We start from the raw sequence: 57,014 nt of genomic DNA on the forward strand, positions 1-57,014 counted from the left end.
TTGCAGCGCGGTATCGGCAGGCACCTCAATGGTGGCCGCTTGAGCAGCCAGACCACTGGCCGCAAAGGCCAGGATCGTAAGCGGCTTGAAGGCCAGCCTCAGCACCAGGGTTGGGCTGAGGCATCGTGCACGGGCGGGGAGCAGGCGGAAAGGCTTCATGTCACCGTCAGGCTTTGGGTTTCACATTCATCTGACCGGACATTTCCATGTGCAAGGCGTGGCAGAACCACTGGCAGTAGTACCAATGCACACCGGGGCGAGAGGCCGTGAAGGTGACCGAGCTGGTTTGCTGCGGTCCAATTTCCATGGCCACGCCATAGCCAGACAGGGTGAAGCCGTGGGTCAAGTCTTCGATCATTTCCATATTGGTGACTACGACGGTGACTTCATCGCCCTGATTGACCTCAAAGCTGGGCACGGAGAACACGGGTGCCACGGCAGTCATGTAGACCCGAACCTTGTTGCCATCCCGGATGACCTTGGAGGCACCTTCCAGGGTGACGCCATCTTTCTCGGCCATCTTCCGTGCGCTGTCCCACCATGGATCGTCGCGAGTCCAGACGCGCTTGGGTCGTACTTTTTCGGCGGCAACCAGCAGCATGTCGTGCGGTTCGGCAAAACTTGGGCCATCGTGGACCAGCTTCATCACATCGCCTGAAATGTCGATCAACTGATCGTTCTCGGGTTTGAGCGGGCCTACGTTCAGGAAGCGGTCTTTGGAGAACTTGTTCAGCGACACCAGCCATTTGCCATCGGCCTCTTTGGTCTCGCCCATGGTGGTGTGGTTGTGGCCGGGCTGGTAGTGCACGTCCAGTTTCTGGATGATGGGGTCTACGTCCTTGCCCTGATACGCCTCGATGGCCTTGGCAATGTTCCACTTCACGATCTGGCTGTCGATAAACAGCGTGGTGTAGGCATTACCGCGGCCGTCATAGGCCGTGTGCAGTGGGCCTAGGCCCAGTTGAGGTTCTGCCACTACGCAGTCGCGTGGTTTGATCTTGTCGGCAAACAAGTCATCCAGGCGGCGCACGTCGATCATGGTGACGGTGGGCGAGAGCTTGCCGTTAAAGACCACGTGGATGCCATCGGGGGAGGCATTGCAACCGTGGGGGGAGTTGGGTACGGGGATGTAGCGGGTGTAGCGCGAGCCTTTGCGGCCATCCAGCACTTTGACGCCCTGCATTTCTTTGAAGTCGCCTTTCTTGACGCCGTCTTCAATGGCTTTCAGGTTGAACACCACGGCCCAGTCCTGCTCGTTGGCGCTCATCTCGCCTACATCTATTCCCTTTTCGGAGTTGTAGCAGGTGGAGAACGCGTACTTGCCCTGGTAGTCGGCGTCGCAATTGTCCAGGTTGCCGTCCACGATCACCTGCCAGGCGATTTCCATGGTGTCGCCATCAATGGCGGTAAACACCGAGAAATAGTTTTCCTTGGGGTTGCCAAAGATTGTGCCGTTATTGGGCAGCGGGACGATGTGCTCGCCGTTGCAGAACACATAGCCGGTGCGTGGGTAGCGTTGCGGGCGCAGGCCGTGGATACCGTCGGCATTGGGAATCTCAATGATCTTGTCGCACTTCATGACATCGCAGCGCACGCGAGCCACGCGGTTATTGGCCTTGTCGTTGATGTAGATGAAGCGCCCGTCATAGGTCCCGTCGGTAAAGGACATATGGGGGTGGTGAGCATCGCCATTGGGCAAAATGCCGCCCAGGGAGTCTGCAAACGCCAGGGTTTCAGGCGTCAGATTGGCGCGCATGATCTGGCGGCTTTCGTTGGTAATCCCCCAGCCGGTGGCACTACAAATATTGAAGATCGGGATGCGCATCAGTTCGCGCATGGAGGGCAGACCCATGATGCGGATCTCGCCGGACTGACCACCGGAATTAAAGGCGTAGTACTGGTCCAGCTCGCCCGGCTCAATATGGGCGCTTTGCCCGTTCGGCGCCTTTTTGGTATCGGCCAAGGCATTGCCAATGTGGGTGGCGCTGACCACAGCAGCGCCGGATAAGGCGGCGGTGCCCAAAAAGGCGCGGCGGCTCAGACCCTGTTTATCCTGCTTGTTCTCGGACATGGTGTGATTTTCCTTGTGTGTGATGACGTGACCGACTTGGCGCTGGGGCGCGCCCAGGCGTCTCACGGCGTGGCGGGGGTGGAATCGGTACTGTCTACGCTGCGTGGACGCACGGTAGGGCGGGCAGCAGCATCGTCTTGCAGCGAGCTGGCAACGGCAACGGGGGCCGGTTTATCTCGCTTGCGCTTGGCGATCTTTTGAATCAGGTGCGGGCATTTTTTCTCGTGGTGATACAGCATCTGGCAATTCAGACACTGGATACATTCGTTGGGGTTGATGGGGCCTTCGGGCTCGATGGCTTGTACGGGACAGTCGGTCGCACAGCGCTGACAGGGGTTGCCACACATGGGGTAGCGACGCAGCCAGTCAAAAATGCGCAGGCGGGCGGGGATGGCCAGGGCAGCGCCCAGGGCACAGAGATAGCGGCAGTAAAAACGCTCGATGAACAGGCTGGCAATCAGCAGCAGTACGGCAAAGATCGTGAAGGGCCAGTCGCGGATGAATTTCAGGATGATGGCGGTCTTGAAGGGTTCGACTTCGGCCATCTTTTCGGCCACGGCCATGTCGTACAGGGCAAAGCCAAACAGCAGAATGAAGGTCACGTACTTGATGGCTACCAGCCGTTTATGGGCGCTGTAGGCCACCTTGATCTGGGGAATGCGCAGGAAGCGGGCCAGCTTGTTGGCCAGCTCTTGCAGTGCTCCGAAAGGACAGAGCCAGCCACAGAAGGCGCCCCGGTTCCAGAAAATCAGGGAAATGGTGGTAGCAATCCACAGAATGAAGACCAGTGGATCCATCAGGAAGTATTCCCAGCGGAAATCGGTGCGCAGGGCGTGGGAGAACGTCAGTACATTCACCACGGACAATTGGGCCGAGGCGTACCAGCCAATCCAGACCAGGGAGAACAGCAGAAAGCCAATACGAAAGCGTCGGTAGAACACCTCGTGTTTTGTCAGCGTGTCCTGGAAGAAGAAGACTCCGCCCAAGGTCAGCAAAGACACCAGCAGCACGGCAATTTGTACCTTCTTGCCAGCCCAGATTTGCTTGTACAAAGGCTCGCTGGCGGTTTCCAGGTCATCGTGCTCTGCGGCTTCGGGGGCCGCTGCAGCGGCTGCTGGAGGGGGCGCCGTCAAATAGGAGTCAGGAAGCTGGTAATTCAGGTTCAGCGTGACAAAGGCTTTGTCTTTGACGCTAAGCACACGCTGTACCAACAGTTGCAGTCGCCAGGGTAAAACAGGATCAAAGGTGGCGGTAGCAGGGATCTTGAACAGGGCGGCTTCTTTGAAATCCGGAGCGCCTGCGGCTTTCACGCCGGGCAGACGTTGGTGATCCAGGTCGGTGAAGTGAAAGCTGTCCAGGTCCTGGATGATTTCGATGCGGTCAAAAATCCCGCCTCGCACATAGCCCGATCCCTTGAAGGAATACAGCCCATTGCCCACGACCAGCATGGCCTGCTGGCCGGGTTTCAGTTCTTGTTGCAGGTAGTTGTAATCGGCCTCGCCTAACAGGCTTTGTCCAATGCTGGGCACGCTGACCAGGGCGGCGTACAGGTCGATAAAGGTGTCTTGTGGATCGCCTTCCTGAGGATGGGCGGCGGCCTCTGTACGGCCATTATCAATAAAGGCCTGGTTGATGTCGGCCACGCTGACATGCAGGCGTTGGATGGCACCGCTTTGGAGCAGTTCGTCCCAGCTGGAAATGGTGTGGTTGCTGGTATCTATGCTGCGCTTGACGGCGACGGGTGCCGTGGCGGGGGCGGCAGGCTGGCCTATGCCTTCTTGCCGGGCCACCAACTGAGAAGAGCGCATGATGCTGTCGCCCACGACCATCAAGGTCACGGTGGCACCGCTGATGATATCTACGGGTGGCGGTGCGCCGGGTTTGGGGCGGTTCTTGATGTAGTTCTGGCCGATATAGCCTTGAATAAAGGCTTCGACGCGCGACTCCGGAATACCGATCAAGACAATGGGTTCATGGTGTTCCAGCAGCTTGGCGGCGACGATGCTGCCATCCATGCTCATGGCAACCAGAGTGTCGATGGGGAAACTGGAATAGCCGCGGGTGTTGACGATGTCGGTCGTCACATAGACATACCCTAGCTGCTCCTGATCTTTAAATACCTTGGCGACAGGCAGCGAGCCTGCGGGCTCGCTGGTGTGGGTGGCGGTGGGAAAGATCTCGTTGAGGGCAATGTCCGGAAGGAAGTGGGCAATGCGCGACGTGGAGTGTGCGGAAGTGCTGCTTAAACAGGCTGCCAGCAGGAAAAGCAGGAGCCAGATAGTACGTAACTGGACATGCCGGGCCAAGCGATTGAGGGACGTCATTTCTTACCACCTGCAACAAGATTCTTGCGAGATGGTAGGGGTTATCCTTTGTTTGCTCTTTGTGTCAGAGCAAGGACAGATTCTGACAAGAGTGGGTGTGGGTCGGCGTCAGTCAGCTCTTGATCTGTGAGAAATGATGGCAGGCTTTGCTGGCCGGGCTTTAGATGGGGTTCAGCTTTGGTGACGCAAATAATTCAGGACCGCGTCGGCATCACCCTGAAAAATGACCCGATCTTTTTTTTGCTCGCGCTGATAGCTGTACATGGGGTCGTAGTATTGCGTCAGCAGGCCCCCAACCCAGTCGCGGTGGTCGTCCAGCGCGCCACTACGCTCTTGTTCCTGCAAGGCGGCGTCCATGATGGCTGATAGTTGCTGGTAGCGTTGATGACCCAGCCGTTTGGTGATGCGGGCCAGGCTTTGACGCAGTTGCTCGGCAAACAGCGCAAAGCCGGTTTGCGGGTCGTGCTGCTGTGTAAACTCCGCGTGCAGATTCTGAACGTAGTCGCGCACGATGCGCGTAATGCGGTTTTCCAGACTGTCTTCCAGCCAGATAATGGGCCACTGCTGCATGCCACGATACAGGCTCAGTGGCAGGCTGCAACGACCAATAGTCTGGCTTTCATCTTCCAGCACAAAGCCTTGATGCCCTTGTGCGGTTTTCTTGAGCATGGAAATGGACAGGCGGTGTTCAAAGTCGATCTGGCTGGGTTGGCCAGTGGCATGTTTGCCAAAGCTGGAACCGCGATGGTGGGCATAGCCCTCCAGATCCAGACTGTGATCAAGTTGCTGCAGCACATCAGTTTTGCCTGTACCTGTCATGCCCCCCAGAATCTGAAAGCGGGCACTGCTGACGGTTTGTTCCAGATTGTTCAGTAAAAAGCCGCGCATGGCTTTATAGCCCCCTACCACACGGGGGTAGAGGATGCCTGCCTCTTCGCGTAGCCAGGTTTGTGTGATCTGGCTACGCAGGCCGCCCCGAAAGCAATAGAGGTAGCCTTCAGGGTGCGTCTGTGCAAACTGCACCCAGGCTTGCAGACGGGCTGCTTTAATGGAACCGCTGACCAGTTTGTTACCCAGGGCGATGGCCGCTTGCTGACCATGCTGCTTGTAGCAAATCCCGACTTGATGACGTTCTTCATCGTTCATCAGGGGCAGGTTCAGTGCGCCGGGAAAGGCCCCTTTGCTAAATTCGACCGGAGCGCGAGCGTCCATCAAAGGTACATCATTCAGGAACAGCTCGCGGTAGTCGTGGGTGTCAGGGCGCATCAAGCAATTTCAACAGCGTAGGTGTTGGCGGGGATGAATTCCCCGATGGCGTCCAGTTTCAAACCCAGTTCGGCCGCCATGGTCATGAATTCGGCCGTGGCAGAAGGCTCCACAGCGATCAGCAACCCACCGCTGGTTTGCGGATCGCACAGGATGTTGATCTGGTCCTGGCTGATGGTGGCAATGCGGTGGCCGTAGCTGTCAAAGTTACGTTGGGTTCCGCCGGGGACGCAGCCTTGTTCCAGATAGTATTCAATGCCGGGCAACAAAGGGACGCGGTCCAGATTCAAACGGGCAGTCAGGCCGCTGCCATCGGCCATTTCAATCAGGTGACCCAGCAGACCAAAGCCCGTTACGTCCGTCATGGCTTTCACGCCGGCCAGTTGGGCAAAGCGGCTACCGGGCTTGTTCAGCGTACACATCCAGTCGCGAGCCAGATTCTGGTCTTCGGGGCGCAGCTTGGCCTTTTTTTCGGCTGTGGTCAGAACACCGATGCCCAAAGGCTTGGTCAGATAAAGCTGACAGCCCTCGGTGGCGGTGTCGTTGCGCTTTAACTGTGCTTTATCCACGACGCCTGTAACGGCCAGACCAAAAATAGGTTCGGGCGCGTCAATGGAGTGGCCTCCCGCCAGGGCAATGCCGGCAGCATCGCAGGCGGCGCGTCCGCCACGCACCACTTCGCGCGCGATTTCCGGAGACAGCACGTTGATGGGCCAGCCCAGAATCGCAATCGCCATGATCGGCTTGCCACCCATGGCATAGATATCGCTGATGGCGTTGGTAGCGGCGATGCGCCCGAAGTCATACGGGTCATCCACGATGGGCATGAAAAAATCAGTGGTCGAGACGACGCCTGTTTCCTCGTTCAGGCCGTACACGGCGGCATCATCGCGGGAGGTATTGCCCACCCACAGATTCGGGTCCAGATTCTGGGCGCCACTGCCGGCCAGGATAATGTCCAGTACCTTGGGAGAGATCTTGCAGCCGCAACCGGCTCCATGGCTGTATTGGGTCAGACGAACGGGGGTATCCATGAGCACGCACCAGGAAATAGGTTGAAGGTGAAATGATACTAAATTGCCTGTGGGTCCTGCAGGCTTTTAGCTAGGGGAAGGGGAGCGGACGGACACGCTGCGCGAGCTGGTCGGTGGCCACCCATTGAGCAAACTGCTCGCCCAGGCGCTGGCTTTGTTCCACCGAGTTTTGCCAAGCCTGACGCCGGTCTGCATCCGATAAACGCTTGTAGTCGGACCGGCTGGGAATTTTGCACTCGTTCAGCCGCTGATAAAAGCGGGGTGTGGGACAGAGCAAAACCAGCTTGTCCAGGCTATGTGGCCGACGTGCCTTTTGCCAGCGTGGCAGGTATTTGTCGAACCAGCTGGCACTGATGTTCTGGGTGAAATGGGGAAACAGGCTCAGGCCGGGGCCCTCCAGATCCAGTGCGCAAAAGTTGTAATCGACCAGACCGCCATCCCGGTAGAGCCCGGCAGGCCAGTTGTGAGCGGCATCCACCCCGTCAATCACAAGTGGTATCGCGGTGCTGGCTGCCAGGGTCTCGAACAGATTGTGTTCGTCCAGCGCGGCATAGCGAGCCTGTTTTCGATGCTTGTCCTCAATCGGCAAGGGGCTGCGGGTGTCATGCACAATGACCCGCTCAAAAAACCAGTGAGGGATGGCAGGATGGACATAGTTTCCGACCATGCAGCCCAGCAAGGCTGCGCCGAGCTGCCTGGGGTTCCGAGAGCTGGCCCAGCCTTTGCTGCGTGCAACGGTGATGGCAAAGCGATAACGTGGGTGGTTCAGGATGGCCGCCTGGGCGTCCGCGTTCCCCAGCAAGGTTCGGAGCATGCCCTGCGTCGAGCGCGTAATGTCCGCCACGGTGGATTGGGGCATAAACGGGCTGTGTATGTAAAGCTGGGCAAAGTCCGCAAAGGCTTTGTAGGGATCGTTCTGGGCGGCGCAGGCAAAGCGCCAGGAGGCAATCGAGCTGCCAAACAGCCAGAGCGGCTCGTCATGGGTGTTGAGCCAGTCTCCAAACAGATACTGATCCAGCCCGGTCAGTGCCAGGGCCTTGGGCCCTCCGGCGCTGCCAATCAGCGTGCTGATGTCTTTGGCATGCAACCCATGGTTTTGAATGTGACGATAGGCATGAGGGCCAGCATAGATCGCAAGATCAGGCTCGACGGACGACAAGGTCAGCTCCCGACTGTGGTGACTCAGGCGCCAGAAAACTGGCGAACAAGGCTTTAGTCTAGCGCTGTTGGGGCGCAAGGAAGCGCTTATCTGTCGGGTAAGAGGTGCGAATGCCGTGGAGAAATAAAAATGGCCGGCACCCGAGGTGCCGGCCATTGGCGGGGGGCAAGGTTTTTAGAAACGCAGGCCTACGCCCAGCCAGTAACGGCGGCCATCTTCCACGTAGCTGTAGTCTTCATAACGGACTTGTTTATCCAGTACGTTGTAGATGCCTGCGTACAGGTCTACGTTCTTGTTCAGCTTGTAGGTGCCGCCCAAGTCCACGAAGGTATAGGACGGAGCGCGTGTGCTGGAAGAGGAAGCCGAGCTGACTGGCTCGCTTTCTTTGCCACGGTAGTTCACGCGTGCCCATGTGCTGATCTTCTCGGTCGGGCGCCAGTCCAGGCTGACATTGGCCATGTGCTTGGGCATCTGATTCAGAGGCTGACCTTCGTTAGGACCGCTCTTTTGCTTGGAGTCGGTGTAGGTATAGTTGGCCTTCAAGGTCCAGTCCTTGGCCAGATCCCACGTGAAATTGGTTTCAATGCCGCGAGTGACTGCCTTGTCCACGTTTTCGTAGGTGGTTGGGTTGGAACCAAACTGGTTGGGACCGTCAGTGCATTTGGTGCTCGGGCACGACACGCGGGTGATCTTGTCCTTGAAGTCGTTGTTGAACAGGGTCACGCCGGCAGAAAAGCCTTCCAGCGTGTCATACATCACCCCAAATTCCTGGGACAGCGATTTTTCTGGCTTCAGATCAGGATTGCCGTACATATTGCCACCGCGGCTGACCTGGCCCCAACCGGGGATGGTTTGCCGCAAGTCGGGGGCACGAAAGCCTGTGGACACCCCGCCTTTGATCGTCCAGTTGTCGGTGGCCGACCACACACCATAAATACGAGGGCTGACGTGCTTGCCAAAGTTTTCGTCGTGGTCGTAGCGCAGGCCGCCAGTCAGGGCAAAGCGGTTGGTCAGGCTCCACTCATCTTCCATGAACAGCGCCCACTGGGTGCGTTTGATGCGGCTGATGCCCGTGGTGAGCTGGTTACCGGTTTCATCGTTCAGCTTCTGATGCTGGTAAGAAGCACCGATAGTCAGCAAATGATCCCCCAATGGAGCGACCCAGGCGGTACGTACATCGGTGTTTTTGATGCGCATATCCCGTGACTTGTTGTTGAAGTCTTCCTGCTGCACGTAGGTGTCGGACGTGGCAAAGCCCCAGTTGCCGTTGTGGGTCAAGGATACTTTCTCACCGCGGTAATCCGTTTCGGAGCTGGCGGGGCAGCCAAAGCGACCGCAAGCGGTACCCGGAGCCACGGGTTCGACGGTTTTACCCAGCGTGGAGTTGTATTTTTGACGCTTGCTGCTGCCTTCCAGCACAAAGCTGTGGTTGTCCGAAGGAGTCAGGCTCAGCTTAGCCCCGACTTCAAAGGACTCACGCTTGCGATAGCCGTTGTAGATATCGTCTTCTTGACGATTGGTCTGCTGACCATAGACTTGCAAACCCAGCAGGCCGTCTTTGATCGGCCCGCCCAGCATGAAGTTGCCTTGGAAGATATCGCCGGAGCGGCTATGCGATTGCAAGGTGCTGTCCAGGCGGACGGCTCCCCCCCATTGCTTGGGCACCTTGCGGGTAATGATGTTGATTACACCGCCCATGGCGTCGGAGCCATACAGTGAGGACATAGGGCCACGCACCACTTCGATACGTTCAATTTCGGTCAGGGGAGGGGTCCAGCCGCCTTCCACACCGGAAGAGTCCGAGTTGGTTCGTGTTTCGGTAGAGCTTTGGCGTTTGCCGTCGATGAGGATCAGCGTGTACTTGGAGCTCATGCCGCGAATCGTAATGTCACGACGGTCGCCACCGCCCGTCACAATCACGCCGGGTACATCTGACAGGGCGTCGTAGGCATCGCGGTAAAACTTGTTTTCCAGGTCCTCGCGGGTAATGACGGTAATCGAAGCCGGAGCTTCTTTAATATCCTGCTCAAAGCCCGAAGCGGTTACGACAACAGGGCTAAGTTGAACGGGTGTGCTGTCTTGAGCAACTGCACCACTGGCAGCAAAAACGCTTGCCAGAACGAGTGGCAAGCGCTTTACGGTAAAGAGAGATTTCATTGACGACTTCCAATTTGTGTCTGTTTTTAGCGTGTGCTGCGGTTGCCTTGCTCTTACTGGCCGTATTCCCCGTACAGCGACATTAATGATACCCATTCTCATTTTCAATTCAAAAGCAAAATGCAGTATTGGTATTAAAAATGAGAATAATTGCTAAACGCGTTGCTGGGTTGCAACATAACTGTAACGTCAACGGCGGAAGGCGGAGAGCACCACGGTCAAGCGGTCAGCGTTGGCAGCCCGAAATCAGTCTTGAAAGCCTATGGTTCGTAAGGAAATAGGGTTTCCTGATTGACAGGATTTGGCTTTAAAGGAAACATGCTTGCTTGAAGAAGTAGTCAGAACAATTCCAAACAACACGCTCTTCATCTCGTGGATACGGCCCATGCTGTATCAGCCTTCACAGCAGTTCTTGGCCTGGGCCAGGATCGCCATCACTGAAGCGACTTCTTTTCAATTGCGCAGGGGCCTGGTTCAAGCACGAGGCTCTGTGTCTTTGGATGCTCCAGGCTGTTCACAAGGAATACTCATGACTACGACGATGGATTTGTCCAAATCAACGTTGATCGCTCGCGCGCAGGAACAGATGCAGGCTCAGTTTCAGGTTCCGGAACGCAGTGTTAGAGAAAAGTTGGCCCTGACCTGTCGAATTCTGTTTGACGGCGGTCATGACTCCGGCTTGGCGGGACAAATTACAGGGCGGGGCAAGCAGGAAGGTACCTATTTCACCCAGCAGTTAGGCTTGGGCTTCGATGAGATCAGTGTGTCCAATATTTTGCTGGTGGATGAGGACCTGAGGGTTCTGGAAGGGCAGGGCATGCCTAATCCGGCGAACCGCTTTCACTCCTGGGTGTATCGCGCACGACCCGACGTCAATTGCATTATCCATACCCATCCTTTGCATGTGGCGTCCTTATCCATGTTGGGCGTGCCTTTAGAAGTCTCTCATATGGATAACTGCACGCTGTACGAGGACTGTGCTTTCCTGAAAGACTGGCCTGGCTTGCCTGTCGGCAATGAAGAAGGGCAGATCATCTCCCAGGCCTTGGGTAACAAGCGTGCGATTTTGCTGGCGCATCACGGCATGTTGATTGCGGCCGGCTCCATCGAAGAAGCCTGTGTGCTGGCCTTGCAGTTCGAGCGTGCCGCGCGGATGCAGTTGCTGGCTATGTCTGCCGGGCAGATCAAGCCGATTCTTCCGGAGCTGGGGCGAGAGGCACATGACTGGATCTTGCGCCCTCGCCGGTCCGAGATTGGCTTCGAGTATTACGTGCGCAAGGCTTTAAAGCATCATGCCGATGCACTTGAGTAAAACCCAGGGGTGAATAGTCTTGGGGGCGTTTGAGATCGCAGGCGATCTCTCGCTCAAAGGCAGGTGGCGGAAAGCAGCAGGAGTCGAACCTACCTGGGAACGTCTGACGCCCCCAACCGGGTTTGAAGCCCGGCCGTGCCACCGGGCACGGATGCTTTCCTTCAAGAGGCCCTATCATACGTTAGGGCCGGTCAGGCTTCAACGATCGGGGAGCCGTCTGCTTCGGCACCCACTTCGCGCTTTTGGTTCAATCCGCTGCTGCCCAGGCCTCGCCTCGTAAAACATGGCGATCACGCACCCGTCGTGTATAGCCGATACGATCAAAAAACTCCAGAATCTGAATGGCCCGTTTGCGGCCCAATCCGGTTGCGTCCCGAAACTGGGCGGCGCTGACTCCTTGACCCGTGTGCAGTTCCTCGACGATGTGGGCCAGAGCCGCAATCTGACGACGGTGGTAGAACAGATCATGCACGACCTGAAACAGTTCGCCTTGGCGGACCAGTCGGCGCAGCACGTTGCGCGTCTGCTCCTCGGGCGCCTCGGTTTCTTTGGCCAGATCGCGTGTCCAGGGTGGATCGAAGCGGCCAGCGTCGATTAACGGCAGCAGGGCTGCGGCCAGGATTTGATCATCGGGACTGAGCGTGACGCGGTGCCCTGGGGTATGCAGCCAGGCACCCTGTCGAGCCAGGCGCTGTTCTGCCAGCAGATGCTCGCTTAAGAGTTGCCAGACCGCGTCGGGCATGGTGGGTGCCGCCATGCGGCGCAAGCGGCTGACGGACAGGCCCGGTTCGTCCGGATAGCGCTCATGAAACTGCAGCATCACGCTTTCTACGTGTTGGCAGAGCGCTTCCAGGCGTGCATCACCGAGCAAAATAGGCTGACTTTGTGGGCGGGACCCGGTGTGCCAGCGGGCGTTTGCAGGAGCGATCAAGCGGTGCTGCGTTCCACCCGACAGACGTAGGAGCGTTGCTTCGTCCAAGCCGTAAGGTGCGTGGGCCAGCAGGCCTTCCAGTGGTCCGCCGCGCGCCCATTGTGTCAGGGCGTCCAGCCAGGACAGTCGTGTCGTAGAGCGTCGTTTGCGGTCTGGTGCATTCGGGTCCAGCACAATCCCGCCACCGACTGTTTCGCTGGCCTGTGCGTTGCGCAAGATAAAGCGTTCACCGGTCATGGAGCAGATAGGTCGGTCAAAGACCAGTTGAACCTTAGCGGTCTGACCGGCTTGCAAGGCGTCGCCCTCCAAAGGCACGGCATGGGCTGTCAGGTGCGCGGCGCCCAGGTGCACATGCCAGGGCGACCAGGTACGCAAGGCGGGCATGTCCTTGTCCAGCAGGCTCAGTTCCACGTCGATACGTGTAGAAGGGATAAAACAGCGGGCGTCGGCCAGCCAGTCGCCACGCTCGATATCCTGCACATCGATCCCACCCAGGTTCAGGGCGCAACGCTGTCCGGCGCGGGCCTGGCGTGAGGCCCGGTTCTGAGCATGAATACTGCGTACCCGTACCGGCGTGCCGCGTGGCATCAGGTGCAGGTCTACCGGGGGGCCATCCAGATCCAGCGTACCGTCATGCACGGTGCCGGTCACCACTGTCCCGTGGCCCTGCAAGGTGAACACACGATCAATGGCCAGACGGAAATAACCTTGCCCTTCCTGCCGGGTCGATTGCATGGCCTGCGTATGCAGATGCTGGCGCAGCGCTTGCAGGCCGGGATGCTCCTCACTCAAGGCATCCACCACAAAGACAGGTGCCTGTTCCAGAAAGGTGCCGTGAGCAAGCGCTCGTAGTTCCGCCTTGACCGATTCAAGGCGAGCGGTATCGGCCCGATCGGCCTTGCTCAGTACGAGGGCTCCGGCATTCAAGCCCAGCAATTGCAGCACGGCCAGATGTTCGCGGGTCTGTGGCATGACACCATCATCTGCCGCCACGATCAGCAAGCCAAAATCAATGCCCGTGGCACCTGCAACCATGGTGTGTACCAGGCGCTCGTGGCCGGGCACATCAATAAAGCCCAGGATCTGGCCGTCGGGCAGAGGCGTGTAGGCATAGCCCAACTGGATGGAGATGCCGCGCTTTTTTTCCTCCTCCAGACGATCGGTATCCACGCCCGTCAAGGCGCGGATCAAAGTGGTTTTGCCGTGATCGATATGGCCTGCAGTACCAACAATCATGCTTGCTCGGGATTCAGTTGTGCGCTGAGCAACGGTTCAGCGTGTTCTTCCAGACAGCGCAGGTCGAGCCAGAAGGCATCTTGCGCAATGCGTCCGATGACGGGCTGGGGCAAACTGCGCAGGCGTTCTTCCAGTTGGGTCAGATGGCGGCCCGGACGGCCCGGCCCTTTGTAGGCAAAGCGCAGCCCGAAGCTGGGCAGCACATCTTCGGGCAACGCCCCGCTGCCAATCTGGCTCAACATGGCAGTGGGTTCGACAGCAAATTGTGTGCCCACCCATTGCTGCAGGACTGGTGCCAAACGCAGTGCCTGGGCGCGCATTTCAGCCGCAGGTCGGGTCAGCAGACGCAGGGTAGTCAGATGCTCGGGCAAGCGCTCTGGCGAACGGTATAAGGCCAGCACGGGCTCCAGTGCTGCCAGCGTGATTTTGCCTACACGCAAGGCGCGTTTGAGCGGGTTCTTCTTGATCTTGGCGATCAGATCGGCGCGGCCTACGATCAGGCCTGCCTGTGGGCCACCCAACAGCTTGTCACCGCTGAAAGTCACGATATCGGCGCCCGCTTCGATGGTTTCGCGCACGGTAGGCTCGGGTGGCAGGCCCCATTGGCTTAAATCAACCAAGGTGCCACTGCCCAGATCGACGCTGGTGGGCAGGCCGTGCTTCTTGGCGATCTGTGCCACTTCCCTTACCGAAACGCTTTTGGTGAAACCTTTGACGGCGTAGTTGCTGCAATGCACCTTCATTAACATGGCGGTGCGCTCGTTGACGGCGTTGTCGTAATCGGCCGCATGGGTACGGTTGGTGGTGCCGACTTCATGTAAAAGCGCCCCGGCGCGTTTCATGATGTCGGAAATGCGAAAGGCTCCGCCAATTTCAACCAGCTCGCCGCGTGACACCACGGTTTCGCATTGGGGACTCAGGGTGCTGAGCATCAGCAGCACGGCAGCTGCATTATTGTTTACGACAGTAGCGGCCTCGGCGCCAGTCAGTTCGCACAGCAAGGGGCTGATCAGGTCATCACGGTCGCCTCGCCCCCCGGTTGCCAGATCAAATTCCAGATTGGCGGGTGAGCGCATGGCCTGGACAACGGCCTGAATGGCGTCCTCTGGCAACATGGCACGCCCCAGATTGGTGTGTAGCACGGTGCCGGTCAGATTAAAGACCGGGCGCAGCTTTAAGCGGGACTCTGCTTGCAACTGTGCTTGCAGGGCTTTGGCGAGCTGCGCGGGCTCCAGATCCTGGGGGCTTAGCGCACCCTTTAACACCGCTTCCCGCAGTGCCTGCAAATGACCGCGAGTGTGTTGACTGAGGCGGGAGTGGCCAAACTGGCGCAGCAAAGGCTGGAACTCTGACGAGCGCAGCAGGCGGTCCAGGGAGGGGATGTGGGCGGGGGAGAGTTCGGGAGTGGGGCTCATCATTCAAAGGCAGGCAAAGTCTGTGGGCAAGGTCTCTCGGCTACGCCTTGCGTGCACGACAGCAAGGCGTAGGGGAATCTTAGCTTAAGACTGCTGCCAAAGAAGGGGATTGCCGCTGGCACGGGAATAACCTGCTTCGCCCATCAAGACATCCAGAGCCAGACTGGCCAGATCATCGGCAACCGGGTCAATGCCCAGCTGTTTTTCCTGATAGAAGATTTTGCGGTAGGTGTGGCAGTTGTCACAGGACTCGGCCTTGATTCCTTCCGGGCCATCCTCGATCGCGTGGTAAGCCACGCCTTTGGTGCTTTCGCAGTGCGAGCAGGTGACTCGCACCAGATGCCATTCCACGCTGCAGCGAGGGCAACACATATAACGGCAACCGTCTTCACGACCACCGACACGCACCACACTGGATACGGGCAGGCTGCCGCAGGACGGGCACACGCCAAAGGGGCTGGTGACCGACAGTTGGCCTTCGGTCAGCGAGCAGGCCAGGTGCGTCCAGTACACCTGCAAGGCGGCCATGACAAAAGGGGCCGCGGCGCCCTCTTGTTCCGGCAGTTGTTCGGCCAGAATCGCGTCAGCCAGGTCTTCCAGCTTTTGCGGATCGGACTGGGCTGCTTTCAGCAGGCCCTGGCAGACCTCTTGCGCGGGAGCGGGCACGTCCGGGTTCTGGATCATGTGATTGAGCAGGTTGCTCAAGATGCTGAGCCACTGCGGATCGCGCTTCCAGCCCGAGGCCAACAAGGGCGGCATGCCGTGCCGTTGGGCCGTTTCCAGCACATCAGCGGGCAGCTCAGTGGGGGAAAGGGCGCTTAGTTGCGTGTGCTGGCCGTCCACCAGGTGCGCCAGCAACTGCAGATAGGCGCCGACGGGGTTGTCGGCAGCCAGTTGACGCAGACGCGCCGCCCGGTCCGCAAAAACGCTGGCTCGCACAGGCAGGCGCAGTCGGGGGATGGAGGTGTGGTCCAGACTTTCAATTTCGCCGCGCGGAAGGATGCGTTGCAAGACAGACTCCTGAAAACAAGGCTGCCATGCCCGAAATGGCGCATGGCAGCCGGGTTACTGATAAAGCAGATTACCGCTTATTTGGCGGAACGGCGTTGACCTTTTTCCATTTCCTCACGGAACCAGGCGCGGTGGTGTTTCCAGGCCCAGGCGCGGGTCACCGTGCCGCGGGTCATGGCCTTGACCGAACCCTTGACCCAGATCCCAGCGTAGATGTGCACGATAATCGCGCAAATCATCAGCAAGGCGCAGGCCGCGTGCAGCACGGAGGCCAGACGGATGGCCCAGATGGGGAAGAAGGCGGAAAAGTATTCGCGCCACATCACCACACCGGTTGCCAGCAGGCCAATCATGAAGATTACCAATGCAAAAAACAGGATTTTTTGCCCGGCGTTGTAGCGCCCAACCTCGGGGATACGCTCGTCCTTGGCGTCCAGTACGTCCTTGAAGTGACGCAGCCAGGCTGCGTCACCCTTGGAGAACATATTGTGCCGCACCATGCGAGCCGCAAACAGGAAAAAGCACACAAACATCACCACGCCAATGAATGGGTGAAGAATGCGTGTCCAGGGCCCGCCGCCTAGCAGATGGCTCAGCCAGAACATGGACGGATGAAACAGCGCCAGACCGGACAAGGCCAGCAGCACAAAGCTGATGGCAATGATCCAGTGATTGATGCGCTGACTGGTGGTGTAGCGCTGAATCAGGTCCTTGCGGTTGTGATCAGTCATGGTGGGCCTCCTGGATCTTGCGTGCTTCCTCGTCGGCGCGGCGCTCGTCTTCCTCGTCAGTCTCGTTAGGACCGGTTCGGATGTAGTGGAAGAAACCAATCAGGGCGGTCAGTGCCATGGCCGCGACCCCCAGGGGCTTGGCCACGCCCTTCCACAACGAGACCATCGGGCTGATTTGCGGATCTTTGGGCAGATCGCTGTACAGCTCGGGCTTGTCGGCGTGGTGCAGCACGTACATGACGTGGGTGCCGCCCACGCCGGCCGGATCGTACAGGCCGGCATTGTCAAAGCCACGCGATTTCAGGTCTTCGATACGCTCGGCCGCGTGCTGCTGCATGTCTTCTTTGGTTCCGAAGACAATTGCGCCAGTCGGACAGGTCTTGGCACAGGCCGGCTCCTGACCAACAGCGACACGGTCCGAACACAAGGTGCACTTGTAGGCCTTCTTGTCCTTTTCCGAAATGCGAGGCACATCGAAGGGACAGCCGGTTACGCAATAGCCGCAGCCAATGCAGTTTTCCTCGTGGAAATCGACGATGCCGTTGGTGTACTGCACGATGGCGCCCGGCGAGGGGCAGGCCTTCAGACAGCCCGGGTCCTCGCAGTGCATGCAGCCATCTTTGCGAATCAGCCATTCCAGATCGCCAGCGGGGTTCTCATACTCCGCAAAACGCATGATGGTCCAGGACTTGTCGGTCAGGTCGGCCGGGTTGTCATACACCCCGACGTTGTGGCCGATTTCGTCACGCGTATCGTTCCATTCCATGCAGGCGACCTGACAGGCCTTACAGCCAATGCACTTACTGGTGTCGATCAGCTTGGCCACCTCTCCGCCCACGGGCTCGCGCACGCTGGGCGATGGGGTGGTGGTTGCGGAGAGCCGTTTGATATCAAGTGATTGCAAGGCCATGGCTTACTCCTTAACCTTTTCAAGTTGAACCAGGAAGGCCTTGGTCTCCGGCGTTTGCGAGTTGCCATCGCCTACTGGCGGGGTCAGCGCATTGATCAGGAAACCGGGTCTGGCCAGACCCACAAAGCCCCAGTGCAGCGGGATTCCCACCTGATGGACGATCTTGCCATCCACGTTCAGGGCCTTGATGCGTTTGGTCACCACCGCCACGGCCTTGATGTAGCCACGGTTGGAGGACACCTTGACGCGGTCGCCCTGCACAATGCCCACTTCCTTGGCCAGTTCCTCGCCAATTTCCACAAACTGTTCGGGCTGCACGATGGCGTTGAGCTTGACGTGCTTGGTCCAGTAGTGGAAGTGCTCGGTCAGGCGGTAGGTGGTACCCACATAGGGGAACTTGTCTACCGTACCCATGGCGGCCAGGTCGTCCTTGAAGATACGGGCTGCCGGGTTGGTGATGGCACGAGGCTCATCAGGGCTGAGCGGGTTGTAGCTCAAGGGGCTTTCAAAGGGCTCGTAATGCTCGGGGAACGGGCCCTCCGCCATGCCTTTACGGGCAAAGAAGCGGGCTACCCCTTCGGGGTTCATGATGAACGGTCCCATGCCGTCAGCCGGGTTCTCATCGGCCTTGTAGTCAGGGATATCCGCCCCCACCCAGCGCTTGCCGTCCCAGTGAATCAGCTTGCGGCGCGGGTCAAACGGTTTGCCGTTCAGGTCACAGGAAGCCCGGTTGTAGAGCACCCGGCGGTTCGCTGGCCAAGCCCAGGCCCAGTTTAGCGTCTGGCCGATGCCGGTCGGGTCGCTATTGTCGCGGCGAGCCATCAGGTTGCCTTGCTGCGTCCAGGCGCCGGCATAGATCCAGCAACCGCTCAGCGTGCTGCCGTCGTCGCGCAGTTCGCCAAAACCATCGAGCTGCTCGCCGGCCTTGCGCGTGATCTTGGTCGGGTCCTTGGGATCGACCAGATCGACCAGGGCACGTCCGGAATACTCCTTGGCCAGTTCAGCGGCGGTCGGATCGTCCGGATTGGAGTAGGGCCAGGACAGGTTCAGGATCGGGTCAGGGAAGGCGCCGCCTTCTTTCTCGTACAGCGAGCGGATACGCGTGAACAGCGTACTCATGATTTCAATATCGCTCTTGGCCTCGCCCGGTGGGTTGGCGGCCTTCCAGTGCCATTGCAGCCAACGGCCCGAGTTCACCAGTGCGCCTTCTTCCTCGGCAAAACAGGTGGTGGGCAGTCGGAAGACTTCGGTCTGGATGGAGGCGGTATCGACATCATTGTGCTCGCCGTAGTTACGCCAGAACTCCGACGTTTCCGTGACCAGCGGGTCCATGATGACCATGTACTTGAGCTTGGAGAACGCACGCAGCAGCTTGGCCTTGTAGGGCGCTGCCGCCAGGGGGTTGAAGCCCTGACAGATATAGCCTGTCATCTTGCCTTCGTCCATCAGCTCGAACACCTGCAGCATGTCGTAGAGCTTGTCCAGCTTGGGCAGGTAATCGTAGGCCCAGTTGTTGTCGGCCTGGGCGGCATCACCGAACCAGGCTTTCATCAGGCTGACATGGAACTTCTTGTAGTTTCGCCAGTAGCTGAGCTGATTGGGACGTAGTGGCTGTTGGGCGCGCGCGCCAATATAGCCGTCAAAATCCTTCTCGGCCTGGTTGGGCAAGGTCAGATAGCCGGGCAGCAGGTTGGACATCAAACCCAGGTCCGTCAGGCCCTGAATGTTGGAGTGCCCGCGCAGCGCGTTCATGCCACCGCCGGCAATACCAATATTGCCCAGCAGCAACTGCACCATGGCGCCGGTACGGATGATCTGCGAACCAATACTGTGTTGCGTCCAGCCCAGTGCATACAGAATGGTGCCTGCACGACCGGGCTCTGCGGTCGAGGCCAGCATCTCACAGACTTTCAGGAATTTGTCCTTGGGCGTGCCGCAGACGCGTTCCACCATCTCGGGCGTGTAGCGCTCGTAGTGTTTGCGCAGCAACTGGTAGACCGAGCGGGGGTGCTGCAAGGTGGGGTCGGTCTTGACGTAGCCGTCCTCGCCCAGCTCGTAGTCCCAGGAGGACTTGTCGTAGCTGCGTTTTTCTTCGTTGTAGCCCGAATACAGCCCCTGCTCGAAGTCAAAGTCCTCGCGCACGATAAAGGGCATATCGGTGTAGTTGCGCACGTACTCATGCTGGATCTTGTCGTTATCCAACAGGTACTTGATGACGCCACCCAGGAAGGTGATGTCGCTGCCAGTACGTATAGGCGCGTAAAAATCCGCCACGGATGCCGAACGCGTAAAGCGTGGATCCACGACGATCAGTTTTGCATTGTTGTGTGCTTTGGCCTCGGTTACCCATTTGAAACCACAGGGGTGCGCCTCGGCTGCGTTGCCGCCCATAATCAGCACAATATCCGCGTTCTTGATGTCGACCCAATGGTTCGTCATCGCTCCACGGCCAAACGTCGGGGCAAGACCTGCCACCGTCGGGCCGTGTCAGACACGTGCTTGGTTATCGAACGCCAGAACACCCATGCTGCGGATGACTTTATGGGTGACGTAACCCACTTCGTTACTGCTTGCCGAGGCAGCCAGCATGCCCGTGGTCAGCCAGCGGTTCACCACGGTGCCATCGTCGGCAGTGGTCTGGAAGTTGGCGTCGCGGTCTTCCTTCATCAGCTTGGCAATACGCGAGAAAGCGTCTTCCCAGGAGATGCGTTCCCACTTGTCCGAGCCGGGGGCACGGTATTCCGGATATTTGAGTCGGTTGGGGCTCTTGATGAAATCCACCAGGCCAGCGCCTTTGGGACAGAGTGTGCCGCGATTGACGGGGTGATCGGCATCGCCTTCGATGTGAACCACGCTGGGCTCGGCATTCATGGCGCCGTCACCGCGAGAGTACAGCAGTACCCCACAGGCAACAGAACAATAAGGACAGGTATTTCGCGTCTCTGTCATGCGGGTCAGTTTGTACTGCCTGACTTCCGCCATGGCGGGGGTGGGCGCAGCGCCCAGCAAGACCATGCTGGAGCTGGCCAGCGAGGCCCCCGTCACTTTGAAGAACTGACGCCGATTCATGTTAACCATGCGGCTCTCCAATAGGATGTGTTTTCGTGTTTGAAATCTGCAGGGGGTGGCCTTATGAGCGTTGCCCCTGTTTTATAGTTGAACAGTATAAGCGTTGAGCGTATGCCTTACTGTCCAAAGCGCGTACCAAATTGATCAAGGACGATCTTGATTCTATTGAGGTTTTCACGCCGAAGCCGCAAGTGTAGTCGGTGATGCGGGTATTCACCTACTATTTGCATGGGATTTTTTGAAATATGCCGTGTGTTTGAAGGAGTCGGTCTGAAAGTAACCGGATAGTCAATGCGCACGAGGAGCAGAAGCGGGGTCCAGTGATCTCAGAGGTGCTTGCAGGCGGCAGAGCGCTGTTAAATGGCCTCTGGCTCAGCCCAACACACCGTTTTGTATCTTTAGCAATAATAGGTGCCCGTCTTGGTGTATTGGGCACGGCGTAGAGTCTGCGGGCAAATAGTCAGGGGTAAAGACAGAGGGCTAGCTGTGGCTTTATGGCTATTCGGGACAAGGTCGCATGGCGCGTGAGCGGCTCACCATCGACGCGCCGTGTGAACAGGCATTTGTACATACATGGCTGGGGTATCGGCGTGCGAGGGGTTGATGTTTTGAGCCGAACCCGGATTTGTTGGCTTCGGATACGCTGGCCAGTTATCAGTTACATGACTGGACGCCCGTTGTCGGAGATGAGGCTTACGTATTTGGCGACAGCTAGGATGAAAATACAGCTTCTGATCTTTTACCTAATCTCTCGGGCTGAGTTCAAGCGTCAGGCCGTTTACTTAGGATATTAATTTCCGTTTAGATGTTTTTGTTGATCTCTTTCGGCTGGCAGTACGGTCTGGTAGAGCTTTCAGAATTATCTGACATCTCTGTAGGAAGCGATGTAGTAAGTTCAGGGTTAACTCATTTTCTTAAATCCTTGGATTGTCATCCATGATGAATACATACTTGTTGACTACAGAAGATATTGATCCTCGTACGCTGCCTGAGCAGGCTGTGTTGTATGGACATCTGTTAACGCGTGATTCCATGCGGGACGAGTGTTTGCGCAAGGTGATGGCAACCCCGCGCTTCGTGCATTCTGACAAGGGCATTCCGTATGTGGTGTTAAAGGACATGTGTACACATCATTGGACGCTGATTCGAGCGTGGAGAGAGTATTTGGAGATCAAACGGGAACGCCTAGCGGGGCGGATAGGGATCAGTGTGGCAGCGTACATGAGGATCGAAGAGGGGGCTGTACCGTTGAGTCCGAAAATGCTGTCTCAGTTGGCTGAGGGCATGGGGCTGAACGAGACACAGTTACAGATGTCTCGTTATCAGCCCGTTTTGGATCTTTTAACGTTAAGTTAGTGGCTATTGCAAAAAAGAAATTCGATCGGGAAGGCATATCTTACCGACAGCAGGCTACGTAAGTACGATGCGACAGATCCGACCCCTCAAATAATACGCGTAATCAGGCCGCTTTCTCTTACGACGCAGGGCGTCGCGGTTTTACTCGTCTGAGTTTTCGGTTTGCAGCCTTACTACCTGTTTGGCACGGGTGTCCACATGCAGGGAGAAGATATCGGGGCGCGAGTAGTGGCCGTAGACATCAAAGTCCAGATTGGCCTGCTTGAGCAAATCCATGTCCAGCTCGGCGTACAGCTCGGTTTCTTCGTCGAATACCGGGCCGGCCAGCACTTGGCCGGTAGGGCTGACGATCATGCTGCCGCCATGCATGACGTAGCTGTCCGGTGCAAATTCGCCGGGCAGAGCAAATTCCTTCTGAAAGGCGTCGGGATAGGCGTTCAGGCGGATGGCCTGGCAGGCGGACAGCACAAACACGCGGCCTTCGACGGCAATGTGGATCATGGACGAGGCCCAGGTGGGGCGATCGTCAGCAGTAGGAGCGCAGTAGATTTCAGTACCCTGGGCGTACATGGTCTGACGCAGGGCCGGCATATAGTTTTCCCAGCAGATCACACTGCCAAGACGGCCCAGTGGCGTGTCGACTGCCCCCATGGTGGAGCCATCGCCAAACCCCCATACCAGACGTTCCTGTCCGGTAGGCATCAGCTTGCGGTGAATGCCCACCACGCCTTTGCCGGGAGCCAGCGTCAAGGCGGTGCAGTACAGGGTGCGACCCATTTTTTCGATTACGCCCATCACGGTGTAGACACCGGTCTGGGTGACCGCCTCGGCCAGGGCTTCCAGTTCAGGGCCGCCCAAGGTGACGGCACCCTCAACGTACCGTTGATACAGGGCGCGGCCTTCGGGACGACGATTGCCGATCACGCTGCCAAAGCTGATGCCTTTGGGGTAGCCCCCCAGAAAGGCCTCGGGAAAGACCGCCAGTGTGGCGCCGTTGGCCGCAACGCGCTGCAAGATAGTGGCGGCTTTGTCGACACTGCTGGCAGAGTCAAAGGGAATGGATGCCGCTTGTATAACAGCAACTTTGCTCATAACTACTCTCCTTTAGGGGTTAGCCCGCGGACAGGTCCACATGTTGAGTTTCGGGCAGGCGGGTATACAGAATCAGCAAGCTCGCCAGGGATACCGCGGCCAGATACCAGGCCGGTACGTTGGGGTTTCCGGTGTACTGGATCAGAGCCGCGGCAATGAAGGGGCCCGGTCCGGCCAACAGAGCCGATGAAACGTTGTGGCCCAAGGCGGCGCCGGTGGAGCGGATTGACGCCGGGAATACTTCCACCAGCAGCACCACGTTCATGACGGCGGAGATGGCTACCAGAAAGGCCAGAATGGTCAGCCCAAGCAGGATCAGGGCCGGTTTGCCAGTGTTCATCAAGAGGAAAATCGGGTAGGCCATGACGGTCAGGCCAGCGGCGGCAAACAAGGCCAGCTTGCGTCGTCCGTAGCGGTCCGAGAAACGGCCAACCAGCGGGTGCAGGATGCAATACACCACCAGGGACGCACTGCACAGCCACAGGGCATTTGTCTTGCTCAGCCCCAAAACGGAGACCAGGTGGTTATTGGCGTAGGTGATGAAGAAATACAGCGACACCAGAAACAGGGCCGAAAATGCGAAGGACAGGACAAAGGCATTGAACTTGTCTTTGGACGAAACCCGCTCCAGGGTGTGGTTGGCCTTCTTTTCCTGCAGCTCGTGATAGACCGGCGTGTCATTGAGCTTGCGACGGATAAAGACGGCAATGAACGTCATCACAATGGACAGCACAAAAGGTACACGCCAGCCCCAGCTGTAGACTTGCTCATCGCTCAGGTTGGCATTGATGGCGGCTGCTGTGGCGGTCCCCACCAGAAAAGCGATACCGGCGGTAAAGGTGACCACGCTGGCGGCACTGGCGCGACGATGGGCGGGGGCACTTTCCACCAGGAAAATACCGGCTGCCGACCATTCTCCGCCCACCATCATGCCTTGCAAAAAACGCAGGATGACCAGCAGGATAGGCGCTGTGATACCCAGGGTGGCGTAACCGGGCAGCAGGCCAATCAAGGTGGTAAAGACGCCCATGCCAAAGACGGTAATCATCAGCACGGTCTTGCGCCCGAAGCGGTCACCAATGGGACCCAGAATCAGTGCACCAAAGGGACGTGAGACAAAGCCCACCGCAAATACGGCCAGGGACGACAACAGGGAAACCCCGGCGGCGTCGGATGGAAAATAGATGCTGCCAATGACGGCTGCAAAGTAGCCGTAAATCGCGAAATCAAACCATTCCATAAAGTTGCCGATACCTACGGCAAGCACTTGTTTTCGGCTCAGACCCGGCTGGCCTGGGGGGGCCGGTTTGGCGTGGGAAGGGGCGGTGGTAGCAGTGCCCATAACAATCTCCTCGAGTGGGGCAGGTATGTACCTGGCCCTTATTGTGGTTGTGGCTGATTTTTAGTCTAATCAAGCCAAATAATTATTCAAACTAATTAGAAAAATGGCTTCGATTAATATCGCTAATATCAGGCGCATGGATTTGAACCTGTTGCTGGTGTTTCAGTGTTTGATGAATGAGCGCAGCGTCACCAAGGCCGCCAATGCCTTGTTTCTGACCCAGGGAGCGGTCAGCGCGTCCTTGCGCAAGTTGCGGGTGGTCTTTAATGACGAGTTGTTCACGCGGGGCTCGCATGGCATGACTCCCACGCATCGTGCCTTGGAGATTGCTCCGCAGATATCCGAAGCCCTGAAAAGCATTTCGACGCTGCTGACCTCCGATCAGGACTTCGACCCCACTCGTTCCAGTCGGGTGTTTCGCATTGCCTTATCGGATGATCTGGAGAATATGCTGGCCAAACGCATGATCCGCACGGCCAACGAGCAAGGCTGGACCATCAGTTTTTCCTTCTATCAGACCAACAGCTATTTGTGGCCGCAAAGCATGCAGGAGCACGGGGCGGATCTGGCCATCTGCTCCAGTCCCAAGTTCCTGAGCACCATGCACAAATCACAGGTCCTGTTTTCGGCTTCTTATATCTGCATTTATGATCGCCATTCGGTGCAGTTCTCCAGTCCCATCAGCAAGCAGGAGTACCTTCATGCTCATCACGGCCGGGTGTCTTTTGACGGGCTGCGTGGTTTTGTAGATGAACTGTTTGATGCCGAGCGCCTGCAGCGCAAGGTCAAGGCCTCATTTACCCACTTTTCGGGGGCGATCAATGCGATTGTCGGCAGCCCTTTGGTGTTGACCATGCCGGACTATGCCGCCCGCTCCTTCGTGGAATGCAATAGCCGTCTGGCTGTCTCGCCAGTGCCACTGCGTGTGCCCTCGTTTGTAGTGTCCATGATCTGGGATATCAACAAGGAGCACGATGAGGAAAGTCGGTGGCTGCGTCGTTTTGTGCTGGAGTTGACCGAGCCGGCGGATCATTGAAACGCGGTCCGTGCCCTTTGGCGGCTTATTATTGTTGCTGTCCTGTTTTGTTTTTTACTTTCCGCCATGCGTATTTTACTGATCGAAGACGAGCCTGATTTGGCCTTGTGGCTGACGCGCAGCTTGCAAAAGAAAGGATTTACGGTTGAATGGTCCAACGACGGAATGGTGGCCTATCACCGCTTGCGGATCGAGGAATTTGATGCCCTGGTACTGGACCTGGGTCTGCCGGGCATGGATGGTCGTGCTTTGCTGGCGCGCCTGCGCTCCGAGGACAACCGCACGCCCGTCCTGATTTTGACCGCGCGCGACTCGCTTCAGGAACGCGTGGGGGCGCTCGAGTGTGGGGCAGATGATTTTTTGCCCAAGCCTTTCCGGATTGAAGAACTGGTGGCACGCGTCAATGCGCTCATACGCCGCAGCCGCGGCAAGGAAAAGCCCCGTATGGCCTGTGCGAGCCTGGCCTACGACCTGTCCACACAGCGCTTCACGCTGGATGGCGCTCTTTTGTCCGTGTCGCCGCGTGAGGCGGAGGTGTTGCGCATTCTGGTGCAGCGCAGCGGAGAGCCAGTCAATAAGCAGTTCATTTTGGACCGGCTCAACGACAAGGATGAGGATGAAATCAATATCGAGGCTATCGAAGTGTTGGTGCACCGTCTGCGCAAGAAACTGCAGGACTCGGATGTGCATATCGTGACCTTGCGCGGGGTCGGTTATTGCCTGGAGCCTGTCACGGATGAGGAGCCCTAACGTGGCTTTCTGTCGGGAGCGACCATGGCCCTGAGCAGCTTGCGTCGTACTTTGCTGTGCATGTTGATCCCCGTGGCATTGCTGACATCGGGCGTGTCCTTGTTCGTGTCCAGCATGATGCTCAAGGATCAGGTGAACGCGGCCTTTGATCGGGCTCTGGCCGGGGCGCTCAAGTCCATGGCGGCCAATGTGACCACCATCAGTGGCGGCTTGGCGATGGAGCAGTCCTACTACATGATGGAGTACATGGAGTACACCATCAGCAGCCAGGTGTATTTTCGGATCGCCACCGAAGATGGGCTGTCGGAGATTGGGTTTACGGGCATGCCGTTGCCCGCCAAGCGATTACAGAGTAATCAGCCGGTTTTTTATGATGCCCAGTATTTGGGCGAACCCTTGCGAATCGCGGCGGTCGCACTGGAGTCGGACGGGCGACTGCAGACCTACCAGCACAGTCGGGTTTTGATACAGGCCGGTGAGAATCTCAGTGAGCGCGATGCCTTCATTCGCAAGGTGATTTTTCAGAATCTGATTCAGGATCTGGCCGTGTTGAGCCTGTTTATTGTGCTCATTCTGGTCGGCACCTTGCTGGCCTTGCGTCCTTTGCGCAAGCTCAGCGCAGAGGTCAGGAACCGCTCTCCCGACAATCTGGAGCCGATCAGTGACGTCAGTCTGCCGCGCGAGGTACGGCCCTTGGTGCAGACCATCAACCTGCATATGGAGCGTTATGCCCGCAAGTCGCGAGAGCAGCAGCAGTTTCTGGATGATGCCTCTCATCAGTTGAAAACGCCTTTGGCGGTCTTGTTGACCCAGGTGGATTTTGCCTTGTCGCTGGCCAAGACCGAAGAGATGAAAGAGGTGCTCGATGCCATCCAGCAGCGTTTGAACAATACGGCGCAGATGACGCATCAGATGGTGGCCTTATCACGAGTGCGGGATGCGGCGGATCAACTACGGGTTCGGGCTGCATTGGGAACCGTGGATCTGTGTCAGCAGGCGGCACAGGTGGTCGATGAGTTATGGAGTCTGGCGCGGTCGCGCCGTCAGGACCTGGGGCTGGAAGCGCCGTCCCGACCGGTGCGGGTAGCAGGCGAGGCGTGGCTGGTGCAGCAGGCCCTCAGCAATATGGTCAGCAACGCGATCAAGTATTGTCCAAAAGGTGCTCGCATCACCGTGTCGGTACAGCAAGAGGGAAACGTGTGCCGTATACAGGTCGAGGATGATGGGCCGGGCATGAGTGCCGATGATATGGCCAAGGCGGGGCATCGCTTTCGTCGTGGCGAGGCGGGCAAGGCTTTGCAAGGGTCGGGGTTGGGGCTGGCCATCGTGCAGGCGATTGCCCAGATTCACGATGCCCGGATGAGCCTTCAGCCAGGGCCGGGCCAGCGTGGTCTGATCGTGCGCCTGGAGTTCAATGCCCTGGACTCTTGAACCTCTGATTCAGGGTATACCCTTGAAAATATCGTTTTTTGGCAGAACTGAAAGGTAGGCGAAAGCTTCGCTCCGGTAAGGTCGCAACCATTACAACGACGACGATCCTCTTGGAGGCGATTCAATGACTATCCACATGAAACTACGGGTGCTGCTGGCAGGCAGCCTTTTGGGCCTGAGCAGCTTGAGCGGTGTGAGCGCCCAGCAACCACCTAAACCCGAGTGCATCGCGCCTGCTCAGCCGGGCGGCGGGTTTGATTTGACCTGTCGTGTAGCTGTGAATGGTTTTCTCGAAACCAAGCTGCTGGACAACCCCATGCGTACCGTTTACATGCCTGGTGGCGTAGGGGCGGTGGCCTATAACCACATCGTTGCGCAGCGCCCGGGTGACGGCAATGCAATCGCGGCGTTTTCGGGAGGCTCCTTGCTGAATCTGGCGCAGGGCAAATTTGGCAAGTATTCCGTAGACGATGTGCGCTGGCTGGCATCGATTGGCAGTGATTACGGGGTGGCCATTGTGCGTGACGACTCGCCCTACCAGGATCTGAAGGCGCTGATGGAGGCGTTCAAGGCCGACCCCAGCAAGATTGTGCTGGGTGCAGGTGGCTCGGTCGGTGGGCAGGACTGGATGAAAGCCGCGCTGACGGCGCGAGCAGCCAATGTGGATTTCCGCAAAATGCGCTTTGTCGCTTTTGAGGGCGGCGGTGAGGCCATGACAGCGTTGCGTGGCGGCCATATTCAGGCTTACATGGGCGATGCGGCCGAGGCTCACACCATGCTGGAGGGCGGCGCGCCCATCCGGGTCCTGGCGGTGTTCAATGACAAGCGGCTTGACGGCGCGATGGCCAGCATCCCTACCGCCAAAGAGCAGGGCTTTGATATCGAATGGCCGATTATCCGTGGCTTTTACGTCGGCCCCAAGGTTTCTGACGAGCAATATCAATGGTGGGTTCAAGCTTTTGACAAGCTCATGAAAACCCCGGAGTTTGCGCGTCTGCAGACTCAACAAGGCCTGTTTCCGTTCAATATGAGTGGCCAGGAACTGGATACCTACGTCAAGCAACAGGTGGTTCAGTACCGCGAATTGGCCGACTCGTTTGGTTTGATCAAGAAGTAAGTCTTTACGGCGCTCCCGGCCGCTGCGCGTCGGGAGCCCACTGTCTGCCCCGCCGCTTCCGGCGGGAAAATCCGGAGAATTCCATCATGACGCTAAATGATCGCGTGCTTGGCGTGGGCGCGCTGGTGTTTGCCGCCCTCATCACCGCTTTTGGCTATGACCTAGAGCCCCCCTTTTCGTACGAACCCGTTGGGCCCAAGGCCTTTCCGTTGTTGCTGGCCCTGATCATCGCCCTGTGCGGATTGCGCCTGATTCTCAAGGGCGGTGGGCAAGTTGCCGCCAATCCGCCCGGCGCGAACGGGCGCATTTTGATGATGGTGGCCTATCTGGCTGCCTATGCCTGGCTGTTTCAGTGGTTGGGCTTTATTGTCGCCACCACGATGATGGCCACCTTGGTGGGGCGTTTGTTTGGCGGCTCGTGGAAGCAGGCCCTGATCGGGGGGCTGGCGATGGGAGTGGGGCTGTTCGTCTTGTTTGACCTGGGCCTGGACGTGGTCCTGCCACATGGCATTCTGGGAGCGTGGTTATGAGCTCGATATTGGAATATTTGAGTGTCGGTTTTGGCGTCGCCTTTTCCGCGCAGAATCTGCTGGTGGCGGCGATCGGCGCCTTTATCGGTACCATTGTCGGCGTCTTGCCAGGCCTGGGGCCTATCAATGGCGTGGCCATGTTGGTGCCCATTGCTTTTGCGATGAAATTGCCGCCCGAATCGGCCCTGATTCTGCTGGCCGCCGTCTATGTGGGGGCCGAGTATGGTGGGCGGATTACCTCTATTCTGATCAACGTGCCCGGTGAGGCGGCTGCGGTCATGACCACCCTGGATGGTTATCCTTTGGCTCGCAAAGGGATGGCCAGTGTGGCCTTGTCCTTGTCGGCATTTGCCTCCTTTATTGGCTCCACAATTGCTATTTGCGGCATCGTGCTGCTGGCTCCGATGCTGGCTGGCTGGGCCGTGGCCTTTGGCCCCGCCGAGTACTTTGTGCTGATGGTGTTCGCTTTTTGCGCCCTGACCAGTCTGTTGGGTGATGAGCCGGTCAAGGGTATTCTGGCGGCCATGCTGGGGCTGTTTATTTCCACGGTGGGCGTGGATGCCAACTCAGGGGTGTATCGCTACAGTTTCGATATCCCGAATCTGGCCGATGGCATAGATTTTGTGGTTGTCGTGATCGGTTTGTTTGCGGTGGCCGAGATGCTGCAGATGCTGGAAAACCTGCTGGGTGGCGTGTCGATTGAAGTGCCTAAAAGCAAGCGCAAGCTCTTTAATCTGAAAGAGCTGGGCCTGACCTGGTGGAGCACGGTGCGCGGTGGCCTGATGGGATTTTTCATTGGCATTTTGCCCGGAGCCGGGGCAAGCGTGGCCTCTGCGGTGGCTTACGCCAATGAGAAGAAATATATCGAAGGCAGGGACCCTAACGCCATGTTTGGTCAGGGTGATATGCGAGGTCTGGCTGCGCCGGAAGCGGCCAACAACAGTGCCGCCACGGGTTCTTTTATTCCCATGCTGACTTTGGGAGTGCCCGGCTCGGGGACGACGGCGGTCATGATGGGGGCCTTGACCTTGTATAACATCACGCCCGGGCCGGTACTGTTTGAGTCGCAGCCACAGATAGTCTGGGGCCTGATCGCTTCCTTGATGGTCGCCAACGTCATGCTGTTTCTGATGAACGTGCCCATGGTTCGGGTCTTTGCGTCCATGCTGGCCATTCCACCGCGCCTGTTGGTGCCTGGCATTTTGGCCATCAGTTATATCGGCGTGTATGCCATCAATGGCACGACTTTTGATCTACTGCTGGTGGTTGGCATTGGGGTGCTGGGTTATTTCCTGCGCAAAATGAATGTGCCTATGGCGCCGATGGTGCTGGGTGTGGTCTTGGGCAATATGATGGAACAGAATTTGCGTCGGGCCTTGTCCATCACCGACGGCCAGCTTGGCATTCTGTTCGAGAGCCCGGTATCGATTTCCTTGTGGATCGCAGCACTTTTGGTTAGTGTGGGTCCGATCCTGCTGCGTCGCATCGCTGCACGCAGAGCAGGGGCATAAGAAAACACCATGAGGAAGTCCCCACCCCTGCGGTGGGGCGTTTATGAGGAGAAAGTGCCAGGCTGCGGCCTGGCCTTGTTGTTTCGGTTATGGCGAACTGGATACGAATTGTCCTGGGCTTTGGGGTGGCGTTGGTCGGTGCGATGGGGGCGACATATCTGAGCATGCCCTTGCCCTGGATGTTGGGTGCCTTGATTCTGACCGCGGCCACCAAGATGGCGGGCAGCCCGGCAGTGTGTCTGCCATTGGCGCGCAATGCCGGACAGTGGGTGATCGGGGCCTCGTTGGGCTTGTATTTCACGCCATCCATGGTGCAGCTGATTGGCAGCAATGCCCTGTTTATTGTGATGGGCATGGTATTTGCCTTGCTTTTGTGCTGCATAGGGACCTTCATGCTGACCCGTTTTGCGGGTACGGATTTGCGCACCGCCTGGTTTGCCAGCGCGGTAGGCGGAGCCAGTGAGATGACCGGGCTGGCCGAGCGTTATGGTGCACGCCCAGATCTGGTCGCTTCGGCGCATGGGTTGCGGGTGTTGATGGTGGTGCTCATCATCCCCTTTGCGTTCGAAGCCCTGGGGTTTTCGGGTGAGCAGGCCGGGGCCGTGCTGCGACCGGATTTTTTGAATCTGCCCGGACTGGCTCTGTTAGTGGTGTTAAGCAGTGCGGCAGGCTTGATCTTTCAGATCCTGCGTCTTCCCAACCCCTGGGTGCTGGGCCCCCTGCTGGTGGTGGCCGTTCTTACGTATCAGGACATTGTTCTGTCGGGCTTGCCGGTGCAGATTTCCAATCTGGGGCAACTGTGCATTGGCTGGGCCTTGGGCGATAAGTTCGGCCCCGATTTTTTCCGACGTGCTCCTCGCTACCTGGGGGTAGCGGCTGTCAGCAACCTCATTAATCTGGCGTTGGCATTCGGTTTTGCTTACGGCTTGTATCGTTTGTCTGACATTGCCTATCCCACGCTGGTGCTGGGTGTCAGCCCGGGGGGCATAGCCGAGATGGCGATTACGGCCAAAGTGCTTCAGCTGGGGGCGCCGATGGTAACGTCCTTTCAGGTGGCGCGGATGGTGTGCGTACTGGTACTGACCGGGCCTTTATATACTCGTCTTGCCCGTTGGCTCAAACAGGCCTGATAGTGGGCAAATCGACACTACTGCCAACGAGTCCATGTAAACCAATGTGCGACCCTGTGCATCTGCTCAGCAGCCCAACAGCCTGCGGCCCAGCCACTCCTGCAAGCAGCTCGCTCCCCTTTGATCCACCCAATCAGCCTTTTGGCTGGTACTTCATCCCCTCAAACAGTCAAGGAACCAGCGTCCTTAAGACGTCTGTCAAACAAAGCCCGGTGCATGACCGGGCTTTGTGCTTTGGCCTTAAGGCTGGCCGGGTGGGACGTCTCTTTAGCGGTGGGGGGTGACTTTACCGTGTTCACCCATCTCGGTTAAGCGCTCACCCATCAGGGTGGCTTTGAGCATTTTGCCAGCCTGGGCCAGCTTGCCCTCCCGCACGCTCCAGTACTCTGCGCTGTCAATGTGTACGCAGATCAGGGCCAGGTCTGGGTCGGTAATTCCTTCTTTGAACCAGGCTTCCGTCATGGTGTTCCAGAAACGTTCTTTCTGGTTCATGGAGTCAACCAGACGAGCCATACCGGACACCGATACATAGGTATCACTTTTGGGATCGGCATAGCTCACATTCACATGTGGGTTGGCCAGAAGGTTGGCCACTGGATCGCTGCTGCGCGACATGAAGAACCAGAGCTTGTCATGCTCGTAGTCTTCTTGATTCGACCCCATTTTTGCCTTTTGGGTTGTCATGGGCCAGGCGTGCAACTGGCCGTTTTCAGCATGTGTGACGAACATCGCAAAGCGAATGTCCTTAATCATCTCTTGCAGTTGTTCAAAGGAAGACTCAATCGTGGTGTTCATGGTATCTCCTTGAAAAAGTGACAGGGATGAAGGCCGTTACTTGATCACTCCGCAAGCAAAGCGTCCGGCGCCACCACCGAGGGGAGCAGGATGGTCGGAGTGGTTGTCACCGCCTTCGTGGATCATCAGCGATCGACCTTTGATCTGATCCAGAGACTTCAGGCGCGGTGCCAGAACCGGTGTGCTGGCGGTGCCGTCTGCCTGCACATACAGGGCGGGCAGGTCACCCAGGTGGCCATTGCCCCAAGGGAAACCATGCTTGCCTGTCTTGTCCGGGTCCAGATGGCCGCCAGCCGCCCCAGCAGGCGTGACTTTGCCATCTTTGTTGCTCGGAGCGCAGCTGGGATTCTCATGCACGTGGAAACCGTGCACGCCCGGCTTAAGATTTTTTAGCTCTGGCGTAAAAACCAGCCCATGTTCGGTCTGTCGTACGCTTACCTGACCAATCTGCTCGCCAGCACCACTCTCGGTCGCCAGATTCATGGGAATGATGACATCGGCAAGTGAGGGGGCAGATAAAGCAAGGGTAGCGCTCACGGTGGCCAGAGCCATTGCGCATCGGGATTTAAGAGAAGAAAAACGCATAAGGCTGACTCCTTTGCTGGGTAAACAGGGGTTAGATCAGCCTAGCATTGCAGAGACAATTGGGCGTTAAGAGACGTTTCCTTTTGTCAACAAGATGTGAGCGCTGCCAGGACGTGGCCAGGGTAGGGGGCGGGTAGGTCAGCCTTCTTCTTCGACCGATAGCAGTTCTTGATGGCCAAAGTACAGCGTAGAGATGATGATAGGCGAGGCGCCGTCTGCCTGGACGCTCAGATTCAGGCAATCACCGCACAGATGAAGGTCGATCACTCGGGCTGGCTTGCCATTCATCCAGATTTTTCCGCTGACATCTTGATAGCGCTGTTTGAGCTTCAGACGGTAATCGGTTCCGTCCAACCCCTCCCATTCCCATTCTCCGCTCACCTGTGCGGGCACAATCCATTTGTAGATTTTGATGCCGCCGACATGCAAGGTTTCGTCTGCTTTCCAGTCCCCCATGTCAAAAGCATGAGAGACAATGCGGGCGCCTGGGCGTAGTTCTTGCAACAGGCGCGGGCGCAGGATGGCATTGATGGTGTCCATCAGGTAAAGCGTCACGATGGTGGCCTGGCTGAAGTCAACGGTAAACAGGTCCTCTTCAATAAAATCCACCAGGTATTCCACGCCTGCATGACCGGCTTGCTCCATCGCGTCTGCAATCCGCAAAGGGTCCAGCTCCACGCCGACGCCAGAACAGCGGTATTTTTTGGCAGCGGCAATGACAATGCGCCCATCCCCGCATCCCAGGTCATACAGCAGGTCTTTGTGTCCTGCCTGGGCCAGTTGCAACATGGTGTCGATGACCCGATCGTCGCTGGGAACGAAGGGCACGTCCAAAAAGATGTCGGGCTCTACAATTGATTGGTCGTTGAGGTCTTTAATCAAGTCTTTGAACAAGAGTGATCCTTGGTGGCGGCGTGATGCAAAATTGTGTGTAAATTCGGTTATTTATAGTTTAAGCCACGGTAAATTCTGGCAAAATTCGCTTTTTTGTCGGATATGGACGATCATCGGTCTATGTCAGACTTATATGGCTCTACCTCATCTTCATCCGCTACCTTAAAAACCCGTCTCCAGCATATACGAATCTCGGCCGCAGAATCCTTGCGTATTCGTTCCTTGGCTGATCATATGCAGTATGCCGACCCGCAGGGCCATGCCCAGGCCCTGGGTATAGGGCCTGCGGTCTGGCCCTTGTTCGGCCTCGTCTGGCCTTCCAGCATCCAGTTGGCACGCAAGCTCAAGAACCGACCCATCCGGGCAGGGGAAACGATATTGGAGTTGGGCTGTGGCCTGGGCTTGACCAGCTTGCTCATGCACAAACGGGGGGCGCACATTCACGCCAGCGATTGTCACCCCATGGTGCCGCATTTTCTGAAGCTGAATCAGGCTCTTAATGGTTTGTCCGACCTGCCGTATGTCCATGCGCAGTGGGGGGAGCAAACCTGCCCTGATTTGCTGGCCTCCCTGGGCCTGACTCCCGCCAGGCAGCGTTACGACCTGATTGTGGGCAGTGATCTGCTGTATGAAGGCAATACGCCCGCTCAATTGGCCACGTTGGTCAATCAGCATGCAAAATCACAGGCCGAAGTCTGGGTGGTAGACCCGGATCGGGGGCATCGCAATAAATTTACCCAGGAAATGCGGCGCCACGGTTTTGATCTGGTGCGGCAAGTGTGTTTGCGGGATCGGCCTATCGTGATGCCCGAGGGTAAGGAAGTATCGTATAAGGGCCGTTGTTTGCAGTATCAGCGCGGCTAAGTACGAATTGGCATCGGACGGCACAAAAATCGAGCCCGAGTCGGGCCAGCCTCAGCACGTTGCGCACGGACGTCTCTGGTTTTTTAGACGTCTTGCCGGCTGCGGGTACCAGACTGAGCCAAAGAGATGGAAATTCGTCGGCTGAGGCGATAGGAGCAGAACGGGCCTCCTACCGTTGATCGGATATCCAGCGCAGGCAATGCAACCGTTACCCCAGCAGCAACTGTAAGAGTGGGCGGTATCGGGCCAAGAAATGAGGAGCAAGCCGCGCAGACAGGGCATTTAGCCAGGCGCAACTGGAATGGAAAAACAAAAAGCCCAGTCGTTTGACTGGGCTTTTGCTTGAATTCTTGGTGGCCTGGGGCGGAATCGAACCACCGACACAAGGATTTTCAATCCTCTGCTCTACCGACTGAGCTACCAGGCCAACGTGTACTGCTCGGTAAAAATAGAACTATACCACGTTTTTTTATTTGTGCGCATAGTACAACAAAAATTTTATGCATCTTTTGAACTTCAAATGTGCCGTACCCCTAGGGGAAGGCCCTTTTCAAGCAAAAGCAGGCTGCATAAAGGAGTGCAATTGTAATCACAAAACGGCAATTCAAGTAACATTTTTGGCAAAAATCCGGCTTGCGGCGTAAAATCACTTATCTTTCATGCGTTTTGCGTCTGCGAAACTGCTTGTCTCGGTCTTTTTCGGGGCTATAGCCTGTACTGCTCATGTCTGTAGATGTTCTAACCTTCGGTCTGAATCATGTGTCCGCGCCGGTTGCCGTGCGCGAACGCGTTGCGTTTCCGATCGATGTGTTAAAGCCTGCGCTTGATACCTTGCGTGCCACTTTTGGCACCGGGGTCCGTGAAGCAGCTATTCTGTCTACCTGTAATCGTACCGAAATTTACTGTGCGGCCGAACCCCATGTGGCCGAGCGTCTTCCTGAGTGGATGGCGGACTTCAACAGCCTGCGTTCTGCCGAACTCACCCCGCACCTGTATCGCTACAACCAGAACGAGGCTGTGCGTCATGCGTTTCGCGTAGCCAGTGGCCTGGATTCCATGGTGCTGGGCGAGCCCCAGATTCTGGGGCAGATGAAAGATGCCGTGCGGGCCGCCAACGAGGCTGGTTCGCTGGGTACCTTGCTGCATCAATTGTTCCAGCGCACCTTCTCGGTGGCTAAGGAAGTCCGTACACAAACGGCGATTGGTGCTCATTCGGTATCGATGGCTGCGGCAGCCGTGCGTTTGGCGGAGCGTGTGTTTGGCGATCTGAGCCAGGCCAAGGTGCTGTTTATTGGTGCAGGCGAAATGATCGAGCTGTGCGCCACGCACTTTGCGGCGGTGAACCCCTGTAGCATTGTGGTTGCCAACCGCACTCAGGAGCGTGCGGAAAGCCTGGCTTCGCGCTTTATGGGCAACACCATGAAGCTGGCAGATGTGCCCGACCGCTTGGCCGATTTTGATGTCGTCGTATCCTGTACGGCCAGTACCTTGCCCATTTTGGGCTTGGGCATGGTGGAGCGGGCCGTGCGCTCGCGTCGTCACCGTCCGGTGGTCATGGTCGACCTGGCTGTGCCCCGCGATATTGAAACTGAAGTGGGTCGCCTGGACGACGTGTACCTGTACACCGTGGATGATCTGGGCCGCTTTGTGCAGCGGGGGGCCGATGCCCGACAGGCCGCGGTGGTTCAGGCTGAGGCGATTATCGACACCCAGGTGCAGCACTATATGCACTGGCTCAGCAATCGTGCGATTGTGCCTGCCATTTTGAATGTGCAGGAATCGGTCGAAAAAGTGCGTCAGCACGAGCTGGAGCGTGCGCGCCGCATGCTGGCCCGTGGCGACGATCCGGCCGACGTCATTGAAATGCTGGCTCATGGGCTGACGCAGAAGTATATGCATGGTCCCATGGCTGAATTGACGCGCAGCGAAGGTGCTGAGCGCGAACAACTGCTGAATCTGTTGCCTCGCCTGCTGCCATCGACAACTCGCCGGCGTTAGCGTCCAGGCTGCTTTCTGTCCACCGACTTTTCTGCGGTGCAGCCTGATTGCTTTGAACTGCGCCCAGACCTTCTGATTTTCCCTTTAGGCTATTCCCTATGAAAGACTCTATGCGCAGTCGGCTTGAGCAATTGGCTCGTCGTCTGCATGAAGTGGATGCCATGCTTGCCGAGCCTGAAATTGCCGGCAATATGGACGAATTTCGCAAACTGTCGCGTGAGCGTGCCGAGCTGGACCCGGTTGTGACGGCGTTCAAAAGCTACGAAGCGGCCGAGGGTGATTTGCAGGCAGCCCAGGACATGATGACCGACCCCGAGCTGAAAGAAATGGGCGAGGAAGAATACAAGCTGGGTAAAGAGCGCATCGCGCAACTGGAAGACGAATTGCAGATTCTGCTTTTGCCTCGTGATCCGGACGATACCCGCAACGTGTTCATTGAAATTCGTGCCGGTGCCGGTGGTGATGAAAGCGCCCTGTTTGCGGGTGATTTGTTGCGCATGTACATGCGTTACGCCGAAAACTGCGGCTGGCGCACAGAAATCATGTCCGCCAGCGACTCGGAAGTGGGTGGCTACAAAGAAGTCATCGTGCGTATTGAAGGCCAGGATGTCTATGGTCGTCTGAAGTTCGAATCTGGTGCGCACCGTGTGCAGCGCGTGCCTGAAACCGAAGCCCAGGGCCGCATTCATACCTCGACGTGTACGGTGGCCGTGCTGCCCGAAGCCGAAGGCTTGGCTGAAATCACCATCAACCCCGCGGATTTGCGCGTGGATACCTTCCGCGCCAGCGGTGCCGGTGGTCAGCACGTGAACAAGACGGACTCGGCCGTGCGTCTGACCCACTTGCCGACGGGCCTGGTGGTGGAGTGTCAGGATGACCGCTCCCAACACCGCAATCGCGAGAAAGCCTTGCAGGTGCTGGCTGCGCGTCTGAAAGACAAGCAGCAGCGCGAGCAATCCGACAAAGAAGCCGCCGAGCGTAAAAGCCTTGTCGGTACGGGTGATCGCTCCGAGCGCATCCGCACCTACAACTTCCCGCAAGGCCGCATGACCGATCACCGTATCAACCTGACCTTGTACAAGTTGGGCTACATCATGGACGGCGACCTGGATGAGCTGATCAAGGCCTTGCTATCTGAACATCAGGCTGGCCAGCTGGCTGCCCTGGCGCAGGCGTGAGCATGAGCCTGCCCGGTGAGCCGGTCATGTCGCCCTTGGTCTTGCCTGCCGATATTCCCCGTACGCTGCGTGCCTTGCAGCGGCTCAGTCCTTTGCCGCGCCTTGAGCGCGACATGTTGTGGACGCAGGTGCTGGGGGTGAGCCGCTCTTGGTTGATCGCGCATGACACGGATGAGTTGCCGCTGGAAAAAATACAGGCTTATCAGGCGCTGGAGGCTCGCCGCCTGGCGGGTGAACCCATGGCGTATATCGTCGGGGTCCGTGAGTTTATGGGGCATGAGTTTTTGGTGTCGCCTTCGGTACTGATCCCGCGCCCTGACACGGAAATACTGGTTGAACGTGCGCTTGAGCGGGTGCGTGATATTCCATCTCCTCGCATTTTGGATATGGGTTGCGGCAGTGGCGCCATTGCCGTATCGCTCGCTCTGGCCCGTCCCGATGCCCATGTGGTGGCCAGTGATATCAGCACGCTGGTGTTGGCGCAGGCGGGCTTAAATGCGCAGCGTTTGTGTGGGAAAGTCGAGTTTTGTCTGGGGAGTTGGTACGATGCCGTGACAGGCCAGGAACCTTTTGACCTGATCGTGTCCAACCCTCCATACATTGCAGTGGATGACGAACATCTGGCGCAGGGCGATGTGCGGTTCGAGCCGCGTCAGGCACTGACCGATGGCTCAGACGGCTTGACGGATTTGCGTACAATAGTTCAGGGGGCCGGGCCGTATCTACGTCCGGGTGCTAGTCTTCTCATGGAACACGGCTGGGATCAGGCCGACCATGTGCAAAATATGCTGCGGCAGGCGGGGTTCAAACAGGTCATCAGCTATGAGGATCTGGCAGGAATCCGGCGCGTCACAGGTGGACAGTGTTAATTCTTTTCTTAAGAGAACATCATGAGTGAAGTTCAAGATTTCATCCGCGAAACCGTAACGGAAAACCCTGTTGTGCTGTTTATGAAGGGCACGGCTCAAGCGCCTCAGTGCGGTTTTTCCGCCCGTACCGTGCAGATTTTGCGTGCGGTCGGCCTGAGCCAGGTGGTTGTGGTTAACGTGCTGGACGACGCCGAAGTGCGTCAGGGCATCAAGGATTTCTCCAACTGGCCCACTATCCCTCAGCTGTATATCAAGGGCGAGTTCGTTGGTGGCTCGGACATTGTTTCTGAAATGTACGAGAACGGCGAACTGGAAACCATGTTGCGTGAGGCCGGGGCTCTGGAGTGAGAGCCAAGCGACGCCTGGTCATTGGCATGACCGGGGCCACGGGGGCCGTCTATACCGTGCGCCTGCTGCAAGTGTTGCAGTCCTGTCCGGATGTGGAAACCCATTTGGTGATCTCTCCCTCTGGGGTGCTGAACATTCAATACGAGCTGGATATCGACAAAAACGAGATCCAGTCTCTGGCCGATCAGGTGCATAACTTTCGCGATGTGGGCGCAACCTTGGCCAGCGGCAGTTTTCCGACTGCAGGCATGGTGGTTGTGCCCTGTTCGATGCGGACTTTGGCAGCGGTGGCGCATGGTTTGTCCGATAACCTGATTACCCGGGCGGCCGACGTCACCTTGAAAGAGCGTCGCCGTCTGGTGATGCTGGTTCGGGAAACGCCGTTTAATCTGGCGCATCTGCGTAATATGACGGCTGTGACAGAAATGGGCGGGATCATTTTTCCGCCTATGCCTGCGTTTTATCTGCGTCCCAAAAGTATTGACGATATTGTCGATCACACGGTGATGCGGGTGCTGGAATTGTTTGATATTCAGGTACCCGGTGAGCGCTGGGATGGCACGCAAAAGCCGAACTAAAGCCAGATAGCTGGACAGTAGGTACGAAAAGCCCCGATCGAAACCACCAGGACCTGGACGTCATTCCAGATGCCGGCGGTTTCGATCGGGGCTTTTTATTGTCCGTCGCTTGTGTATTTGCGGACGGCAAGCAGATCAACAAGATGGGATGTCGGCTCTGCCGGCGCCGAGGGCCGCGCTGGCCCTGGGTTTCGAGAGATAAAACGATGGTCTGCTGTGCTACTTGGGTGCGAACTTCAGCCTGATCGCCCAGAAGGCGGCCGGTTTGGGAGCGCCGACCAGTCGCGTTACTGTCCGGAGCGCCTTTTGCTCATGAACACAATCTGTTGCTCACCGGATGCTGCGGGCTTGGCAGGGGTGAAGGCATCCTGACGTACGGTAGGTGCGGCGTCGTCGGCATCCTCTTCAAATCCAGCGGCCAGCAGACTCTCTGGCAGATGATCGTCAAAATAATCCTGATCAAAGCCTTTATCGCCCTCCGGGTCAGCCTGGCCAGTCACCTTCAAGTCCGCAAAGTTATGCAGCTTGGGGTCCATCAGGTGGGATGGCACTACACGGGTCAAGGCGCCAAACACGTTCCAGGATCGGTGTGGGAATTTCTTGTCCCAGTCCGCAATCATGCGGTTGATTTCCTGCCGTTTCAGGTTCTCTTGTGAGCCGCACAGATTACAGGGGATGATGGGAAACTCTTTGAGCTTGGCGTAGGCGATCAAATCCTTTTCGGGCACATAGGCCAGTGGTCGGATCACGATGTGCTCGCCGTTATCCGACATCAGCTTGGGCGGCATGCCTTTCATGCGACCGCCATAAAACAGATTCAGAAAGAAGGTGGCCAGGATGTCATCGCGGTGGTGTCCCAGGGCAATCTTGGTGGCGCCCAGCTCCTTGGCAACGCGGTACAAAATGCCGCGACGCAGGCGTGAGCACAGCGAACACATCGTTTTGCCTTCGGCAATCACGCGCGTCACTACCGAGTACGTGTCCTGGGTTTCGATGTGATAGGGCACGCCCAGTTTTTCCAGGTACTCGGGCAGGATGTGGTCAGGAAAGCCAGGTTGCTTCTGGTCCAGGTTCACGGCCACGATGGCGAACTTGATGGGCGCGCGTTTTTGCAGGGTCATCAGTACGTCCAGCAGGCCGTAGGAATCCTTGCCGCCGGACAGGCAGACCATGACCTTGTCGCCTTCTTCGATCATGTTGAAATCACCGATGGCGCGGCCCACTTCACGCATGATGCGTTTGCTCAACTTGTTGTCATTGACGCGCTGTTTGCGTTCAGCCTTGCTGGCAAACACGGGGATGTCGGTTTCGGAAGAAGGCAGGGGGCTGGTGTCTTGGGACATAAGGGAAAGCGAAAGAGAGGTCATCGTGGCCCCGGCAAGAGGCGGGGCAAGGGCAGGGGCTTAGCGGCTACGCTCGATTTCAATGCCCACGGCATCGCAGTCGGCAAAGGCCTCGGGCTTGCTGGCGCGGATTTTAACGCGTTCCACGCTTGGGAATTCATTTTGGATGCGCTCGGCCAGCCGTTCGATCAGCGTTTCCAGCAGGTTCGTGTGCTCCAGGGTGCTGACCTCGATCAGCGCCTGGCGCAACTGCCGGTAATCCAGCACCGTGCCAATATCGTGGTCCTGGACGTCTTGGGTGATGGTGGTGTCGAACTCGGCGTCAATATGCAGCGGCTGGCGGTGAACCAGCTCGTGCTCGAGCATGCCAATCGAGGCTTGCACCACCAGATTGTTGATGAAAATACGGCGTGTGGTCATGGCAAAGGCAAAGTATCAGGCCCGCCGTCAGCGGCAGGCCCAGAAAAGAGGTCAGGAGGGGCGGCTCAGGACGCACTCGTCCAAAGCAGGGCGCGCCAGTTGCAGTGTGAAGCAGTGTAGTTCATCGCGGCGGAAGGCGTGGATCTGAACGGTCTGACCGGGCTCATACGCTGCAAGCAGACGCTCCAGACTGGCAGTGTCGCTGACACGCAAGCCGTCAATGGCCACCAGAGTATCCCCCGCGGATAGTCCGGCTTGATGCGCTGCACCCTCTGTAAAGACGGTAGCGAGCTGGCACTGCCCTGCGCTTTGACGCACACGGGCGCCCAGGTTGGGCAACTTGGAAGCGGCCTGCCATTCCAGCTTCAAGCCTTGCTCGGCCAGCCATGGCTTGAGGGGCAGGTCCTCGCAGCCTTCCACGTAGCGGGCGATAAAGTCTGTGGCGTCGTAACCGGTGGCTTCCAGAATCAGGGCGGGCATGGCGTCTTCGGGGATGCCGTGTGGCTTGCCCTGATAGAAGTCACGGCCATAACGTGCCCACATCAACAGCATGACATCGTCCAGGCTCTTGGTGTGCTGGGTATGGCTGCGAATGCGCAAATCCAGGCCCAGTGCGATCAGGGCGCCCTTGCTGTAATAGCTGACCAGCGCATTAGGGGAGTTTTCATCCTGTTTGTAATAGCGCGTCCAGGCATCAAACGAGCTTTGCGCGGCGGACTGCTTGAAGCGTCCAGGGGCGCGCACAACGGCATTGATGTTTTTGGCCAGCAGTTTCAGGTAGTCTGCCTCGCTCAACACGCCCGAGCGCAACAGCATCAGATCATCGTAGTACGAGGTGAAACCTTCAAAGACCCACAGCAGACGGGTGTGGTTCTCGCGGCTCAGGTCATAGGGCGCAAAGGCTGCAGGTTTGATGCGTTTGACATTCCAGGTATGAAAATACTCATGGCTGACCAGTCCCAGAAAAGTCTGGTAGCCGGGGCTTTTTACCGACTTGTCCTGGCCTTGGGTGGGCAGATCGCTGCGCGAGGCGACTAGAGCAGTCGAGGCGCGGTGTTCCAGGCCACCGTACCCGTCCTCGGTCACCATGGTCATGAATACATAGCGCGAGCTGCAATCCAGAAAGGGGGCGCGTCGGGTGTCTGGTTCGAAGAAGGCGATCTGTTCGGCACAGATTTTTTCGACATCACGGGCGATACGCGGCAAATCCAGATTGGGGATGCGGCCGGTAAAGACCAGTTCATGCTCTGCGCCTTGTGCAAAGAAACTGATGACCTGGGGGGTGCCCATTTCAATGGGGTGATCGATCAGCTCGTCATAATTGCTGGCACGGTACACGCCAAATCCATAGCGTTGCGCGGCTCCCGGCACGCCAATGGCTTCGGGCAGGCTGGTGTAGACCTGCCAATCTTCCATGTCTTCATTGGCTACCAGTTCCAGCAGACAAGGCTGTTCAGTCTGACCCTCAACGGCCAGCAGGGCGCTGGTGCCATTAAAGAAGGCATGGGTCTGATCAATATGCGCGCCGCGTACGGACAGGTCCCAGGCGTAGACCTGGTACTGCACACTCAAGGGGCCTTGGCAGGGTTCGCATTGCCAGCGGTGATTGTCCAGCTTGCGGATGGAAACCGGTTCGTCGCCAGAGAAGGCGGCTATGCTTTCGATCTGACGCGAGAAGTCGCGGATCAGGTAGCTGCCGGGAATCCAGGCCGGAAGGCTCAGGATCTGGCCATCTGTTTGGGGGGAAGTGATCTGTATCTGGACAGTCAGGCGGTGGCCGGCGAGATCGGTCGGCTCGGCACGGTAAAGTACGGGTGTAGGTTCCATTCCCCTATTCTATTTAATTTTTCTGGGAGTCAGCATGAACGAACCCTTAGTCAAAGCAGAGGTGCATGGTCGTGTTGCTTTATTGACATTAAATCGGCCCAAGGCTTTGAATGCGCTCAATAACGAGCTGATCGCCGAGTTGTATGCCCTGTTGAAAAAATACGATGCCGACAACGAAATAGGTTGTATCGTGCTGACCGGTAACGAAAAAGCGTTTGCGGCGGGTGCTGACATTGGCGCCATGAAAGACTGGAATTACCACGATGTCAGCTCTCAGGATTATCTGGGAGGCCATTGGGAAGAGCTGCGCCGTTTCCGCAAACCTATCATTGCGGCCGTAGCCGGTTATGCCTTGGGCGGCGGCTGCGAGCTGGCCATGTTGTGTGATTTCATTATTGCGGCCGACTCGGCCCGGTTTGGCCAGCCCGAGATCAAGCTGGGGGTCATCCCCGGCTTTGGTGGGACACAGCGTTTGCCTCGCGCCGTAGGCAAGGCCAAGGCCATGGATCTGATTCTGACCGCTCGCATGATGAATGCCGAAGAGGCCGAGCGCTCGGGTCTGGTATCCCGTGTGGTGCCGGCCGACAAATTGCTGGAAGAGGCACTGGACGCCGCAACCGTTATTGCCAGCATGTCTTTGCCTTCGGTTCTGATGGCCAAGGAATGCGTGAATCGTGCTTTCGAGTCCTCGCTGGAAGAGGGTTTGCTGTTCGAGCGTCGCAATTTCCACGGCCTGTTTGCCACTGACGATCAGAAAGAGGGCATGCGTGCGTTTGTCGAGAAGCGCAAGCCTGAGTTCAAGCACCGCTAAATTTCTCAAAAACCGGTAAAACGGAGGGGTGTGTTGTAAAATTGCTGCACTGCAATGTTACAAAATAAGCGTACCCCTTGATGTCATTGAGATTGCGAATATCAGCCTTGCATTAAGTATCAAACAAGCAAGGCTGAATTTGCTTACAACAAAAAAAAGACGCTATACTTTATGGGTTTGACGACAGCGGCTTTTAAAAGGGGCCGATAATATTGCGCGGATGGATTGGCTAGAAGCCTTTGCAGTGCATCCACCCACACAACGTTATCTGATTGTTTCCTACTATGAGCGAGCCGATTGATCAGCAAACAGGCACCCCAGCCAAGGTGCACCCAGCAGGAGATATGTCGCCCATTCCTGAACCCGTTGTACTGACGCCTGAGCAACGTAGCCGTATGGCTCGCCGGGCAGGGCAAGGAATTGTGCGTACACTTGCTGCCCAGGCTTTTATGGGCCTGTTGGCTATTGTTCTGTCGGCATGGATTTCCGGCGCATCTGCAGCAGCCTCAGCACTGATTGGTGCGGCTGCTTATTTTGTGCCTAACGCATTGTTCGCATTGCGTCTTTTGCTGGGTTTGATGGGCGGCGGCAACGCCGGAGCGCTCTCCTTTTTCTGGGGAGAGGCCTTCAAGCTTGGTTTTGCGGTATTGACACTGGCAACTGCTGCCATGGCAAATACAGGCTGGCTGGTCTGGCCTGCCTTGCTGTTTGGCCTGCTGTGTGTCTTGAAGGGATATGTGCTGCTGCTGTTTTTTCGCAAGCTGCCATAAGGGATTTTTGTTTCACGGGCTTGTCCCATAACGTATACATCACAGGGTAAATACAGATGGCTGCTGCTAGTGATATTTCGCCTCAGTCAGGGTACATCCAGCATCACTTGGTTCACTTGAACAACTTGGGTGAAAAACAGGATGTTCTGGCCAACTTCGGTGTCATCAACTACGACTCCATGTTCTGGTCCCTGCTGATGGGTCTGGTTGTGGTTTTCTTTATGTGGCGTGCTGCTTCGGCCGCTACAGCTGGTGTGCCAGGCCGCTTGCAGTCTTTTGTTGAAATGCTGGTTGACTGGGTTGAAGACCAGGCCAAATCCATTGTTCCCAATGCCGAGTCCCGCAAGTTCGTCTCGCCTCTGGCGCTGACGGTATTCCTGTGGATCGTCATGATGAACGTGCTGGACTTGTTGCCCGTTGACGGTCTGGGCTGGATTTTCATTCAGACTGGTCTGGCTTCCGAGCATGGCGACCCGCTGTACTACCACCGTATTTTGCCAACCGCCGACTTGAACGTGCCTATGGGTATGTCTCTGGGCGTGCTGCTGCTGATGTTCTACTACGGCATCAAGATCAAGCACCCCGGCGGTTTTGTCAAAGAGCTGTTTACTGCACCGTTCACCGCAAGCGGCCTGATGGCTGTCGTGCTTGCACCTTTCAACTTCTTGCTGAACTGCATCGAATACGCGGCCAAGTCTGTGTCTTTGGGGATGCGGTTGTTCGGCAATATGTTTGCCGGTGAACTGGTTTTCATGTTGATCGCTCTGCTGGGTGGCGCATGGACAGGGTTTAATGGCGCCAGCCTGGGACTGGGTATCGGTCACATTCTGGCCGGTTCTGTGTGGGCAATTTTCCACATTCTGATTGTGTTGCTCCAGGCGTTCATCTTCATGATGCTCACCCTTGTCTATATCGGACAAGCACACGAAGGCCATTAATCCGATTCCGACCGGGCAATGGTGTCTGGTTGGGGGGAGCAGGCCTGGCCTGCTAACGCTTTGATTTTTTTGAATTACACCTGATTTTTAACCAAGGAGTTGTCATGACCAACGTAGCTTTCGTTGCTCTTGCTTGCGGTATCATCATCGGTCTGGGCGCTTTTGGCGCTTGCATTGGTATCGCCCTGATGGGTGGTAAATATCTGGAAGCATCGGCTCGTCAGCCTGAACTGATGAACGCTCTGCAAACCAAGATGTTCCTGTTGGCCGGTCTGATCGATGCTGCTTTCCTGATCGGTGTCGGTATCGCCATGTTGTTTGCATTCGCCAACCCATTTGTTGGGTAATAAGGCGAGTCCGTTGCCATTCCTGGCAGACGGGCAGGCAGTCGTCGTTAGCGGTGTGTTGCTCGGTTTGATCATGCACCGCTTGTCGACTTGAACATACATGTGTCAGGACGCTAGCGCCTCCTACACACGTGGTATTGAAGGGATACGACCGTGAATTTAAACGCGACTCTCTTTTTTCAGATGATCGTGTTTTTCGTTTTGGCCTGGTTTACGATGAAATTCGTATGGCCGCCACTGACGAAAGCAATCGATGATCGTCGTCAGAAAATCGCTGATGGTTTGGCTGCTGCTGACAAAGGCAAGGCCGATCTGGCACAGGCCCAAGCGCGTATCAGCCTGATGGAAGCCTCGGCCAAGTCCGACAACCATCAACGTATTGTCGACGCTGAAAAACAAGCGACTGCTCTTTTGGAGCAAGCTCGTCGTGAAGCTGAAGCCGAAAAAGCCCGCATTATTGCGCAGGCCCAGCAAGACGCTAACCAGGAAGTGCAACGCGTACGTGAAGGTCTGCGTAGCGAAGTGGCTGCCTTGGCTGTCAAGGGTGCCGAGCAAATCTTGCGACGCGAAGTTGACGCGAATGCGCACGCCCAGCTGCTCGAGCAGCTCAAGGCAGAACTTTAACATCAAGGCAGGCCATGGCTGAACTATCGACTATTGCCAGACCTTACGCCGAAGCCCTGTTCGCCGCGGTACGCGACGACAGCCAGGGCCTCGAATCGTGGTCGGCCCTGTTGTCCGAAATGGCTCAGGTGGCCGGTCTCCACGATGTGCGCGAGGCACTGAACGATCCGCGCCTGAATAACGGGCAGCGACTCGAACTCTTTACGGGCCTGGTTAAGTCACAGGTCACCGAAAAGGCTCGCAACTTTCTTCAATTGTTGGTGGATAACCAGCGCATCTTGCTGCTGCCACAGATTGCAGAACAGTTTGATCTATTGAAACACCAACTCGAAGGCACGGCGCAGGCACAAATTATCAGTGCTTTCCCGATGGCTGAGGCTCAGGTTGCTGAGCTGACCGCTGGGCTGGAGAAAAAGTTTGGCCTGAAGCTAAAACCGACTGTGACCGTCGACGCTGACCTTATCGGCGGTATTCGGGTAATTGTTGGTGACCAGGTGCTCGACACTTCCGTGCAGGCCCGGCTGGCCAGCATGCGCGATACGCTGACCGCATAGCGCGAGTCAGTAAACAGGATTTCAGGAGTCTGAACATGCAACTTAATCCGTCCGAGATCAGCGAACTGCTCAAGAGCCGCATCGAAGGCCTGGGTGCGTCGACTGACGTTCGTACACAAGGCACGGTCGTATCCGTGACCGACGGTATTACGCGCATCCACGGTTTGTCCGATGTGATGCAGGGCGAAATGCTCGAATTTCCGAACAACACGTTCGGTCTGGCCCTTAACCTCGAGCGCGACTCTGTCGGCGCCGTGATTCTGGGTGAATACACCGGTGTTTCCGAAGGCGACGCAGTTAAAACAACTGGCCGCATTCTGGAAGTACCTGTTGGCCCCGAACTGCTGGGTCGTGTGGTTGATACCCTGGGTATGCCTATCGACGGCAAGGGCCCGATCAACGCCAAGATGACGGACGTCATCGAGAAAGTGGCTCCTGGCGTTATTGCCCGTGAGTCCGTCTCCCAGCCCATGCAGACCGGCACCAAAGCCGTGGACTCCATGGTGCCAATCGGCCGTGGTCAGCGCGAACTGATCATTGGTGACCGTCAGACCGGTAAAACTGCCGTGGCTGTGGACACCATCATTGCTCAAAAGGGCAATGGCGTTAAATGTATTTACGTTGCCGTGGGCCAAAAAGCCTCCACGATCAACAACGTGGTGCGCAAGCTCGAAGAGCACGGTGCTCTGGAGTACACGATTGTTGTGGCCGCCTCGGCTTCCGAGTCCGCCGCCATGCAATACCTGGCTCCTTACTCCGGTTGCACCATGGGCGAATACTTCCGTGATCGTGGCGAAGACGCCCTGATCATTTATGACGACTTGACCAAGCAAGCTTGGGCCTACCGTCAAGTATCCCTGTTGCTGCGTCGCCCACCAGGCCGTGAAGCCTACCCTGGCGACGTGTTCTACCTGCACTCCCGTCTGCTCGAGCGTGCTGCTCGTGTGAACGCCGAGTACGTGGAAAAATTCACCAACGGTGAAGTGAAAGGCAAGACCGGTTCTCTGACCGCACTGCCCATCATTGAAACGCAAGCCGGTGACGTTTCCGCTTTCGTTCCAACCAACGTGATTTCGATTACTGACGGTCAGATCTTCCTGGAGTCCGACCTGTTCAACGCTGGTGTACGTCCCGCTATTAACGCCGGTATTTCGGTGTCCCGTGTGGGTGGCGCTGCTCAAACCAAGGTCATCAAGAAACTGTCCGGCGGTATTCGTACCGACTTGGCTCAGTACCGTGAATTGGCTGCGTTTGCTCAGTTTGCTTCCGACCTGGACGACGCAACCCGTCGCCAGCTGGAGCGTGGTAAGCGCGTGGTCGAACTGCTCAAGCAGCCCCAGTACCAGCCTCTGGCGGTGTGGGAACTGGCCGTGAGCCTGTACGCTGTGAACAACGGTTACTTCGACGATCTGGAAGTCGCTCAGGTTCTGCCTTTCGAAAAAGGCCTGAAAGATCACCTGCGCAGCAAGTTCGCTGCTCTGGTTGAGCGTATCGAAAGCAAGAAGGAACTGGTTAAAGAAGACGAGGCTGAGTTGGTTACAGCCATCCAGGACTTCAAAAAGCACGGCGCTTTCTAATCATTGTTGGCAGGCGCCGGAAACCCCGGCGTCATGATTAGCGGGAGTCGACAACCTAGTCGGGCTCCCGATAATGCCCTTACAGGAAAGTGTGATGGCCGGAATCAAGGAAATTCGTACTAAGATCAAGAGCGTGCAAAACACGTCCAAGATCACCAAAGCCATGGAGATGGTGGCGGCATCCAAGATGCGCAAGGCGCAAGAGCGGATGCGTGCTGGCCGTCCCTATGCAGATAAGGTGCGCGAGATTGCTTCGCATCTGATGCAGGCGCACCCCGACTACACTCACCCCTACATGGTTGAGCCCGCCGAAGTCAAATCGGTAGGTATCGTGGTTGTCAGCACGGACAAAGGTCTGTGTGGCGGCCTGAACACCAATATTCTGCGTCTGGTACTTGCGCGTGTTCGCGAGTTTGAAGACAAAGGTATTAAAGTTCAGACGACGGCTCTGGGTGGTAAAGCCGCGGGAACATTGGCGCGTGTGGGTGCCAATCTGGTTTCTCAGGAAGTGGGTTTGGGCGATGCGCCTAACCTGGAACGTCTGATTGGCGCTATCAAGGTGCAGATCGACGACTTCGTGGAAGGCCGCATTGATGCTGTTTATCTGGCGACCAGCCGCTTTGTCAATACGATGAAGCAGGACCCAACATTTATTCGCTTGTTGCCTCTGCCTTCCGGTCTGAAAGATCCTTTCCAGGCTGGTGATCAGGTAGTCGCTCAAGAAAGCGTCAACTCTTCCGAATACGGTTGGGATTACATCTACGAACCCGATGCCAAGTCGGTTATTGATGACTTGTTGCTGCGTTACGTAGAGGGTCTGGTGTATCAGGCCGTTGCCGAGAACATGGCCTCCGAGCAGTCTGCTCGTATGGTGGCGATGAAAGCCGCTTCGGACAACGCCAAGACCGTTATTGCCGATCTTCAGCTGGTCTATAACAAGACTCGCCAGGCAGCGATTACGAAAGAAATCTCTGAAATCGTGGGGGGTGCCGCCGCTGTGTAATCACGGCAAGGCACACCATCAAAGTTATATTGCAAGGACTCAACATGAGCAACGGTACCATCGTTCAGTGCATCGGCGCCGTGGTGGATATTCAGTTCCCCCGCGACAGCATCCCTAAAGTCTACGAAGCATTGACGCTCGTTGACGAAAGTTCGGCTTTCGCAGAAAAAGGCCTGACTTTTGAAGTACAGCAACAATTGGGTGACGGTGTAGTTCGCACCATCGCCATGGGTTCCAGCGACGGCCTGCGCCGCGGTATGGAAGTGGCCGGTTCGGGCGCTCCCATCTCCGTTCCCGTGGGTGTTGGCACCCTGGGTCGCATTATGGACGTTCTGGGTCGCCCCATTGACGAAGTCGGTCCTATCCAGTCCGACGAGCGTCGCGCCATTCACCAGCCTGCACCTACTTTCGACGAACTGTCGCCTTCCGTAGAGCTGCTGGAAACCGGTATTAAGGTGATTGACCTGGTTTGCCCGTTTGCCAAGGGTGGTAAGGTTGGTCTGTTCGGTGGTGCTGGTGTGGGCAAGACCGTGAACATGCTGGAGCTGATCAACAACATCGCCAAGGCACACAGCGGTCTGTCCGTGTTTGCCGGTGTGGGTGAGCGTACCCGTGAAGGTAACGACTTCTACCACGAAATGGCCGATGCTGGCGTTATCCAGATGGACAACCTGAGCGAGTCCAAAGTGGCCATGGTGTTCGGTCAGATGAACGAACCTCCAGGCAACCGTCTGCGTGTGGCACTGTCCGGCCTGACCATGGCCGAGAAGTTCCGTGACGAAGGCCGTGACATCCTGTTCTTTGTGGACAACATCTACCGCTACACGCTGGCCGGTACCGAAGTGTCCGCTCTGCTGGGTCGTATGCCTTCCGCAGTGGGTTACCAGCCTACGCTGGCCGAGGAAATGGGTAAGCTGCAAGAGCGCATTACCTCCACCAAGACCGGTTCGATTACGTCCATTCAGGCCGTTTACGTTCCAGCCGATGACTTGACTGACCCATCGCCTGCTACGACCTTCTTGCACTTGGACTCCACCGTTGTGTTGTCGCGTGACATTGCTGCTCTGGGTATTTACCCCGCTGTGGACCCTCTGGACTCCACCAGCCGTCAGCTTGATCCACAAATCGTGGGTGAAGAGCACTACGCAGTGGCTCGCGGTGTTCAGCAAACGCTGCAGCGCTACAAGGAACTGCGCGATATTATCGCCATTCTGGGTATGGACGAATTGTCTCCTGAAGACAAACAGGCCGTTGCCCGCGCCCGTAAGATCCAGCGCTTCCTGTCTCAGCCTTTCCACGTGGCTGAAGTGTTTACCGGTTCGCCTGGTAAGTACGTTCCACTGGCTGAAACCCTGCGTGGCTTCAAGATGATCGTCGACGGCGAGTGTGATGCTCTGCCAGAACAGGCGTTCTACATGGTCGGTTCCATCGACGAGGCTTTCGAAAAAGCCAAGACTATTCAGTAATAAGGATTGCTCATGGCTAAGCTTCATGTTGACGTGGTCAGTGCCGAAGAATCGATCTTTGCTGGTGAGGCAAAGTTCGTGGCGCTGCCCGGCGAGGCTGGAGAATTGGGTATTTTGCCCGGTCACACTCCCCTGATCTCGCGGATTCGTCCCGGCACGCTGAAGATCGTTATGGACGATGGCAGCGAAGAGCACATCTTTGTCGCTGGCGGCATACTCGAGGTTCAGCCTGGGAAAGTCACTGTATTGTCGGATACCGCGATTCGCGCACACGACTTGGATGAAGCAAAGGCGCTGGAAGCCCGCAAACATGCGGAAGAGGCCCTGCGCAACACCAAGGACAAGGCCGATATCGCTGTTGTGGAAGCCGAGCTGGCCATGCTGGCCGCTCAGGCAGCCGCAGCACGTCGTTTGCGTGACGTGCGCAAGCACTGATCCAGACATCGGCAGTGTCTGAGAAAAAGCCACCCCCAGGGGTGGCTTTTTTGTGTCTGGAGGGGGCTCAGAGGGGCAGCAGCGATCACACTGACAATGATGCTGATTGCCCCGCTGGGTGAGAAGAGATGGGGGCTTTTAATTCGAATCTGGCGTACAAGCCTAGGCTTGGTCTTGTTGTCTGCCTGGTTTGAGTTGCTCAGACAGGGTGTTTCATGCCCGGGTTAGCGGGCTTTTTGCAGAAAAAAAAGGCTGTGTTCAATTCCCTTGCGCCAGTCTCTTTCTATAGTGTCCTTGCCTAGCAGGGCGTCTACACGGTCTTGCTGCAGTCCTGATTGGGCAGGTCGTCGGGCAGGTGTCGGGTAGTGGCTGGCCGGGATGGGGGTGAGTGTCGGCGCGGTGCCCAGCAAGCCCAGCTTGACCGCTTGTCCAATGATTTCCTGGGCGAAACCGTACCAGCTGATGCAGGGAAGGCCAGAGAAATGGACAATGCCTGTAAGCGGTAACGAGCCTGTGTCTGAACTTGATGCAAGCAGCCTTTCTGCCAGCTGCAAGACGATCCGCGCCAGATGGGGGGCATAGGTCGGACCGCTTGTTTGATCATCTACGAGGCTCAATTCCGAGCGTTCCTGAGCAAGCGTCAACAGACGAGTCAGAAAGTTGTTCCCAAATGGGCTGAAAACCCGGCTGGTACGCAAAATGAGGGCCGAGGGCAGGGCGCGCAGAACGGCTTGTTCCCCTTCTCGTTTGCTATGTCCATAGACACTGATAGGGTTGGTCGGCGCGTCTTCCGCATATGGCTGAGCGGCCAGACCATCAAAAACATAATCGGTGGAAAGGTGCAGCATCTGAATACCGCGCTCGGCACAGACCGACGCCATCAAGCCCGGAGCGATCGCGTTGACTCGGTATGCCCGTTCGACATCGGTTTCAGCGTTGTCTACCGCGGTGTAGGCGGCAGCGTTGATCACGATATCTGCCTGGTGGCGATCCAGGGCGCGTTCAAGACAGGCGCGTTGCGTGACGTCGAGTTCCTGATGCCCCAAAGATATGAGGTGCAAGTGGGTGGCTTGCTGGGTGAGTGCTTGACCGAGTTGGCCGTGCCCACCGCTGATCAAAATCCTGGTCATGGCTGCAGAAATTGCTCCAATCCCGGGTGCATTTTGTCTTTGGCAGACAGGATGGGGTTCGGAATGGGCCAGTCGATGCCCAACCGTGGGCAGTCCCAGGCCAGCCCACCTTCATCGTCGGGTCGATAGTAGTCCGTACATTTATAGCTGACATCCGCCTCGGCACTGAGCACACAATAACCGTGCGCATAGCCAGGCGGGACCCACAGCTGTTTGTGATTGTCCTGGCTGAGTTCTACGCCAAGATGGTGTCCGAATGTGCTGGAGTGGGGGTCTATATCAACGACGACATCAAATATGGCACCGCGCGTAACGCCAATCAGCTTGCCTTGAGGCCTGGTCTTTTGAAAATGCAGTCCTCGTAGAACGCAGGCCCTGGAGCAGGACTGATTGTCCTGTACAAAGACACTGTCAATGCCGGCCAGCGTTTGATAGCGAGCCGCATTAAAGCTTTCCTTGAAATAGCCTCGCTCGTCGTGAAAGACGCGCGGCTCAATAATCAGAACGCCGGGTAAAGAGGTGGGATGAATGTGCATATCATGGGTGCAGCAAGCGGGCCAGATATTGCCCGTAGCCTGTTTTTTCCAAGGCCTGGGCCTGGGCCTGCAGAGCGGATCTGGGTAACCAGCCCTGATTGAAAGCAATTTCTTCCAGACAAGCCACTTTCAGGCCTTGACGGTGTTCAATGGTACGAATAAACGAGCCCGCCTCCATCAAACTTTCGTGAGTGCCTGAGTCCAGCCACGCAAAGCCACGCCCGAGTATGGAGACATGTAGCGCATTCAAACGGAGATAGGCGTTGTTGATGTCGGTAATTTCCAGCTCGCCGCGAGCCGATGGGGTGACTTGGCGGGCTAGGTCCACGACCCGATTATCGTAAAAATACAGGCCGGTAACGGCAAGGTGAGATTTGGGCACCATCGGCTTTTCTTCAATCGACAGGGCTTTGCCTTCTGCATCTATTTCTACAACGCCAAAGCTTTCCGGATTGTTGACGGGATAGCCGAAAATGGTGGCGCCTTCAGCGCGGCTGCGGGCGGTGCGCAGCATTTGGCTAAAGCCATAGCCGTAGAAAATATTGTCGCCCAGAATCAGGCAGACGGACTCCTTGCCGATAAAGTCCGCTCCGATCAGAAAGGCCTGAGCCAGACCGTCTGGTGAGGCCTGCTCAGCGTAGGAAAGTGTTATGCCAAAGCGGGAGCCATCACCTAGCAGGCTCTGGAAATTAGGCCGATCTTCTGGGGTGCAGATAATCAGAATCTCCCGTATTTCCGCAAGCATGAGTACGGATAAGGGATAGTAGATCATCGGCTTGTCGTAGACAGGCAGTAAGTGCTTGGACACACCCATCGTAATCGGATGCAGGCGTGTACCTGAGCCCCCCGCCAAAACAATTCCTTTCACACCTGTTTTCCCAGACGGTCCAGACGGTAGGCGCCGCTTAGGATGCGTTCCCACCAGGACGTGTTTTCAAGATACCAGCGTACGGTTTTGCGCAGGCCCGTCTCTATGCTTTCTTGAGCCTGCCAACCAAGCTCCCGCCTTATTTTACTGGCATCAATGGCATAGCGCTGATCGTGACCGGGCCGATCCTCGACAAACGTAATCAGGTCTGAATAAGGGGCCAGGCCTGCCGGTTTGCGAGGGCAAAGCTCCTCAAGAATGGAGCAGATCGTCTGTACTACCTCCAGATTTCTCCGTTCCTGGTTTCCCCCGATGTTATAAGTCTGACCTATCTTTCCCCGTGTGGCCACGGCGATCAGGGCACGCACATGGTCCTCGACGTACAGCCAGTCGCGTACTTGGTCTCCTTGCCCATACACCGGTAAGGCTTGGCCTTTAAGGGCACTGAGCACCATATGGGGAATCAGTTTTTCCGGAAATTGATAGGGGCCATAGTTGTTGGAACAGTTGCTGATGACGACCGGCAGGCCATAGCTGCGATGCCAGGCCCGCACCAGATGGTCGGAGCTGGCTTTGCTGGCCGAATAAGGGGAACTGGGGTTATAGGCGGTCGTCTCGGTAAAGAGCGCATCCGTTTTGCCCAGATCACCATAGACCTCGTCCGTGGAAACGTGATGAAAGCGAAAATGCGGCTTGTCTCGCGTGCTCAGTCCTTCCCAATACTGGCGACTTTGCTCAAGCAAGGTGTAGGTGCCCACGATATTGGTTTGAATGAACTGGGCAGGTCCGTCGATAGAGCGGTCAACATGTGACTCTGCAGCTAGGTGTATGATGAGGTCGGGCTGAAACTGCTGAATCTGCGAGCCAAGTGCTGCGGCGTCGCAGATGTCTGTTTGGGAGAACTGGTACCTAGCGCTGTTAGCGACACAAGCCAGCGACTCCAGGTTGCCGGCGTAGGTCAGCTTATCAAGATTCAGTACGGTGTGACCGCTGTGCTTGATTATATGGCGAATGAGCGCGGAGCCAATGAAGCCTGCACCGCCGGTGACGAGAATGTGCATGATATGTTGATTTCGGATAATTCGGATGGACGGTGCTCCTAAGCTGCGCTTCTATCCGGACTATGGCGTTACTGGATCGACCGTAGTAGTGTGTCATGTTATTAGCGGAAACCACGACGAGTCAGATTTAAACTGCCACGCCAGAGAAGTTCTGTTACAATTTAATACCTGCTTTAACACGCGTCCCTCTTTCTTTCGCATAGTAGTTTTAGCATGACAACAAGCCAATGCGAACACTCAGCAGTCTGGGCTAGTTTCGCCCGAATAACGGACCATACCAACCCGAACAATTGAATATTCTTAATCTATGGCTTTAGCATCCCTTTTTTCCCGCGAGGGCCATCGTGTTACATCGGTATTGGTGTTTCTGTTCCTCGCCAGTCTTCTGTCCACAAAAAGCGGCTACTCTTATGTGCTGGGCGTGTTGTCGTTGTACTCGCTTTGGCAGTTGAAAGGGCCACATATTTCGTTTAAGCGTTCGGAAGTTTGGGTAATGGTCTGGATGGGCTTGTTTGTGCTGGTGGGGGGCATTGCCGCAGCCTGGCACGGAGACCCTGCAGACGCTTACGAAGTGCCGGCCAAGTTTGCCTTGGGCATAGTGTTGATCCAATGCTGTATGAAGCAGCCACCCCAGCCGGCGGCGCTTTGGTCGGGGCTGGTGGTAGGAGCAATTAGCGGACTGGTGCTCGCCTATTGGAAAATGGTTCAGTCCGGCGAATTTAAGGCCTACGGTTACACCGGGGCTATTCAGTTCGGCAACCTAGCTTTAACCATGGGCGTGATCCTGATCATAGGATTGTGTTGGGCGCTTTGCCAGCGCTGCGCTCATCGTCGGCTCTGGATTGTGGCACTGGCTGCAGGGGCTACCTGCGGTCTGCTGGGCTCGTATTTTTCGGGCACCCGGGGCGGTTGGGTTGCTATTCCTGTCTTCCTGATGCTGTTTCTGGTAGCTTTTCTGCGACGTGGTAATTTATTGTCTTGCTTGCTGGTGTTTGCAGCGATCGTGGCTTCTGGGGCCGCTGTTACGCTGTATTCCCCATTGGTGCAGGAACGCATACAGGAAGTGTCCCAAGATCTGGCGGAGTATCAAAACGAGGGGGCTGCCAGTTCGGGTTCGTTGGGCGCACGTTTTGCGATTTGGCACACGTCGTTGGAACTTTTGAAGGAAAAACCAATTCTTGGCTGGGGAGAGGTGCACTTTCGCAAGGAGCTGCGTGAACGTGCTGAAGCGGGTTTACTAGGCCGGGTTCCAGCCAGCTTGGCAAATACGCACA

At 56.9% G+C, this 57,014-nt stretch carries 51 protein-coding genes and 2 tRNA genes (2 of these 53 running past the window's edge); 26 read left to right on the plus strand and 27 right to left on the minus strand.

What is annotated here, in order from left to right; translation table 11 throughout:
- From VF694_RS11680 to VF694_RS11710, 7 genes are all read right to left on the minus strand, one after another.
- On the minus strand, nt 1-159 hold the 5' portion of the coding sequence (locus tag VF694_RS11680; RefSeq protein ID WP_440164420.1) for a nitrous oxide reductase family maturation protein NosD. It extends 1,182 nt beyond the left edge of the window; only the first 159 of its 1,341 coding nucleotides appear in the window; it begins with the start codon at nt 157-159; its stop codon lies beyond the left edge, outside the window.
- Nucleotides 160-166: 7 nt separating this feature from the next.
- A complete protein-coding gene (nosZ, locus tag VF694_RS11685) occupies nt 167-2,071 on the minus strand; it encodes a TAT-dependent nitrous-oxide reductase (RefSeq protein WP_045929507.1) in 1,905 nt (634 codons plus the stop codon).
- 62 nt (nt 2,072-2,133) lie between these two features.
- Nucleotides 2,134-4,395 carry a 4Fe-4S binding protein gene (locus tag VF694_RS11690; protein WP_440164421.1) on the minus strand — a complete coding sequence of 754 codons (2,262 nt, stop codon included), beginning with the start codon at nt 4,393-4,395 and terminating at the stop codon, nt 2,134-2,136.
- A gap of 171 nt (nt 4,396-4,566) precedes the next feature.
- Complete coding sequence (mnmH, locus tag VF694_RS11695) at nt 4,567-5,661, minus strand: tRNA 2-selenouridine(34) synthase MnmH (RefSeq protein ID WP_440164423.1); 1,095 nt, start codon at nt 5,659-5,661, stop codon at nt 4,567-4,569.
- Nucleotides 5,661-6,695, minus strand: coding sequence for a selenide, water dikinase SelD (selD, locus tag VF694_RS11700; RefSeq protein WP_003805081.1), 1,035 nt, complete (start codon nt 6,693-6,695; stop codon nt 5,661-5,663). The genes mnmH and selD overlap by 1 nt, the downstream gene beginning before the upstream one ends.
- A 70-nt stretch (nt 6,696-6,765) precedes the next feature.
- Nucleotides 6,766-7,854 (minus strand): hypothetical protein, encoded by a 1,089-nt coding sequence (locus VF694_RS11705; protein WP_003805079.1) that lies wholly within the window; start codon nt 7,852-7,854, stop codon nt 6,766-6,768.
- A gap of 174 nt (nt 7,855-8,028) precedes the next feature.
- Nucleotides 8,029-10,011 (minus strand): ligand-gated channel protein, encoded by a 1,983-nt coding sequence (locus tag VF694_RS11710; RefSeq protein ID WP_440164424.1) that lies wholly within the window; start codon nt 10,009-10,011, stop codon nt 8,029-8,031.
- 529 nt (nt 10,012-10,540) lie between these two features.
- On the opposite strand from VF694_RS11710, the gene VF694_RS11715 reads away from it, so the two are divergent.
- Entirely contained in the window at nt 10,541-11,323 is a 783-nt protein-coding gene (locus VF694_RS11715) for an aldolase (protein WP_440164427.1), read from the plus strand.
- Between the two features lie 64 nt (nt 11,324-11,387).
- Here the strand turns inward: VF694_RS11715 and VF694_RS11720 are convergent.
- The 7 genes from VF694_RS11720 to fdnG form a co-directional block, all read right to left on the minus strand.
- Nucleotides 11,388-11,483, minus strand: a tRNA-Sec gene (locus VF694_RS11720).
- A gap of 87 nt (nt 11,484-11,570) precedes the next feature.
- The gene (selB, locus tag VF694_RS11725; RefSeq protein ID WP_440164429.1) at nt 11,571-13,490 is read right to left on the minus strand and encodes a selenocysteine-specific translation elongation factor; all 1,920 of its coding nucleotides are present in this window, start codon (nt 13,488-13,490) and stop codon (nt 11,571-11,573) included.
- Complete coding sequence (gene selA, locus VF694_RS11730) at nt 13,487-14,905, minus strand: L-seryl-tRNA(Sec) selenium transferase (RefSeq protein ID WP_440164477.1); 1,419 nt, start codon at nt 14,903-14,905, stop codon at nt 13,487-13,489. The genes selB and selA overlap by 4 nt, the downstream gene beginning before the upstream one ends.
- Before the next feature lie 84 nt (nt 14,906-14,989).
- The gene (fdhE, locus tag VF694_RS11735) at nt 14,990-15,916 is read right to left on the minus strand and encodes a formate dehydrogenase accessory protein FdhE (protein ID WP_059318177.1); all 927 of its coding nucleotides are present in this window, start codon (nt 15,914-15,916) and stop codon (nt 14,990-14,992) included.
- A gap of 77 nt (nt 15,917-15,993) precedes the next feature.
- On the minus strand, nt 15,994-16,647 hold the full coding sequence (locus VF694_RS11740; protein WP_003805069.1) for a formate dehydrogenase subunit gamma: 654 nt from the start codon (nt 16,645-16,647) through the stop codon (nt 15,994-15,996).
- On the minus strand, nt 16,640-17,557 hold the full coding sequence (gene fdxH, locus VF694_RS11745) for a formate dehydrogenase subunit beta (protein ID WP_003805067.1): 918 nt from the start codon (nt 17,555-17,557) through the stop codon (nt 16,640-16,642). Before fdxH ends, VF694_RS11740 begins: the two co-directional genes overlap by 8 nt.
- 3 nt (nt 17,558-17,560) lie before the next feature.
- Entirely contained in the window at nt 17,561-20,635 is a 3,075-nt protein-coding gene (fdnG, locus tag VF694_RS11750; protein ID WP_153008905.1) for a formate dehydrogenase-N subunit alpha, read from the minus strand.
- A gap of 927 nt (nt 20,636-21,562) precedes the next feature.
- Here fdnG and VF694_RS11755 point away from each other — a divergent pair.
- Nucleotides 21,563-21,982, plus strand: a complete 420-nt coding sequence (locus VF694_RS11755; protein ID WP_440164430.1) for a helix-turn-helix domain-containing protein — start codon at nt 21,563-21,565, stop codon at nt 21,980-21,982.
- 141 nt (nt 21,983-22,123) lie between these two features.
- On the opposite strand, the gene VF694_RS11760 is transcribed toward VF694_RS11755, so the two are convergent.
- Complete coding sequence (locus tag VF694_RS11760) at nt 22,124-23,074, minus strand: carbon-nitrogen hydrolase family protein (RefSeq protein WP_003805062.1); 951 nt, start codon at nt 23,072-23,074, stop codon at nt 22,124-22,126.
- A gap of 19 nt (nt 23,075-23,093) precedes the next feature.
- Nucleotides 23,094-24,416, minus strand: coding sequence for an MFS transporter (locus VF694_RS11765; RefSeq protein WP_059318178.1), 1,323 nt, complete (start codon nt 24,414-24,416; stop codon nt 23,094-23,096).
- 136 nt (nt 24,417-24,552) lie between these two features.
- On the opposite strand from VF694_RS11765, the gene VF694_RS11770 reads away from it, so the two are divergent.
- From VF694_RS11770 to VF694_RS11800, 7 genes are all read left to right on the plus strand, one after another.
- Nucleotides 24,553-25,452, plus strand: a complete 900-nt coding sequence (locus tag VF694_RS11770; RefSeq protein WP_003805057.1) for a LysR family transcriptional regulator — start codon at nt 24,553-24,555, stop codon at nt 25,450-25,452.
- Between the two features lie 66 nt (nt 25,453-25,518).
- Nucleotides 25,519-26,202: a response regulator gene (locus VF694_RS11775; protein ID WP_003805055.1), complete on the plus strand. Its 684-nt coding sequence runs from the start codon at nt 25,519-25,521 to the stop codon at nt 26,200-26,202.
- A 24-nt stretch (nt 26,203-26,226) separates the two neighbouring features.
- Nucleotides 26,227-27,633, plus strand: a complete 1,407-nt coding sequence (locus tag VF694_RS11780; RefSeq protein WP_059318180.1) for a sensor histidine kinase — start codon at nt 26,227-26,229, stop codon at nt 27,631-27,633.
- Between the two features lie 124 nt (nt 27,634-27,757).
- Complete coding sequence (locus VF694_RS11785) at nt 27,758-28,750, plus strand: Bug family tripartite tricarboxylate transporter substrate binding protein (RefSeq protein ID WP_003805049.1); 993 nt, start codon at nt 27,758-27,760, stop codon at nt 28,748-28,750.
- Between the two features lie 86 nt (nt 28,751-28,836).
- Nucleotides 28,837-29,280, plus strand: a complete 444-nt coding sequence (locus VF694_RS11790; protein WP_059318181.1) for a tripartite tricarboxylate transporter TctB family protein — start codon at nt 28,837-28,839, stop codon at nt 29,278-29,280.
- The gene (locus tag VF694_RS11795; RefSeq protein WP_440164431.1) at nt 29,277-30,791 is read left to right on the plus strand and encodes a tripartite tricarboxylate transporter permease; all 1,515 of its coding nucleotides are present in this window, start codon (nt 29,277-29,279) and stop codon (nt 30,789-30,791) included. The genes VF694_RS11790 and VF694_RS11795 overlap by 4 nt, the downstream gene beginning before the upstream one ends.
- An 89-nt stretch (nt 30,792-30,880) precedes the next feature.
- Entirely contained in the window at nt 30,881-31,921 is a 1,041-nt protein-coding gene (locus VF694_RS11800) for an AbrB family transcriptional regulator (protein WP_440164433.1), read from the plus strand.
- Nucleotides 31,922-32,188: 267 nt separating this feature from the next.
- Here VF694_RS11800 and VF694_RS11805 read toward each other — a convergent pair whose 3' ends face one another.
- The 3 genes from VF694_RS11805 to VF694_RS11815 all read right to left on the minus strand — a co-directional run bounded on the left by VF694_RS11805 (nt 32,189) and on the right by VF694_RS11815 (nt 34,195).
- Entirely contained in the window at nt 32,189-32,716 is a 528-nt protein-coding gene (locus VF694_RS11805; RefSeq protein WP_003805041.1) for a pyridoxamine 5'-phosphate oxidase family protein, read from the minus strand.
- Nucleotides 32,717-32,752: 36 nt separating this feature from the next.
- Nucleotides 32,753-33,301 (minus strand): superoxide dismutase family protein, encoded by a 549-nt coding sequence (gene sodC / locus VF694_RS11810; RefSeq protein WP_003805039.1) that lies wholly within the window; start codon nt 33,299-33,301, stop codon nt 32,753-32,755.
- Between the two features lie 138 nt (nt 33,302-33,439).
- Nucleotides 33,440-34,195, minus strand: a complete 756-nt coding sequence (locus VF694_RS11815; protein ID WP_440164436.1) for a class I SAM-dependent methyltransferase — start codon at nt 34,193-34,195, stop codon at nt 33,440-33,442.
- Between the two features lie 120 nt (nt 34,196-34,315).
- Here VF694_RS11815 and VF694_RS11820 point away from each other — a divergent pair, with 120 nt between their 5' ends.
- On the plus strand, nt 34,316-35,059 hold the full coding sequence (locus tag VF694_RS11820; RefSeq protein WP_162129607.1) for a methyltransferase domain-containing protein: 744 nt from the start codon (nt 34,316-34,318) through the stop codon (nt 35,057-35,059).
- A 351-nt stretch (nt 35,060-35,410) separates the two neighbouring features.
- Here VF694_RS11820 and VF694_RS11825 read toward each other — a convergent pair.
- Nucleotides 35,411-35,486 (minus strand) — tRNA-Phe (locus tag VF694_RS11825).
- Between the two features lie 296 nt (nt 35,487-35,782).
- Between VF694_RS11825 and hemA the strand changes: the two genes are divergently transcribed.
- The 5 genes from hemA to VF694_RS11850 all read left to right on the plus strand — a co-directional run bounded on the left by hemA (nt 35,783) and on the right by VF694_RS11850 (nt 40,030).
- On the plus strand, nt 35,783-37,057 hold the full coding sequence (gene hemA, locus VF694_RS11830) for a glutamyl-tRNA reductase (protein WP_219235226.1): 1,275 nt from the start codon (nt 35,783-35,785) through the stop codon (nt 37,055-37,057).
- A 98-nt stretch (nt 37,058-37,155) separates the two neighbouring features.
- Complete coding sequence (gene prfA / locus VF694_RS11835; RefSeq protein WP_003804980.1) at nt 37,156-38,235, plus strand: peptide chain release factor 1; 1,080 nt, start codon at nt 37,156-37,158, stop codon at nt 38,233-38,235.
- Between the two features lie 2 nt (nt 38,236-38,237).
- Nucleotides 38,238-39,104 (plus strand): peptide chain release factor N(5)-glutamine methyltransferase, encoded by an 867-nt coding sequence (gene prmC, locus VF694_RS11840; RefSeq protein WP_219235225.1) that lies wholly within the window; start codon nt 38,238-38,240, stop codon nt 39,102-39,104.
- 21 nt (nt 39,105-39,125) lie between these two features.
- Nucleotides 39,126-39,452: a Grx4 family monothiol glutaredoxin gene (grxD, locus tag VF694_RS11845; protein ID WP_003804985.1), complete on the plus strand. Its 327-nt coding sequence runs from the start codon at nt 39,126-39,128 to the stop codon at nt 39,450-39,452.
- Complete coding sequence (locus VF694_RS11850; RefSeq protein WP_003804987.1) at nt 39,449-40,030, plus strand: UbiX family flavin prenyltransferase; 582 nt, start codon at nt 39,449-39,451, stop codon at nt 40,028-40,030. The genes grxD and VF694_RS11850 overlap by 4 nt, the downstream gene beginning before the upstream one ends.
- Before the next feature lie 287 nt (nt 40,031-40,317).
- Here VF694_RS11850 and ttcA read toward each other — a convergent pair whose 3' ends face one another.
- From ttcA to VF694_RS11865, 3 genes are read right to left on the minus strand one after another with little or no spacing between them, the layout of a single operon-like run.
- Nucleotides 40,318-41,373 (minus strand): tRNA 2-thiocytidine(32) synthetase TtcA, encoded by a 1,056-nt coding sequence (ttcA, locus tag VF694_RS11855; protein ID WP_440164439.1) that lies wholly within the window; start codon nt 41,371-41,373, stop codon nt 40,318-40,320.
- Between the two features lie 60 nt (nt 41,374-41,433).
- On the minus strand, nt 41,434-41,793 hold the full coding sequence (folB, locus tag VF694_RS11860; protein WP_003804991.1) for a dihydroneopterin aldolase: 360 nt from the start codon (nt 41,791-41,793) through the stop codon (nt 41,434-41,436).
- Nucleotides 41,794-41,844: 51 nt separating this feature from the next.
- Complete coding sequence (locus VF694_RS11865) at nt 41,845-43,620, minus strand: M61 family metallopeptidase (RefSeq protein ID WP_440164441.1); 1,776 nt, start codon at nt 43,618-43,620, stop codon at nt 41,845-41,847.
- Between the two features lie 34 nt (nt 43,621-43,654).
- Between VF694_RS11865 and VF694_RS11870 the strand changes: the two genes are divergently transcribed.
- From VF694_RS11870 to VF694_RS11915, 10 genes are all read left to right on the plus strand, one after another.
- Nucleotides 43,655-44,431, plus strand: a complete 777-nt coding sequence (locus VF694_RS11870; protein WP_003804995.1) for an enoyl-CoA hydratase — start codon at nt 43,655-43,657, stop codon at nt 44,429-44,431.
- A 344-nt stretch (nt 44,432-44,775) separates the two neighbouring features.
- Entirely contained in the window at nt 44,776-45,201 is a 426-nt protein-coding gene (locus tag VF694_RS11875; RefSeq protein ID WP_003804997.1) for an ATP synthase subunit I, read from the plus strand.
- A gap of 56 nt (nt 45,202-45,257) precedes the next feature.
- A complete protein-coding gene (gene atpB, locus VF694_RS11880; RefSeq protein ID WP_003804999.1) occupies nt 45,258-46,139 on the plus strand; it encodes a F0F1 ATP synthase subunit A in 882 nt (293 codons plus the stop codon).
- 104 nt (nt 46,140-46,243) lie between these two features.
- Entirely contained in the window at nt 46,244-46,486 is a 243-nt protein-coding gene (gene atpE / locus VF694_RS11885) for a F0F1 ATP synthase subunit C (protein WP_003805001.1), read from the plus strand.
- 153 nt (nt 46,487-46,639) lie between these two features.
- Nucleotides 46,640-47,110 (plus strand): F0F1 ATP synthase subunit B, encoded by a 471-nt coding sequence (locus tag VF694_RS11890; RefSeq protein ID WP_003805003.1) that lies wholly within the window; start codon nt 46,640-46,642, stop codon nt 47,108-47,110.
- A 14-nt stretch (nt 47,111-47,124) separates the two neighbouring features.
- Nucleotides 47,125-47,664 carry a F0F1 ATP synthase subunit delta gene (locus VF694_RS11895; protein ID WP_003805005.1) on the plus strand — a complete coding sequence of 180 codons (540 nt, stop codon included), beginning with the start codon at nt 47,125-47,127 and terminating at the stop codon, nt 47,662-47,664.
- Between the two features lie 35 nt (nt 47,665-47,699).
- Complete coding sequence (atpA, locus tag VF694_RS11900; RefSeq protein ID WP_003805007.1) at nt 47,700-49,241, plus strand: F0F1 ATP synthase subunit alpha; 1,542 nt, start codon at nt 47,700-47,702, stop codon at nt 49,239-49,241.
- A 94-nt stretch (nt 49,242-49,335) separates the two neighbouring features.
- Nucleotides 49,336-50,244, plus strand: coding sequence for a F0F1 ATP synthase subunit gamma (gene atpG, locus VF694_RS11905; RefSeq protein WP_003805009.1), 909 nt, complete (start codon nt 49,336-49,338; stop codon nt 50,242-50,244).
- A gap of 44 nt (nt 50,245-50,288) precedes the next feature.
- Nucleotides 50,289-51,710, plus strand: a complete 1,422-nt coding sequence (atpD, locus tag VF694_RS11910; RefSeq protein WP_003805012.1) for a F0F1 ATP synthase subunit beta — start codon at nt 50,289-50,291, stop codon at nt 51,708-51,710.
- A 12-nt stretch (nt 51,711-51,722) separates the two neighbouring features.
- Nucleotides 51,723-52,145, plus strand: a complete 423-nt coding sequence (locus VF694_RS11915; protein WP_003805014.1) for a F0F1 ATP synthase subunit epsilon — start codon at nt 51,723-51,725, stop codon at nt 52,143-52,145.
- Nucleotides 52,146-52,369: 224 nt separating this feature from the next.
- Here VF694_RS11915 and rfbD read toward each other — a convergent pair whose 3' ends face one another.
- The 4 genes from rfbD to rfbB are packed head-to-tail and all read right to left on the minus strand — an operon-like array spanning nt 52,370 to nt 55,743.
- Nucleotides 52,370-53,275 (minus strand): dTDP-4-dehydrorhamnose reductase, encoded by a 906-nt coding sequence (rfbD, locus tag VF694_RS11920; protein WP_415301964.1) that lies wholly within the window; start codon nt 53,273-53,275, stop codon nt 52,370-52,372.
- Nucleotides 53,272-53,811 carry a dTDP-4-dehydrorhamnose 3,5-epimerase gene (gene rfbC / locus VF694_RS11925; protein WP_440164443.1) on the minus strand — a complete coding sequence of 180 codons (540 nt, stop codon included), beginning with the start codon at nt 53,809-53,811 and terminating at the stop codon, nt 53,272-53,274. The genes rfbD and rfbC overlap by 4 nt, the downstream gene beginning before the upstream one ends.
- A gap of 1 nt (nt 53,812) precedes the next feature.
- A complete protein-coding gene (gene rfbA / locus VF694_RS11930; protein ID WP_230406339.1) occupies nt 53,813-54,625 on the minus strand; it encodes a glucose-1-phosphate thymidylyltransferase RfbA in 813 nt (270 codons plus the stop codon).
- A gap of 50 nt (nt 54,626-54,675) precedes the next feature.
- Nucleotides 54,676-55,743, minus strand: a complete 1,068-nt coding sequence (gene rfbB, locus VF694_RS11935; protein WP_440164478.1) for a dTDP-glucose 4,6-dehydratase — start codon at nt 55,741-55,743, stop codon at nt 54,676-54,678.
- 304 nt (nt 55,744-56,047) lie between these two features.
- Here rfbB and VF694_RS11940 point away from each other — a divergent pair, with 304 nt between their 5' ends.
- Nucleotides 56,048-57,014 carry the 5' portion of an O-antigen ligase family protein gene (locus VF694_RS11940; protein WP_440164445.1) on the plus strand. The gene runs 284 nt beyond the window's last position, so 967 of the gene's 1,251 nt are visible here — the first part of the coding sequence; its start codon is at nt 56,048-56,050; the stop codon falls past the right edge of the window.

Source organism: Alcaligenes sp. Lyrl_28, assembly GCF_051948705.1.
In the GTDB taxonomy this organism is placed as follows: Bacteria; Pseudomonadota; Gammaproteobacteria; order Burkholderiales; family Burkholderiaceae_B; genus Alcaligenes; species Alcaligenes ammonioxydans.

Excerpts from the sequence above, each read along its gene's own strand:
- nosZ (WP_045929507.1), bottom strand. The coding sequence starts at position 2,071 with ATGTCCGAGAACAAGCAGGATAAACAGGGTCTGAGCCGCCGCGCCTTT.
- VF694_RS11690 (WP_440164421.1), bottom strand. The coding sequence starts at position 4,395 with ATGACGTCCCTCAATCGCTTGGCCCGGCATGTCCAGTTACGTACTATC.
- mnmH (WP_440164423.1), bottom strand. The coding sequence starts at position 5,661 with ATGCGCCCTGACACCCACGACTACCGCGAGCTGTTCCTGAATGATGTA.
- selD (WP_003805081.1), bottom strand. The coding sequence starts at position 6,695 with ATGGATACCCCCGTTCGTCTGACCCAATACAGCCATGGAGCCGGTTGC.
- VF694_RS11710 (WP_440164424.1), bottom strand. The coding sequence starts at position 10,011 with ATGAAATCTCTCTTTACCGTAAAGCGCTTGCCACTCGTTCTGGCAAGC.
- VF694_RS11715 (WP_440164427.1), top strand. The coding sequence starts at position 10,541 with ATGACTACGACGATGGATTTGTCCAAATCAACGTTGATCGCTCGCGCG.
- selB (WP_440164429.1), bottom strand. The coding sequence starts at position 13,490 with ATGATTGTTGGTACTGCAGGCCATATCGATCACGGCAAAACCACTTTG.
- selA (WP_440164477.1), bottom strand. The coding sequence starts at position 14,905 with ATGAGCCCCACTCCCGAACTCTCCCCCGCCCACATCCCCTCCCTGGAC.
- VF694_RS11740 (WP_003805069.1), bottom strand. The coding sequence starts at position 16,647 with ATGACTGATCACAACCGCAAGGACCTGATTCAGCGCTACACCACCAGT.
- fdxH (WP_003805067.1), bottom strand. The coding sequence starts at position 17,557 with ATGGCCTTGCAATCACTTGATATCAAACGGCTCTCCGCAACCACCACC.
- VF694_RS11755 (WP_440164430.1), top strand. The coding sequence starts at position 21,563 with ATGATGAATACATACTTGTTGACTACAGAAGATATTGATCCTCGTACG.
- VF694_RS11760 (WP_003805062.1), bottom strand. The coding sequence starts at position 23,074 with ATGAGCAAAGTTGCTGTTATACAAGCGGCATCCATTCCCTTTGACTCT.
- VF694_RS11765 (WP_059318178.1), bottom strand. The coding sequence starts at position 24,416 with ATGGGCACTGCTACCACCGCCCCTTCCCACGCCAAACCGGCCCCCCCA.
- VF694_RS11770 (WP_003805057.1), top strand. The coding sequence starts at position 24,553 with ATGGATTTGAACCTGTTGCTGGTGTTTCAGTGTTTGATGAATGAGCGC.
- VF694_RS11775 (WP_003805055.1), top strand. The coding sequence starts at position 25,519 with ATGCGTATTTTACTGATCGAAGACGAGCCTGATTTGGCCTTGTGGCTG.
- VF694_RS11780 (WP_059318180.1), top strand. The coding sequence starts at position 26,227 with ATGGCCCTGAGCAGCTTGCGTCGTACTTTGCTGTGCATGTTGATCCCC.
- VF694_RS11785 (WP_003805049.1), top strand. The coding sequence starts at position 27,758 with ATGACTATCCACATGAAACTACGGGTGCTGCTGGCAGGCAGCCTTTTG.
- VF694_RS11790 (WP_059318181.1), top strand. The coding sequence starts at position 28,837 with ATGACGCTAAATGATCGCGTGCTTGGCGTGGGCGCGCTGGTGTTTGCC.
- VF694_RS11795 (WP_440164431.1), top strand. The coding sequence starts at position 29,277 with ATGAGCTCGATATTGGAATATTTGAGTGTCGGTTTTGGCGTCGCCTTT.
- VF694_RS11800 (WP_440164433.1), top strand. The coding sequence starts at position 30,881 with ATGGCGAACTGGATACGAATTGTCCTGGGCTTTGGGGTGGCGTTGGTC.
- VF694_RS11805 (WP_003805041.1), bottom strand. The coding sequence starts at position 32,716 with ATGAACACCACGATTGAGTCTTCCTTTGAACAACTGCAAGAGATGATT.
- sodC (WP_003805039.1), bottom strand. The coding sequence starts at position 33,301 with ATGCGTTTTTCTTCTCTTAAATCCCGATGCGCAATGGCTCTGGCCACC.
- VF694_RS11820 (WP_162129607.1), top strand. The coding sequence starts at position 34,316 with ATGTCAGACTTATATGGCTCTACCTCATCTTCATCCGCTACCTTAAAA.
- hemA (WP_219235226.1), top strand. The coding sequence starts at position 35,783 with ATGTCTGTAGATGTTCTAACCTTCGGTCTGAATCATGTGTCCGCGCCG.
- prfA (WP_003804980.1), top strand. The coding sequence starts at position 37,156 with ATGAAAGACTCTATGCGCAGTCGGCTTGAGCAATTGGCTCGTCGTCTG.
- prmC (WP_219235225.1), top strand. The coding sequence starts at position 38,238 with ATGAGCCTGCCCGGTGAGCCGGTCATGTCGCCCTTGGTCTTGCCTGCC.
- grxD (WP_003804985.1), top strand. The coding sequence starts at position 39,126 with ATGAGTGAAGTTCAAGATTTCATCCGCGAAACCGTAACGGAAAACCCT.
- ttcA (WP_440164439.1), bottom strand. The coding sequence starts at position 41,373 with ATGTCCCAAGACACCAGCCCCCTGCCTTCTTCCGAAACCGACATCCCC.
- folB (WP_003804991.1), bottom strand. The coding sequence starts at position 41,793 with ATGACCACACGCCGTATTTTCATCAACAATCTGGTGGTGCAAGCCTCG.
- VF694_RS11865 (WP_440164441.1), bottom strand. The coding sequence starts at position 43,620 with ATGGAACCTACACCCGTACTTTACCGTGCCGAGCCGACCGATCTCGCC.
- VF694_RS11870 (WP_003804995.1), top strand. The coding sequence starts at position 43,655 with ATGAACGAACCCTTAGTCAAAGCAGAGGTGCATGGTCGTGTTGCTTTA.
- VF694_RS11875 (WP_003804997.1), top strand. The coding sequence starts at position 44,776 with ATGTCGCCCATTCCTGAACCCGTTGTACTGACGCCTGAGCAACGTAGC.
- atpB (WP_003804999.1), top strand. The coding sequence starts at position 45,258 with ATGGCTGCTGCTAGTGATATTTCGCCTCAGTCAGGGTACATCCAGCAT.
- atpE (WP_003805001.1), top strand. The coding sequence starts at position 46,244 with ATGACCAACGTAGCTTTCGTTGCTCTTGCTTGCGGTATCATCATCGGT.
- VF694_RS11895 (WP_003805005.1), top strand. The coding sequence starts at position 47,125 with ATGGCTGAACTATCGACTATTGCCAGACCTTACGCCGAAGCCCTGTTC.
- atpA (WP_003805007.1), top strand. The coding sequence starts at position 47,700 with ATGCAACTTAATCCGTCCGAGATCAGCGAACTGCTCAAGAGCCGCATC.
- atpG (WP_003805009.1), top strand. The coding sequence starts at position 49,336 with ATGGCCGGAATCAAGGAAATTCGTACTAAGATCAAGAGCGTGCAAAAC.
- atpD (WP_003805012.1), top strand. The coding sequence starts at position 50,289 with ATGAGCAACGGTACCATCGTTCAGTGCATCGGCGCCGTGGTGGATATT.
- VF694_RS11915 (WP_003805014.1), top strand. The coding sequence starts at position 51,723 with ATGGCTAAGCTTCATGTTGACGTGGTCAGTGCCGAAGAATCGATCTTT.
- rfbD (WP_415301964.1), bottom strand. The coding sequence starts at position 53,275 with ATGACCAGGATTTTGATCAGCGGTGGGCACGGCCAACTCGGTCAAGCA.
- rfbC (WP_440164443.1), bottom strand. The coding sequence starts at position 53,811 with ATGCACATTCATCCCACCTCTTTACCCGGCGTTCTGATTATTGAGCCG.
- rfbA (WP_230406339.1), bottom strand. The coding sequence starts at position 54,625 with ATGGGTGTGTCCAAGCACTTACTGCCTGTCTACGACAAGCCGATGATC.